Origin of the sequence: Lelliottia sp. AC1, assembly GCF_023278595.1 — a bacterium.
Taxonomy (GTDB): Bacteria; Pseudomonadota; Gammaproteobacteria; order Enterobacterales; family Enterobacteriaceae; genus Enterobacter; species Enterobacter nimipressuralis.
The window spans coordinates 1099511-1156965 of the sequence record NZ_CP025699.1 but is presented as its reverse complement, the minus strand read 5'-3'; the positions used below and the strand labels follow the sequence as shown (position 1 = coordinate 1156965).

Annotated in this window: 54 protein-coding genes, 1 other RNA gene and 1 other annotated feature (2 of these 56 running past the window's edge); of the genes, 23 read left to right on the top strand and 32 right to left on the bottom strand. The window is 55.5% G+C overall.

Annotated features, from left to right (window positions below; translation table 11 throughout):
* Positions 1-606 carry the 3' portion of an SDR family oxidoreductase gene (locus C0560_RS05400; protein WP_100777349.1) on the top strand. 165 nt of this gene lie to the left of the window's left edge, so only the last 606 of its 771 coding nucleotides appear in the window; the start codon falls outside the window, past its left edge; it ends in the stop codon at positions 604-606.
* A 59-nt stretch (positions 607-665) separates the two neighbouring features.
* The gene (locus tag C0560_RS05395; protein ID WP_102104260.1) at positions 666-1520 is read left to right on the top strand and encodes a co-chaperone YbbN; all 855 of its coding nucleotides are present in this window, start codon (positions 666-668) and stop codon (positions 1518-1520) included.
* Between the two features lie 52 nt (positions 1521-1572).
* On the opposite strand, the gene fetB is transcribed toward C0560_RS05395, so the two are convergent.
* Positions 1573-2355 carry an iron export ABC transporter permease subunit FetB gene (gene fetB, locus C0560_RS05390; protein ID WP_100777351.1) on the bottom strand — a complete coding sequence of 261 codons (783 nt, stop codon included), beginning with the start codon at positions 2353-2355 and terminating at the stop codon, positions 1573-1575.
* Positions 2342-3019, bottom strand: a complete 678-nt coding sequence (gene fetA, locus C0560_RS05385) for an iron ABC transporter ATP-binding protein FetA (RefSeq protein ID WP_100777352.1) — start codon at positions 3017-3019, stop codon at positions 2342-2344. The genes fetB and fetA overlap by 14 nt, the downstream gene beginning before the upstream one ends.
* Positions 3020-3168: 149 nt before the next feature.
* Here fetA and C0560_RS05380 point away from each other — a divergent pair, with 149 nt between their 5' ends.
* Positions 3169-4083 (top strand): SPFH domain-containing protein, encoded by a 915-nt coding sequence (locus C0560_RS05380; protein WP_100777353.1) that lies wholly within the window; start codon positions 3169-3171, stop codon positions 4081-4083.
* Positions 4080-4532, top strand: a complete 453-nt coding sequence (locus tag C0560_RS05375; RefSeq protein ID WP_100777354.1) for an NfeD family protein — start codon at positions 4080-4082, stop codon at positions 4530-4532. Before C0560_RS05380 ends, C0560_RS05375 begins: the two co-directional genes overlap by 4 nt.
* Here C0560_RS05375 and cueR read toward each other — a convergent pair.
* Complete coding sequence (cueR, locus tag C0560_RS05370; RefSeq protein ID WP_100777355.1) at positions 4529-4939, bottom strand: Cu(I)-responsive transcriptional regulator; 411 nt, start codon at positions 4937-4939, stop codon at positions 4529-4531. The genes C0560_RS05375 and cueR overlap by 4 nt on opposite strands.
* A 97-nt stretch (positions 4940-5036) precedes the next feature.
* Here cueR and copA point away from each other — a divergent pair, with 97 nt between their 5' ends.
* The 3 genes from copA (at position 5037) to ybaK (ending at position 9107) form a co-directional block, all read left to right on the top strand.
* Entirely contained in the window at positions 5037-7535 is a 2499-nt protein-coding gene (gene copA / locus C0560_RS05365; RefSeq protein ID WP_248859777.1) for a copper-exporting P-type ATPase CopA, read from the top strand.
* A 96-nt stretch (positions 7536-7631) separates the two neighbouring features.
* A complete protein-coding gene (locus tag C0560_RS05360; RefSeq protein WP_123429351.1) occupies positions 7632-8426 on the top strand; it encodes a TraB/GumN family protein in 795 nt (264 codons plus the stop codon).
* A 201-nt stretch (positions 8427-8627) separates the two neighbouring features.
* Positions 8628-9107: a Cys-tRNA(Pro)/Cys-tRNA(Cys) deacylase YbaK gene (gene ybaK, locus C0560_RS05355; RefSeq protein WP_102104265.1), complete on the top strand. Its 480-nt coding sequence runs from the start codon at positions 8628-8630 to the stop codon at positions 9105-9107.
* Positions 9108-9245: 138 nt separating this feature from the next.
* Here ybaK and ushA read toward each other — a convergent pair whose 3' ends face one another.
* Positions 9246-10898: a bifunctional UDP-sugar hydrolase/5'-nucleotidase UshA gene (gene ushA, locus C0560_RS05350; protein ID WP_248859776.1), complete on the bottom strand. Its 1653-nt coding sequence runs from the start codon at positions 10896-10898 to the stop codon at positions 9246-9248.
* A gap of 163 nt (positions 10899-11061) precedes the next feature.
* On the opposite strand from ushA, the gene C0560_RS05345 reads away from it, so the two are divergent.
* Both C0560_RS05345 and ybaL read left to right on the top strand, forming a co-directional pair.
* A complete protein-coding gene (locus tag C0560_RS05345; protein WP_100777360.1) occupies positions 11062-12282 on the top strand; it encodes an MFS transporter in 1221 nt (406 codons plus the stop codon).
* Positions 12283-12514: 232 nt separating this feature from the next.
* Entirely contained in the window at positions 12515-14191 is a 1677-nt protein-coding gene (ybaL, locus tag C0560_RS05340; RefSeq protein WP_100777361.1) for a YbaL family putative K(+) efflux transporter, read from the top strand.
* A gap of 73 nt (positions 14192-14264) precedes the next feature.
* On the opposite strand, the gene C0560_RS05335 is transcribed toward ybaL, so the two are convergent.
* From C0560_RS05335 to C0560_RS05295, 9 genes are all read right to left on the bottom strand, one after another.
* Complete coding sequence (locus C0560_RS05335) at positions 14265-15569, bottom strand: inosine/guanosine kinase (protein ID WP_123429353.1); 1305 nt, start codon at positions 15567-15569, stop codon at positions 14265-14267.
* Positions 15570-15631: 62 nt separating this feature from the next.
* The gene (gene hemH / locus C0560_RS05330; RefSeq protein ID WP_123429354.1) at positions 15632-16594 is read right to left on the bottom strand and encodes a ferrochelatase; all 963 of its coding nucleotides are present in this window, start codon (positions 16592-16594) and stop codon (positions 15632-15634) included.
* Positions 16595-16748: 154 nt separating this feature from the next.
* Entirely contained in the window at positions 16749-17393 is a 645-nt protein-coding gene (adk, locus tag C0560_RS05325) for an adenylate kinase (RefSeq protein ID WP_100777364.1), read from the bottom strand.
* A gap of 194 nt (positions 17394-17587) precedes the next feature.
* Positions 17588-19462: a molecular chaperone HtpG gene (htpG, locus tag C0560_RS05320; protein WP_102104268.1), complete on the bottom strand. Its 1875-nt coding sequence runs from the start codon at positions 19460-19462 to the stop codon at positions 17588-17590.
* 110 nt (positions 19463-19572) lie between these two features.
* Positions 19573-20178 (bottom strand): recombination mediator RecR, encoded by a 606-nt coding sequence (gene recR, locus C0560_RS05315; protein ID WP_100777366.1) that lies wholly within the window; start codon positions 20176-20178, stop codon positions 19573-19575.
* Positions 20178-20510: a YbaB/EbfC family nucleoid-associated protein gene (locus C0560_RS05310; RefSeq protein ID WP_248859775.1), complete on the bottom strand. Its 333-nt coding sequence runs from the start codon at positions 20508-20510 to the stop codon at positions 20178-20180. Before C0560_RS05310 ends, recR begins: the two co-directional genes overlap by 1 nt.
* A 56-nt stretch (positions 20511-20566) precedes the next feature.
* The gene (gene dnaX, locus C0560_RS05305) at positions 20567-22495 is read right to left on the bottom strand and encodes a DNA polymerase III subunit gamma/tau (RefSeq protein WP_248859774.1); all 1929 of its coding nucleotides are present in this window, start codon (positions 22493-22495) and stop codon (positions 20567-20569) included.
* Positions 21173-21237: a sequence feature (DnaX frameshifting element), on the bottom strand. It overlaps the preceding gene by 65 nt.
* Positions 22496-22584: 89 nt before the next feature.
* Positions 22585-23136, bottom strand: a complete 552-nt coding sequence (apt, locus tag C0560_RS05300) for an adenine phosphoribosyltransferase (protein WP_010428187.1) — start codon at positions 23134-23136, stop codon at positions 22585-22587.
* A 154-nt stretch (positions 23137-23290) separates the two neighbouring features.
* Positions 23291-23668 (bottom strand): DUF454 family protein, encoded by a 378-nt coding sequence (locus C0560_RS05295; RefSeq protein ID WP_100777368.1) that lies wholly within the window; start codon positions 23666-23668, stop codon positions 23291-23293.
* 50 nt (positions 23669-23718) lie between these two features.
* Here C0560_RS05295 and priC point away from each other — a divergent pair, with 50 nt between their 5' ends.
* Together priC and rsmS are read left to right on the top strand one after the other, a co-directional pair.
* Complete coding sequence (priC, locus tag C0560_RS05290) at positions 23719-24246, top strand: primosomal replication protein N'' (RefSeq protein ID WP_107704125.1); 528 nt, start codon at positions 23719-23721, stop codon at positions 24244-24246.
* A 12-nt stretch (positions 24247-24258) separates the two neighbouring features.
* The gene (gene rsmS / locus C0560_RS05285; RefSeq protein ID WP_100777370.1) at positions 24259-24429 is read left to right on the top strand and encodes a pleiotropic regulatory protein RsmS; all 171 of its coding nucleotides are present in this window, start codon (positions 24259-24261) and stop codon (positions 24427-24429) included.
* A gap of 22 nt (positions 24430-24451) precedes the next feature.
* Here rsmS and mscK read toward each other — a convergent pair whose 3' ends face one another.
* Together mscK and acrR are read right to left on the bottom strand one after the other, a co-directional pair.
* Positions 24452-27805, bottom strand: a complete 3354-nt coding sequence (gene mscK, locus C0560_RS05280; protein ID WP_181827919.1) for a mechanosensitive channel MscK — start codon at positions 27803-27805, stop codon at positions 24452-24454.
* Between the two features lie 107 nt (positions 27806-27912).
* Positions 27913-28566, bottom strand: a complete 654-nt coding sequence (gene acrR, locus C0560_RS05275; RefSeq protein ID WP_248859773.1) for a multidrug efflux transporter transcriptional repressor AcrR — start codon at positions 28564-28566, stop codon at positions 27913-27915.
* 142 nt (positions 28567-28708) lie between these two features.
* On the opposite strand from acrR, the gene acrA reads away from it, so the two are divergent.
* The 6 genes from acrA (at position 28709) to C0560_RS05245 (ending at position 35555) form a co-directional block, all read left to right on the top strand.
* A complete protein-coding gene (gene acrA / locus C0560_RS05270; RefSeq protein WP_100777372.1) occupies positions 28709-29902 on the top strand; it encodes a multidrug efflux RND transporter periplasmic adaptor subunit AcrA in 1194 nt (397 codons plus the stop codon).
* Positions 29903-29924: 22 nt separating this feature from the next.
* On the top strand, positions 29925-33071 hold the full coding sequence (gene acrB / locus C0560_RS05265; RefSeq protein ID WP_100777373.1) for a multidrug efflux RND transporter permease subunit AcrB: 3147 nt from the start codon (positions 29925-29927) through the stop codon (positions 33069-33071).
* Between the two features lie 511 nt (positions 33072-33582).
* On the top strand, positions 33583-33957 hold the full coding sequence (gene tomB / locus C0560_RS05260) for an Hha toxicity modulator TomB (RefSeq protein WP_100777374.1): 375 nt from the start codon (positions 33583-33585) through the stop codon (positions 33955-33957).
* A 27-nt stretch (positions 33958-33984) separates the two neighbouring features.
* On the top strand, positions 33985-34203 hold the full coding sequence (locus tag C0560_RS05255; protein WP_012016344.1) for an HHA domain-containing protein: 219 nt from the start codon (positions 33985-33987) through the stop codon (positions 34201-34203).
* A 215-nt stretch (positions 34204-34418) separates the two neighbouring features.
* Entirely contained in the window at positions 34419-34970 is a 552-nt protein-coding gene (maa, locus tag C0560_RS05250; RefSeq protein WP_248859772.1) for a maltose O-acetyltransferase, read from the top strand.
* A gap of 117 nt (positions 34971-35087) precedes the next feature.
* Positions 35088-35555 (top strand): YlaC family protein, encoded by a 468-nt coding sequence (locus tag C0560_RS05245; protein WP_100777376.1) that lies wholly within the window; start codon positions 35088-35090, stop codon positions 35553-35555.
* On the opposite strand, the gene C0560_RS05240 is transcribed toward C0560_RS05245, so the two are convergent.
* Positions 35527-36984: a PLP-dependent aminotransferase family protein gene (locus C0560_RS05240; RefSeq protein WP_248859770.1), complete on the bottom strand. Its 1458-nt coding sequence runs from the start codon at positions 36982-36984 to the stop codon at positions 35527-35529. The genes C0560_RS05245 and C0560_RS05240 overlap by 29 nt on opposite strands.
* Positions 36985-37084: 100 nt before the next feature.
* Between C0560_RS05240 and C0560_RS05235 the strand changes: the two genes are divergently transcribed.
* Positions 37085-37795 carry a GNAT family N-acetyltransferase gene (locus C0560_RS05235; RefSeq protein WP_248859768.1) on the top strand — a complete coding sequence of 237 codons (711 nt, stop codon included), beginning with the start codon at positions 37085-37087 and terminating at the stop codon, positions 37793-37795.
* Here C0560_RS05235 and ykgO read toward each other — a convergent pair.
* The 3 genes from ykgO to C0560_RS05220 form a co-directional block, all read right to left on the bottom strand.
* Positions 37792-37932: a type B 50S ribosomal protein L36 gene (gene ykgO / locus C0560_RS05230; RefSeq protein ID WP_003859006.1), complete on the bottom strand. Its 141-nt coding sequence runs from the start codon at positions 37930-37932 to the stop codon at positions 37792-37794. The two genes, C0560_RS05235 and ykgO, sit on opposite strands and share 4 nt — an antisense overlap.
* A 2-nt stretch (positions 37933-37934) precedes the next feature.
* Positions 37935-38195 (bottom strand): type B 50S ribosomal protein L31, encoded by a 261-nt coding sequence (locus C0560_RS05225; RefSeq protein ID WP_095281030.1) that lies wholly within the window; start codon positions 38193-38195, stop codon positions 37935-37937.
* Positions 38196-38285: 90 nt separating this feature from the next.
* Positions 38286-39662: a PTS transporter subunit EIIC gene (locus tag C0560_RS05220; protein ID WP_123429360.1), complete on the bottom strand. Its 1377-nt coding sequence runs from the start codon at positions 39660-39662 to the stop codon at positions 38286-38288.
* Positions 39663-39940: 278 nt separating this feature from the next.
* On the opposite strand from C0560_RS05220, the gene C0560_RS05215 reads away from it, so the two are divergent.
* Positions 39941-41140: an enolase C-terminal domain-like protein gene (locus C0560_RS05215; RefSeq protein WP_248859767.1), complete on the top strand. Its 1200-nt coding sequence runs from the start codon at positions 39941-39943 to the stop codon at positions 41138-41140.
* Here the strand turns inward: C0560_RS05215 and C0560_RS05210 are convergent.
* Positions 41128-41847 (bottom strand): GntR family transcriptional regulator, encoded by a 720-nt coding sequence (locus C0560_RS05210; RefSeq protein WP_100777381.1) that lies wholly within the window; start codon positions 41845-41847, stop codon positions 41128-41130. The two genes, C0560_RS05215 and C0560_RS05210, sit on opposite strands and share 13 nt — an antisense overlap.
* Before the next feature lie 94 nt (positions 41848-41941).
* On the opposite strand from C0560_RS05210, the gene C0560_RS05205 reads away from it, so the two are divergent.
* Entirely contained in the window at positions 41942-43501 is a 1560-nt protein-coding gene (locus tag C0560_RS05205; RefSeq protein ID WP_123429362.1) for an EAL domain-containing protein, read from the top strand.
* Positions 43502-43530: 29 nt separating this feature from the next.
* On the opposite strand, the gene C0560_RS05200 is transcribed toward C0560_RS05205, so the two are convergent.
* From C0560_RS05200 to C0560_RS05185, 4 genes are all read right to left on the bottom strand, one after another.
* A complete protein-coding gene (locus C0560_RS05200; RefSeq protein ID WP_102104278.1) occupies positions 43531-43884 on the bottom strand; it encodes a DUF1428 domain-containing protein in 354 nt (117 codons plus the stop codon).
* Between the two features lie 62 nt (positions 43885-43946).
* Positions 43947-47033: a beta-galactosidase gene (locus C0560_RS05195; RefSeq protein WP_248859766.1), complete on the bottom strand. Its 3087-nt coding sequence runs from the start codon at positions 47031-47033 to the stop codon at positions 43947-43949.
* 104 nt (positions 47034-47137) lie between these two features.
* Positions 47138-48205, bottom strand: coding sequence for a LacI family DNA-binding transcriptional regulator (locus C0560_RS05190; protein WP_181827423.1), 1068 nt, complete (start codon positions 48203-48205; stop codon positions 47138-47140).
* 75 nt (positions 48206-48280) lie between these two features.
* Entirely contained in the window at positions 48281-48892 is a 612-nt protein-coding gene (locus C0560_RS05185; protein ID WP_100777386.1) for a YitT family protein, read from the bottom strand.
* Between the two features lie 84 nt (positions 48893-48976).
* On the opposite strand from C0560_RS05185, the gene C0560_RS05180 reads away from it, so the two are divergent.
* A complete protein-coding gene (locus C0560_RS05180) occupies positions 48977-50398 on the top strand; it encodes a PLP-dependent aminotransferase family protein (protein WP_248859765.1) in 1422 nt (473 codons plus the stop codon).
* Between the two features lie 63 nt (positions 50399-50461).
* Here the strand turns inward: C0560_RS05180 and C0560_RS05175 are convergent, their stop codons facing one another.
* From C0560_RS05175 to ffs, 6 genes are all read right to left on the bottom strand, one after another.
* The gene (locus tag C0560_RS05175) at positions 50462-50677 is read right to left on the bottom strand and encodes a hypothetical protein (RefSeq protein WP_014069144.1); all 216 of its coding nucleotides are present in this window, start codon (positions 50675-50677) and stop codon (positions 50462-50464) included.
* Entirely contained in the window at positions 50674-50925 is a 252-nt protein-coding gene (locus C0560_RS05170) for a hypothetical protein (protein ID WP_100777388.1), read from the bottom strand. The genes C0560_RS05175 and C0560_RS05170 overlap by 4 nt, the downstream gene beginning before the upstream one ends.
* A gap of 419 nt (positions 50926-51344) precedes the next feature.
* On the bottom strand, positions 51345-52067 hold the full coding sequence (locus C0560_RS05165; protein WP_248859764.1) for a hypothetical protein: 723 nt from the start codon (positions 52065-52067) through the stop codon (positions 51345-51347).
* Between the two features lie 44 nt (positions 52068-52111).
* A protein-coding gene (locus C0560_RS05160) for an IS3 family transposase (RefSeq protein ID WP_248859763.1) occupies positions 52112-53286 on the bottom strand; the annotation gives its coding sequence in 2 pieces (ribosomal slippage) (positions 52112-53028 and positions 53028-53286; 1176 coding nt in all).
* A gap of 60 nt (positions 53287-53346) precedes the next feature.
* Positions 53347-54447, bottom strand: a complete 1101-nt coding sequence (locus tag C0560_RS05155; protein WP_248859762.1) for a site-specific integrase — start codon at positions 54445-54447, stop codon at positions 53347-53349.
* Between the two features lie 108 nt (positions 54448-54555).
* An RNA gene (ffs, locus tag C0560_RS05150) (signal recognition particle sRNA small type) lies at positions 54556-54652 on the bottom strand.
* A 241-nt stretch (positions 54653-54893) separates the two neighbouring features.
* Here ffs and C0560_RS05145 point away from each other — a divergent pair.
* Positions 54894-55205 carry an MGMT family protein gene (locus C0560_RS05145; protein ID WP_123429366.1) on the top strand — a complete coding sequence of 104 codons (312 nt, stop codon included), beginning with the start codon at positions 54894-54896 and terminating at the stop codon, positions 55203-55205.
* 36 nt (positions 55206-55241) lie between these two features.
* On the opposite strand, the gene C0560_RS05140 is transcribed toward C0560_RS05145, so the two are convergent.
* Positions 55242-55811, bottom strand: a complete 570-nt coding sequence (locus C0560_RS05140; protein ID WP_100777390.1) for a YbaY family lipoprotein — start codon at positions 55809-55811, stop codon at positions 55242-55244.
* Positions 55812-56015: 204 nt separating this feature from the next.
* On the opposite strand from C0560_RS05140, the gene tesB reads away from it, so the two are divergent.
* The gene (gene tesB / locus C0560_RS05135) at positions 56016-56876 is read left to right on the top strand and encodes an acyl-CoA thioesterase II (protein ID WP_248859761.1); all 861 of its coding nucleotides are present in this window, start codon (positions 56016-56018) and stop codon (positions 56874-56876) included.
* Positions 56877-56980: 104 nt separating this feature from the next.
* Here tesB and amtB read toward each other — a convergent pair whose 3' ends face one another.
* On the bottom strand, positions 56981-57455 hold the final stretch of the coding sequence (amtB, locus tag C0560_RS05130; protein ID WP_100777392.1) for an ammonium transporter AmtB. The gene runs 812 nt beyond the window's last position; the window shows 475 of its 1287 coding nt (coding positions 813-1287); its start codon lies beyond the right edge, outside the window; it ends in the stop codon at positions 56981-56983.

The window sequence follows — 57455 nt, the reverse complement described above, 5'->3', positions numbered from 1 at the left end:
TCGCCGGAAAGCATTGAACGCGCCGCCGCAGAAGTGATCGCTCTCACGGGTAATCGTCTGTACGGCCTGTTTAACAACGCCGGTTTTGGCGTGTACGGCCCGCTGCAAACCATCTCGCGCGAGCAGCTTGAGCAGCAGTTTTCCACCAACTTTTTTGGCATCCACCAGCTGACCATGGCGCTGTTGCCTGCGATGCTGCCGCACGGAGAAGGCCGCATTGTGATGACCTCGTCGGTGATGGGCCTGATCTCCACGCCGGGCCGCGGGGCGTATGCCGCCAGCAAATATGCGCTGGAGGCCTGGTCAGATGCCTTACGCATGGAGCTGCGCCATAGCGGAATTAAGGTCAGCCTGATTGAGCCTGGCCCGATTCGCACCCGTTTCACAGAAAACGTAAATCAAACCCAGTCCGACAATCCGGTCGAAAACCCTGGCATTGCCGCACGCTTTACCCTCGGACCAGAGGCAGTTGTCACCAAAGTGCGCCATGCTTTTGAAAGCGATCGCCCGAAAATACGCTATCCGGTGACCCTCGTCACCCACGCCGTGGGCTGGCTCAAACGTCTGCTGCCGGGGCGCATGATGGATAAAATTTTACGCGGTTGAGTTGAAGCCACGCTCCTCATCCCCCATGTATTTGTCAAATTGATAAAAGAGAATGCCGTATGTCCGTACAGAATATTGTCAACATCACTGAAGCGAACCTGCACCAGACACTCGAAGTGTCGATGACCAAACCTGTGCTGTTCTATTTTTGGTCCGAGCGCAGCCAGCACTGTCTGGAGCTGACGCCGGTGCTGGAAAGCCTGGCGGCGCAGTACAACGGTCAGTTCCTGCTGGCAAAACTGGACTGCGACGCCGAGCAGATGGTGGCCTCCCAGTTTGGTCTGCGTGCCATTCCAACCGTCTATCTGTTCCAGAATGGTCAGCCCGTAGATGGCTTCCAGGGCCCGCAGCCCGAAGAGGCGGTTCGCGCCCTGCTCGATAAAGTGCTGCCGCGCGAAGAGGAGCTGAAAGCGCAGCAGGCGCTGGCATTGATTCAGGAAGGCAAACACGACGAAGCGCTGCCGCTGTTGAAAGAGGCGTGGCAGATGTCGAACCAGGACAGCCAGATTGGCCTGCTGCTGGCGCAGACGCAGATTGAACTGCACCGTTCCGAAGAGGCTGAAGCGGTGCTGAAAACCATTCCGCTGCAGGATCAGGATACCCGTTATCAGGGTCTGGTAGCGCAAATTGAGTTGCTGAAGCAGGCGGCTGACACGCCGGAAATCCAGCAGTTGCAGCAGCAGGTAGCCGAGAACCCTGACGATGCAGCGCTGGCCAGCCAACTGGCGTTACAGCTTCATCAGGTCGGGCGTAACGAAGAGGCGCTGGAGCTGCTGTTTAGCCATCTGAAAAAGGATCTGGCAGCTGCTGACGGCCAGGCGCGTAAAATGTTCCAGGAGATCCTGGCGGCACTGGGTACCGGCGATGCGCTGGCCTCAAAGTATCGTCGCCAGCTTTACGCCCTGCTCTACTAATCCAGTCTGAAAGCCGGGCAAGCGACGTGCTGCCCGGCAACACACCTGCGCGTTACTCTGCTTTTTTCAATTGCGTCACCACCAGCTGATGGCGCGAGTTGTAGAATTTTCGATAGGTTAAATAGCAGGCGATAATGGTCGACAGGCTGGCCGTCGAGAGCAGCATAAACGTCACCATAATCTGATACTTAATCGCTTTCACGGGATCGATACCGGCAAAAATCAGCCCGGACATCATCCCCGGTAAACTCACCAGCCCGACCGTTTTCGCCGAATCAACCGTTGGGATCAGCGACGATCGTATACTCTCACGGATTAATCGCGCCGACGCCGTTTTTGGCGTGGCTCCCAGGCTGAGTTTCTCCTGGATCTGCTGCTGCTCGCTGCTAAAACGCTGGCCGAGATTGTTGTAGCACAACCCCACCGCCACCATCGCGTTACCCGCAATCATCCCGGAAATCGGGATCACCTGCATCGGCGAAAATTCAATCGATCCCGACAACACCAGCACTGCCAGCGTCAACGCCGTGCCGGTGGTGATGGCGATAAACGAAGAGATAAAGGCCTTGTCGATGTATTTACTGCGTTTTTGCGCATTCCACGCGGCGTTAAAGCAGATAAACAGCACCATCAGCAGCGTCAGCACCGCGTGGTTGACGTTGAAAATATACTTCAGCACATAGCCGACGATAATCAGCTGAATGACCGCCCGGCAAATGCTCCATACAATGTCCTTTTCCAGACCGAGCTTCTCCCGGTGGCTGACCAGAATCGCCACAAGGACCAGCACCATCGAAAGCGCCAGTGATTCGTTGGTAATATTATGCTCGTTCACGGTTTTCCTCCTTCATCTTCCCGCCCTGTGGCTGAAGGGTAATCACCTCATCTGCGTGGGCAATCTCACCGGCGTCGTGCGTTACCCACAGCACCGCAATGTTGTTCTCTTTGGCGTAGCGATGAATGATCTCATTCACGTTGCGTTTGTTGTTTTCGTCGAGGGCGCTGGTCACTTCATCCAGCAACAGCACTTTGGGCAGAAACTGCAGATTACGAATCAGCGAGACGCGCTGTTTTTCACCGCCGGAAAGTTCGTTTACGGACTTTGTCAGGGTTTCCGCTGGCAGACTAAAACGCGCCAGATCGGCAATGAATTTTTCCGGTTCGGGGGCTTTATCGCGGATCTGCCAGGGGAAGATCAGATTGTCGTACACCGTCTCACCAAACAGCGAGGGCGTTTGCACGCAGTAGGAGACCTGCTGGCGATAATGCTCGGGCGTGAGTGTCGTGATGTCCTTGTCTTCAAAGAAAATTCGCCCTTCCGTCGGGCTGAGGAGTGAGGCGATAATCTTCAGCAACGTGCTTTTACCGCAGCCAGACGGGCCCGTAATGAGCCTGAATTCCCCTGGCTGCACGTTGAAGCTAATCTGCTGCAATATCGTGGTTTCGCCCACGCGAAAACCCACGTTCCTGAGTTCCAGAAGCGCATTATTATCCTTCATATTATTTCCCGTTTTTTAATTCAGCTTCGTTCCAATATTGTAACCACGTTAATGGATTGGAGGCGAACTTCCCTGCAATAGTCGATATACTTAAGTTCAACAAACGAGCAGTTTTTGCTGCTCCACGGAATGCAAAACAGGAGGTTTTCATGTTGATCGTCATCCCTATCCTTATTTTCGTCGCACTGGTGATCGTCGGGGCAGGCGTAAAGATCGTGCCCCAGGGTTATCAGTGGACGGTCGAACGTTTCGGCCGTTACACCAACACCCTCCAGCCTGGCCTGAGTCTTATCGTCCCGTTCATGGATCGTATTGGGCGTAAAATCAACATGATGGAACAGGTGCTGGATATCCCTTCCCAGGAGATCATCTCCCGAGACAACGCCAACGTCACCATCGACGCCGTCTGCTTTATTCAGGTGATCGACGCGCCAAAAGCCGCCTATGAGGTCAGCAACCTGGAACTGGCGATTATCAACCTGACCATGACCAACATCCGTACGGTACTGGGGTCGATGGAGCTGGACGAAATGCTCTCCCAGCGCGACAACATCAATACGCGCCTGCTGCATATCGTTGATGAAGCGACCAATCCGTGGGGGATTAAAGTCACCCGTATCGAAATCCGCGACGTACGCCCACCGGCAGAACTGATTTCGTCGATGAACGCCCAGATGAAAGCCGAGCGAACCAAACGTGCGTACATTCTTGAGGCCGAAGGGGTGCGTCAGGCAGAGATCCTGAAAGCCGAAGGGGAGAAACAGTCGCAAATCCTGAAAGCCGAAGGGGAACGCCAGTCGGCCTTCTTACAGGCAGAAGCCCGTGAACGTTCCGCCGAGGCAGAAGCACGCGCCACCCAGATGGTGTCCGAGGCCATCGCGGCCGGTGATATCCAGGCAATTAACTACTTCGTGGCGCAGAAATACACCGATGCGCTGCAGAAAATTGGCTCCGCCAACAACAGCAAAGTGGTGATGATGCCGCTGGAAGCCAGCAGTCTGATGGGCTCTATCGCCGGGATCGCGGAGCTTATCAAGAATAGCGGAGATGAGCGCAAAAAATGATTGAGATGATTGCAGCACACCCTCATGTTTTCTGGCTCAGCCTGGGCGGGCTGTTGCTGGCGGCTGAGATGCTGGGCGGCAACGGGTATCTGCTCTGGAGCGGCGTCGCGGCGGTCATCACCGGGCTACTGGTCTGGATCGCACCTTTTGGCTGGGAGTGGCAAGGCGCCCTCTTCGCCCTGCTGACGCTGGTCGCCGCCTGGCTCTGGTATCGATGGCTAACGCGCCAGGTGCGCGAGCAAAAACCTGCCGATGCCGCACTCAATCAGCGCGGCCAACAGCTGGTGGGTAAGCGCTATACGCTGGATACCACGTTAATTAACGGGCGCGGGCACGTACGCGTCGGTGACAGCACGTGGCCAGTGGTCGCCGATGATGACCTCGTGGCAGGGACTCGCATTGAAGTCATCGCGGTAGAAGGCATTACGCTTCGGGTGAAGGCCCGTTAAACGCTGGCCTTACGATGGCAGCAGCCGGAAAGATTATCAATAATCGGACAGTCGGCGCTGTCATCCCCCGGACAGGATTCGGCGAGTGAGAGCAGCTGTTCACGCATCGCCTGCAGCTCCAGGATATGGCGCTCGATTTCCGCGACCTTTTCCAGAGTTCTCTTTTTCACATCGGCGCTGTGCCGTTTAGGATCGTTGAAAAGATGGACCAGTTCACCGCACTCTTCAAGGTTGAACCCCACCTGCCGGGCCTGGCGTAAAAGCGTGAGTTCTTCGAGGTGCAGCTGCGTGTAACTGCGATAGCCGTTTTCGCTGCGCAGCGGCGGCGTGACCAGCCCTTTCTCTTCGTAAAAACGAATCGCTTTGCTGGTTAACCCGGTTTTTTTTGCCACATCACTGATATTCACATTTCCCCCTTGACCTTCCCCTTGATGGAAGGTTTAACCTTCATAACACTGTTCCAGAAAGAGTATGTTGGCTGAATAATCATACAGGAGTTTTGCTATGTCTCACACAATCAACCTGACGCTGGATGGCCTGACCTGCGGTCACTGCGTCAAACGTGTCAAAGAGAGCCTCGAACAACGTCCTGACGTTGAAAGTGCAGACGTGACGATTGAAAGCGCCGTTGTCACTGGCAGCGCCAGCGCCGACGCGCTGATCGATACCGTTAAACAAGCAGGTTACGGGGCGGAGCTAAGCCACCCAAAGGCTAATCCGCTGACAGAGTCATTAACCCCGTCGGAAGCACTGACAGCGGATACTTCTGAGCTTCCGGCAGCCCATGATATTGACGACAGCCAACAGCTGCTGATCAACGGCATGAGCTGTGCCAGCTGCGTCTCCCGCGTACAGAATGCGTTGCAGGCCGTACCGGGCGTCTCACAGGCGCGGGTAAACCTCGCGGAACGCACTGCGCTGATTATGGGCAGTGCGTCAGCCGCAGAATTAGTGCAGGCGGTGGAAAAAGCCGGCTACGGCGCAGAGGCCATTGAAGATGATGCCGAGCGCCGCGAACGCCAGCAAGAGACCGCCATCGCCACCATGAAACGCTTCCGCTGGCAGGCGATTGTCGCTCTGCTGGTCGGTATTCCGGTGATGGTGTGGGGAATGCTCGGCGACAACATGATGGTCACCGACGACAACCGCACGCTGTGGCTGGTGATTGGTGTGATCACCCTTGGTGTGATGGTCTTCGCCGGTGGGCATTTCTACACCAGCGCCTGGAAGAGCCTCAAGAACCGCACCGCGACGATGGACACACTCGTCGCCCTCGGCACCGGCGCGGCGTGGCTCTATTCCATGAGCGTGAACGTCTGGCCGCAGTGGTTTCCGATGGAAGCACGCCATCTCTATTACGAAGCGAGCGCGATGATTATTGGTCTGATCAACTTAGGCCATATGCTTGAAGCGCGCGCGCGCCAGCGGTCGTCCAAAGCGCTGGAACGTCTGCTTGATCTCGCGCCACCGTCGGCCCGCGTGGTGACGGACGAGGGTGAAATCAGCCTGCCGCTCGCCGAGGTGCAGGCAGGCATGACGCTGCGCTTAACGACGGGCGATCGCGTGCCGGTCGACGGTGAAATCACTCAGGGTGAAGCCTGGCTGGATGAAGCGATGCTGACCGGTGAACCGGTGCCGCAGCAAAAATCCGCCGGTGATGCAGTCCATGCCGGTACGGTGGTGCAGGACGGCAGCGTGCTTTTCCGCGCCAGTGCTGTCGGGAGTCATACGACGCTTTCTCGCATCATTCGCATGGTGCGCCAGGCGCAAAGCAGCAAGCCGGAGATCGGTCAGCTCGCCGATAAAATTTCCGCCATTTTTGTGCCCGTGGTGGTCGGCATCGCGCTGTTCAGCGCCGCCATCTGGTACGTTTTTGGCCCGGCACCGCAGATTGTCTACACCCTGGTCATCGCCACCACAGTGCTGATCATCGCCTGTCCGTGTGCTTTAGGGCTGGCGACGCCGATGTCGATTATTTCCGGCGTTGGTCGTGCCGCCGAGTTTGGTGTGTTGGTTCGCGACGCCGATGCCCTCCAGCGCGCCAGTGCGCTCGACACGCTGGTGTTTGATAAAACAGGCACCCTCACCGAAGGCAAACCGCAGGTCGTGGCGGTAAAAACCGTCGGTGTCACGCAAGAAGATGCCTTACGTCTGGCCGCCGCGCTTGAGCAAGGCTCCAGCCATCCGCTGGCGAGAGCGATTCTCGAGAAAGCCGGTCACGCAGCATTGCCGCAGGTGGATAACTTCCGCACCCTGCGCGGGCTGGGGGTCAGCGGTGAAGTCGATGGCCACACGCTGCTGCTTGGTAATCAGGCACTGCTCAACGAAAACGGCATAGATACCGCTGCGCTGAACGATGAATTAACCGCCCAGGCCTCTCAGGGCGCTACGCCGGTGCTGTTGGCGGTCGAGGGTAAAGCGGCAGCGCTGTTCGCTATCCGCGATCCGCTGCGGGCCGACAGCGTGGCCGCGCTGAAACGTCTGCATCAGGCTGGCTATCGTCTGGTGATGCTCACCGGCGACAACCCGACCACTGCCAACGCCATTGCCAAAGAAGCAGGTATCGACGAGGTGATCGCGGGCGTACTGCCTGATGGCAAAGCCGATGCAATTATCAAACTGCAACGTCAGGGCCGACAGGTGGCGATGGTCGGCGACGGCATCAACGATGCCCCCGCACTGGCACAGGCGGATGTCGGGATCGCCATGGGCGGCGGGAGCGATGTGGCCATTGAGACGGCGGCGATTACCCTGATGCGCCATAGCCTGATGGGTGTTGCCGATGCGCTGGCAATTTCGAAAGCCACGCTGCGCAACATGAAGCAAAATCTGCTCGGTGCGTTTATCTACAACGCGTTCGGCATCCCGATTGCCGCCGGGATCCTGTGGCCGCTGACCGGCACCTTGCTCAACCCGGTCGTCGCCGGGGCGGCAATGGCGCTCTCGTCCATTACCGTGGTCAGCAACGCGAACCGGTTGCTGCGCTTCAAACCGAAAGAGTAAACCTCCAGGCCGGGTGGCGAATTCGCCCAACCCGGCCTGGAGTTGCACCTTCAGCCACCACGCGCTAGCATGAACTTTTCCATCAATGGAGCGCGTATGAGTCTGTTTAGTCGTATAAAAACCACCTTCCGCGCTTTGTTTCCCCGCCGCTATCCCTGGCCGGGGCTGGATATTTCACTCCCGGGCGGGCAGCATCTGCACCTGGTCGGCAGTATCCATATGGGTACGCGCGATATGTCGCCCCTGCCACCGGCACTGATACAACTGTTGCGCAAAGCCGATGCGCTGATCGTCGAAGCCGATATTTCCGGCAGCGAATCGCCGTTCGCCAATCTCGATATCCCGCCGCCGCTGAGCGAGCGTCTCAACGAATCGCAGCGCGCCGAGCTTGAACGTGTGGCCGATGAGCTGGGGCTTTCTTTATCCCTTCTGGAAACGCAGCCCCTGTGGCAAATCGCCATGGTATTGCAGGCGACGCAGGCTCAACGACTGGGTTTGCGCGGGGAGTACGGTATCGACTACCAGCTCCTCAACGCCGCGCGCGCGCGTAATCTTGCCATTATTGAGCTGGAGGGCGCCGACAGTCAGGTTGCTCTTTTGCGCCAGCTTCCTGAGGATGGCCTGCTGCTGCTGGATGATACCCTCACCCACTGGCACACCAACGCGCGTCTGTTGCAGATGATGATCAGCTGGTGGCTGGAGACGCCGCCGACCAACGGCAAGCTGGAACTGCCCTCGACCTTCAGCGAATCGCTGTACGATGTGCTGATGCATGAGCGCAATCAGGCCTGGCGAGAAACGTTGCAGGCTCTGCCCGCCGGGCGTTACGTGGTGGCCGTGGGGGCGCTGCATTTGTATGGCGAAGGGAATTTGCCGTCACTGTTGAAATAAAAAAAATGGCCAATATTTCTATTGGCCCGTCAAAGAGGAATTTCATCGTTATTATTATGCCGAAGGAGACCTTCGGTCAGAGCCGATTGTCGCTCAAAGTAACCATCACTGCCAATACTATTGCGCAAGATGGTGCTATTTTTTAGACAGCTGTCAGGCGTATGCTGAGCGCGTAAATTGTCTGTGGTAAGAAGGATCATTATGACTCCCGCCGTTAAATTACTCGAAAAAAACAAAATTCCTTTCCGTATCCATACCTACGATCACGACCCCAGTGAAACAAACTTTGGCGACGAAGTGGTGCGCAAGCTGGGCCTGAACGCGGATCAGGTCTATAAAACGCTGCTGGTGGCGGTCAACGGTGATATGAAGCACCTGGCCGTGGCAGTGACGCCTGTGGCCGGTCAGCTGGATTTAAAGAAAGTCGCCAAAGCGCTGGGTGCGAAAAAGGTCGATATGGCCGATCCGATGGTTGCGCAACGCACGACCGGCTATCTGGTGGGTGGAATTAGCCCTCTCGGGCAGAAGAAACGCCTGCCGACATTGATTGATGCGCCGTCGCAGACTTTTGACACTATCTATATTTCCGGCGGTAAGCGCGGGCTGGATATTGAGCTGGCGGCGGGGGATCTGGCGAAAATACTGGATGCGACGTTCGCGGATATTGCGCGCCGGGATTAACGCCCTGTCCCCTTAGCGGGCCAACGTTCAGGCATCAATTTTATCGTTAAATCCGGACAGCGCAGGAACCCGCGTACACATCGTACATACGGATTCCGGACGCTGCCCGAGTTCAAAAAGGGCGAACAAAATAGCCCGTTACTGCCAGCTCACCTCACCTTTCGGCTCGTAGGCATTCACATCCAGCGGAGAATTCTGCTGGATGTACTGCTTAAGCACTTCGGCATCGATAAAGCCGGTGTTGACGTAGCCCGGTTTGTTATCGATATGCGGATACCCGTCGCCGCCCGTGGCGTTAAAGCTTAATGTTGCCATGCGGTAGGTTTTAGCGGGATCGACTGGCTCACCTTTTATTTTCAGATCGTTAAGCGTGCCATTTTTCGCCGTAAAGCTGACGTTGGCAAACTGCGGATAGGCCCCGGAGTCCGGCTTCATTTGCGCAACGGCGGTCAGATAGTCGATCACCTCTTTTCCGCTCATGTCCGCATACACCACGATGTTGCCGAACGGCTGAACCTTCAGCACGTCTTTGTAGGTAATATCGCCGCCGTCGATGGAGTCACGCACACCGCCGCCGCTCATGACGGCAAAATCAGCACCGGTGCGCGCCATTTGTGCCGCCAGCAGCAGACGGCCCATGTTGGTCTGCACGAAGCGGACCTTGCTGCGATCGCCTTCCAGTCGGCCATTCACCGTACCGATTTTCACATCAAGCTGCGCTTTGCCTTTGTTCTGGAATGGCGTCAGCAACGACAGCATTTGGGCGTTTTCAGCAATTTCCGGGGTGTAAAGTACGCGCTCACTTTTCCCGTCGTCGTAGGTCACTTTCTTCTTCAGGTTCACCGGGATCAGCTGGTAGCGCACCATTTTCATTTCGCCGTTGCGGAATTCAAAATCGGCGCGCCCCACATATTTGCCCCACTCGTGCGCCTGAACAATCCAGATCCCGTTCTGGCGATCCGGTGCGCACGGCGTACCCGGCACGTAATCAACCTGCTTTTTATTCTCCGATGCCATGCACACCGGGTTTTGTGAGTGACCACCCACAATCATCGCCAGCGAGCCTGCTGGCAGGCTGCGGGCCATTTCTACGTCGCCAGGCGCGTTCGAGCCGTGCTCGCCGTTGTCGTAGTGACCCATATGGGTGGTGGCGATAATCACGTCTGGTTTTTCGTTTTGATTCAACTCCTGAATCACCAGCTTCGCTTCGTCAGCCGGTTTGCGGAATTCGATATCCGTGAAATATTCCGGATTACCAATTTTCGCCGTGTCGTCGGTGGTTAACCCCATCACCGCGATCTTCAGATCTTCGCGTTTGAACAAGGCCCAGGGTTTAAACAGGCGCTCGCCGGTACTCTTTTGATAAATATTGGCCGAGAGGAACGGGAATTTGGACCATTTTTCCTGCTGGCGCAGGACGGTTAGCGGGTTATCAAACTCATGGTTGCCGACGGCCATCGCGTCATAGCCGATTAAATTCATGCCGCGAAAATCCGGCTCGGCGTCCTGCAAATCGGATTCCGGCACGCCGGTGTTGATATCACCGCCTGACAGCAGCAGGACGCTGCCGCCCTCGGCCGCCACCTCTTTACGAATACCGTCCACCAGCGTTTTTTGTGCGGCCAGGCCGTACTCACCGTACTCGCTACGCCAGAAATGGCCGTGGTGATCGTTGGTATGGAGAATGGTTATTTTATAGGTTTTATCTTTTTCGTACGCCTGCGCAGGCTGGCTTGCCAGCGCCCATGCGGCTATCAGCGCCAGTGCGACGCCTCGCTTCATTAACTTCATATTCTCGCTCCCTGACCAAAAGACAAACGCAAAAATTACAATGAGTAAGAAGAATAGACAAATATGTTTTCAGAATTGCGACTTTCTTCAAATCTCGCGCACAGGTATGTTAGCGGGATAATAATGACATCCTGCACTTCTCCTAATAATAGACGTGGTATTTATGGCAATCAGTGAATCGACTCCGCCTGTTACGGGCACTCCGGCGTCCGCGCCGAAATCGCGCACCGCATTTGGTATTTTGGGTGCCATCAGTCTGTCGCATCTGCTTAACGATATGATTCAGTCGCTGATTCTGGCGATCTATCCGCTGCTGCAGTCAGAATTTTCATTAACCTTCGTGCAGATCGGGATGATTACGCTGACCTTCCAGATGGCGTCGTCCCTGCTCCAGCCGGTAGTCGGCTACTGGACGGATAAATATCCGATGCCGTGGTCGCTGCCTATTGGCATGTGCTTTACCCTGAGCGGGCTGGTGCTGCTGGCACTGGCAGGAAGCTTTGAGATGGTGCTGCTGGCTGCGGCGCTGGTGGGTACCGGTTCGTCGGTCTTCCATCCGGAGTCCTCGCGCGTCGCGCGTATGGCCTCAGGTGGACGTCATGGGCTGGCGCAATCTCTGTTCCAGGTCGGCGGCAATTTTGGCAGCTCCCTCGGCCCTTTGCTGGCCGCCGTGGTCATTGCCCCCTACGGCAAAGGTAACGTTGCGTGGTTCGTCCTCGCGGCGCTGCTGGCCATCGTGGTGCTGATCCAGATCAGCCGCTGGTACGCGGCTCAGCATCGGGTAAACAAGGGGAAACCTAAAGCCGTGATTATCAATCCGCTTCCGCGCGATAAGGTCATTCTGGCGGTGAGTATCCTGTTGGTGCTGATTTTCTCTAAATACTTCTATATGGCGAGCATCAGCAGCTATTACACCTTTTATCTGATGGAGAAATTCGGATTATCGGTGCAAAACGCCCAGTTCCACCTGTTTGCTTTCCTGTTTGCGGTTGCGGCGGGAACCGTCATTGGCGGCCCTGTGGGTGATAAAATTGGGCGTAAATATGTGATTTGGGGCTCTATCCTCGGCGTAGCGCCTTTTACCCTTGTTTTACCCTATGCAAGCCTTGAATGGACGGGGATTTTAACCGTGATCATTGGCTTTATCCTCGCGTCCGCGTTTTCCGCTATCCTGGTGTATGCTCAGGAGCTGATGCCGGGTCGTATTGGCATGGTTTCCGGGCTGTTTTTCGGATTTGCGTTTGGGATGGGAGGCCTTGGTGCGGCTGTGCTGGGGCTGGTTGCAGACCACACGAGCATCTTCCTGGTCTATAAAATCTGTGCTTTCCTGCCACTTCTGGGGATACTGACCATATTCCTGCCTGATTATCGCCATAAGGCGTAGTTTCTCTGCGGTCAAAGTAAACTTTGGCCGCACCTCCCACCTACTGCCATAAGGCTTTCCTCTTCATCCCTCCGGTAATTTGTCCTAATCTGCTTTTTTTAACGCTTATTGCTGTTTTCTTCAAATTTCAACAATTATTCATAAACATAATGGCCGAAATTGTCATAAACTATTAATCGGCTTTTTGGTTTTTACGCCAAAAATGGAACACCCCACGACGAAAGGAGACGGAATGCATCACGCCACACCGCTTATCACCACCATTGTAGGTGGACTTGTGCTCGCTTTTATCCTTGGCATGATCGCCAACAAATTACGTATTTCTCCTCTCGTGGGCTATTTATTAGCGGGTGTGCTGGCGGGTCCGTTTACGCCGGGTTTTGTTGCGGATACCAAACTGGCTCCTGAACTGGCGGAATTAGGCGTGATTCTGCTGATGTTCGGCGTGGGCCTGCACTTCTCCCTGAAGGATTTGATGGCGGTAAAGCATATCGCCATACCCGGCGCAATCGCCCAGATAGGCGTGGCGACGTTGCTGGGGATGGCGCTTTCCGCTCTGCTTGGCTGGTCGCTGATGACCGGTATTGTATTCGGGCTGTGTCTCTCAACCGCCAGTACCGTGGTGCTGCTGCGCGCGCTTGAGGAGAGGCAGCTGATAGACAGCCAGCGCGGGCAAATCGCCATCGGCTGGCTGATTGTTGAAGATCTGGTGATGGTCCTGACGCTGGTTCTGCTGCCTGCCGTCGCCGGTATGGTTGAACAAGATAACGTCGGCTTTGCCACGCTGGCGCTGGATATGAGCATTACCATCGGCAAAGTGGTCGCCTTTATCGCCATTATGATGCTGGTGGGCCGCCGTCTGGTGCCGTGGATCCTCTCCCGCAGCGCCGCTACCGGCTCTCGCGAACTGTTTACGCTGTCGGTGCTGGCCCTGGCGCTCGGTATCGCCTTCGGCGCCGTCGAGCTGTTTGACGTCTCCTTTGCCCTGGGTGCGTTCTTCGCAGGTATGGTGCTGAACGAATCCGAGCTGAGCCACCGCGCGGCGCACGATACGCTGCCGTTGCGTGATGCGTTTGCGGTGCTGTTCTTCGTCTCTGTCGGCATGCTGTTTGATCCGCTAATCCTGATCGAGCAGCCGCTGGCCGTGCTGGGCACGCTGGCGATTATTATCTTCGGTAAATCCGTGGTGGCATTCGGCCTGGTCAGACTGTTCGGCCACTCACCGCGTACAGCGCTCACCATCGCCGCAAGCCTCGCGCAGATTGGTGAATTTGCCTTTATCCTGGCAAGCCTCGGCATGGCGCTGAACTTGCTGCCACAGGCCGGGCAGAATCTGGTGCTGGCGGGGGCGATCCTCTCCATTATGCTCAACCCGGTGCTGTTTGCCCTGCTTGAGAAATACCTCGATAAAACCGAAACGCTGGAAGAGCAGACGCTGGAAGAAGCGATTGAAGAAGAGAAGCAGATCCCGGTGGATATTTGCAACCACGCCCTGCTGGTCGGTTTTGGCCGCGTCGGGAGTCTGCTCGGTGAGAAACTGATGGCGCAGGGCATTCCGCTGGTGGTGATTGAAACGTCACGCACCCGTGTGGATGAGCTGCGCGCGCGCGGCATCCGCGCGGTGCTGGGTAATGCGGCTAACGAAGAGATTATGAATCTGGCGCATCTGGACTGTGCGCGCTGGCTGCTGCTGACCATTCCGAACGGCTACGAGGCGGGTGAAATCGTGACCAAGGCACGGGAGAAGTGCCCGACTATCGAGATCATTGCTCGCGCGCATTATGACGATGAAGTGGAATACATTACCGAACGCGGAGCGAATCAGGTGGTGATGGGCGAACGTGAGATTGCCAATACCATGATTACATTGATTGAGAAGCCGCCAATTGAAGAGGCGGTAACAGGTTAAACGTCTTCGTTCTGCCCCCTCTCTACGCGAGAGGGGGAACACTCTTCCCTCACCGTCAGGGCGAGGGAAACCATCAACGATCCCAGTACGACTCTTCCAGACTGTCTTCCCGTTCCGGCAAGCCACGCGTTAAGCGCGGGGAGTGCTGATTCAGCACCTGATAGCTCACGCGGTTCGCGTACTTACACACCTGCGCCAGCGACGAATAGGTCAGCCAGTTCAACTGGTGTTTGCTCGAATTAGGGACGTTGGTGCGATGATAGGCGTTCGCAGTAATGTCGTGCAGCAGGGCGGCCAGCGCGCCATCACCTGCGCCATTGGTGTTCATGATCTTCTCGGGTCCGCCCATGTACGGGGCAATGTGCGAGAAAATACGCAGCGGGTTCACGCAATCTTTGTGGCGCATCGCGCGGCTGAACTCGTACTGGTTGAACTCGGCAATCGCCCCCGGTAACAGCGGGTGCTGGGTTTTGCGTTTGTTCTCTTCTTCGGTAAACCCGGCCATAAACAGCCCGATCGGGCCTGCGGTGCAGAGCACCAGGTCTACCCAGTCCAGCGCCTTATCGGCGGCCAGCAGCGGGTCGCTTTCACCCGTCAGAGCTTCAGCCTCTTCTTCGTTCATCGCCAGAATCGAGACGTGCTCTTTCAGGAAAGTCTGCCACCACTCCGGGTTATCGGCGATCACAAACTTGGTGCCCAGCGTCAGCACCACCGGCACGTTGTATTTCTTCGCGTACTCCACCGCCTTCATGGTCGCTTCCGGCATCGGTTCGCCGGGCTTGCAGCGGACCAGATAGGAGGTAAGCACCAGCGCGGAGGCACCGGCAATCACCTCTTCCGGAATACTTTCCGCGCGAAGTTTGTTCATGTGCCCAGGGCTGATGGCAAAGGTTCGCTCGCCGGCGTCGCTGATCAGCGTAAAGCAGCGGCCTATGGCGCCATCGACGCCCTGCAGGTAGTTCAGATCGGTACGGCTGGAGGTGTTGCAGAGGTAGCGGTAGGCGTAGCCACCGATTTCGATATTACGGCACATGACGCCCAGTAAGACGGAGCGGTCATCGGCCAGCACCGAATAGTTGTGCATGGTATTGCCGATGGTGCCACCAGCAAACTGATGCGTGATCAGGTTTTCGCGCACCAGCTCCTGATACAGGGCTTCGGCGACATCATCTTCGATCACCAGCGAATGCCCGGAACTCAGCCCATAACGTGCGACAAACGCATCATCCACTTTTGCTTCGATATCCACCAGTGTCTGATCGATACCGACCACCCAGGCTGCGTTAGTTTCTTTGACCGGCTGAATCTGTTGCAGCAGCGGATCGCGGGCGTTGACGGGGAAATAGTGTTTGGACTTGCGTTTACCGGGAAATTTCATGATCAGGGCTGCGAGTGACTATTGGGCCGGAAATGGTAGCACAAACCCGGCCCAATGCGCGATTAGCGGCTGCCGGTCACCAGCGCCGCCATCATCTCAATATGTTCCGGCGAGTCGTTAAGTGCCGGAATATATTCATACTTCGTGCCGCCCGCTTCGAGGAAGAATTCCCGGTTTTGAACCGCGATCTCCTCCAGGGTTTCGAGGCAGTCCGCCGAGAAGCCCGGCGACATCACCTGAACATGTTTCACACCCTTCTCGCCCAGCATTTTGAGCGTTTCATCGGTGTATGGCGTCAGCCACGGCTCACGGCCAAAGCGCGACTGGAAGGTCATCATCACCTTTTCCGGCGGCAGTCCAAGAGCAGAAACCAGCTCGCGGGTGGTGTCGCGACAGCGCTGTGGATAGTCATCGCCTTCATCGGCGTAACGCTGCGGAATACCGTGGTAGGAGAGCAGCAGCAGATCCGGCTCGCCGTGTTTTTCAAACGAGGCGCGCGCACTGCTGACCAGCGCCGCGATATACAGCTCGTTTTCGGCGTAATCGCGGATAAAGGTAATACCTGGAATGCGGCGACGGGTGGCAAGAATGCGCGCCAGTTCGTCCCAGACGGCGGCCACCGTCGAGCAGGAGTATTGCGGATAGAGGGCCAGCACCACGATATGATCCACGTCCTGCGAAAGCAGTTCGTCGACCGCGCTTTCCAGCGACGGTTTGCCGTAGCTCATTCCGAGGGCGACGGGCATATCCGGTAAACGGGCGGCCAGCGCTTTTTCCTGACGACGGCTGTAGACCATCAGCGGCGAGCCCTCTTCCATCCATACGGACTGGTAGAGTTTAGCCACACGGGGGGAACGAATCGGCAGAATGACACCGCGCAACAGCGGCCACCACAGCAATTTTGGCGTATCCACCACGCGGGCGTCGCTTAAAAACTGTCGCAGATAACGTTTAACTGCCGCAGGGGTAGGTGCTTCTGGAGTGCCCAGATTGGCAAGCAGGATGCCGGTTTTCGCCTGACTCATTCACGCCTCTTAACCATTTGAATAGCTAATGATTGTAACTGAAAAGCGAGGAAACGGAACCCATTGCAGTAATAGGCGGAGCGGGGATTGTCGGAGGATGGCGTAAACGCCTATCCGGCCTACAGAATTCTAAGCAGGCCGGATAAATTGCACATTAGCCGAGGATTTTTTCCAGCTCTGCGCGCACGTCAGCCACGGCTTTGGTGCCGTCAACTTTCGCGTATTTGGTGTTACCGGACTGCGCTTCTTTCGAATAGTAGCCGATCAGTGGTGCGGTCATCTGATGGTATTCCACCAGGCGTTTACGCACGGTCTCTTCCTGATCGTCTTTACGCGTGGTCAGCTCTTCGCCAGTCACGTCGTCTTTGCCTTCCACTTTCGGTGGATTGAATTTGATGTGGTAAACGCGGCCGGAAGCAGCGTGAACGCGACGACCGATGATGCGGTCAACGATCAGTTCGTCAGGCACGTCGAATTCCAGAACGTAATCCACGTTGATGCCCGCTTCTTTCATGGCGTCAGCCTGCGGAATAGTACGCGGGAAGCCGTCCAGCAGGAAACCGTTGCGGCAATCTTCCTGAGTGATGCGTTCTTTTACCAGTGCGATAACCAGTTCATCAGTCACCAGTTTGCCCGCGTCCATAATGTCTTTCGCTTGTTTGCCCAGCTCGGAGCCAGATTTAACAGCGGCACGCAGCATGTCACCCGTAGAGATTTGCGGAATACCGTATTTCTCCATGATGAACTGAGCCTGAGTTCCTTTACCCGCGCCCGGAGCGCCAAGCAGAATAATACGCATTGCGAAAATCCCCTCAAAAGTTGGTTCAATATTTCAAAAAGCGCTAAACAATACCATCAGAACGGGTATCGCTCAAGGAAGGTGGGACGGCTGAAACGGTTAACGGGGGAGATTATTTAGGTTAGTGCGGTTTGGTGCCCTCACCCTGGCCCTTTCCCTCGGGGAGAGGGAGAGGACCAGGGGAGGCCGGGTGATTACGCCATCAACAGCGCATTCACACGTTTGATGAACAGGTTTGGATCTTCCAGCGTGCCGCGCTCGGCCAGCAGGGATTGATCCAGCAGCAGCTCAACCCACTCTTTAAACTGCGTTTCGTCCTGGGTATCCGCCGCGCGTTTAACCAGCGGGTGATCCGGGTTCAGTTCAAAGATGTATTTCACTTCCGGGATCGCCTGACCCGCAGCGGCAAACAGTTTCGCCATCTGGGTGCCCATTTCATCCGCATCGGTGGTCACAATCGCCGGGGTATCGGTCAGACGGTGGGTGAAACGTACCTCTTTCACGCGATCGCCCAGCAGGGTTTTCACACGCTCAACGAATGGCTCCAGCGCCTTTTCCGCCTCTTTTGCCGTTTCGTCCACTTCATCCGCCAGCTTGTCGATAGATTCGTCAGCTTTCGCCACGGACTGGAAGGATTTACCGTCGAACTCGGTCAGGTAGTTCATCATCCACTCATCGATGCGGTCGGAAAGCAGCAGGACTTCGATGCCTTTCTTACGCAGCAGTTCCAGATGCGGGCTGCTCTTCGCGGCGGCATAGCTGTCTGCGGTGATGTAGTAGATCTTCTCCTGCCCTTCTTTCATGCGGGACACATACTCTTCGAGAGAGACCGTCTGCTCGGAAGAGTCAGTGTGCGTAGAGGCGAAGCGCAGCAGTTTGGCGATGGCTTCCACGTTCGACGAATCTTCCGCCGGGCCTTCTTTCAGCACCAGGCCGAACTGTTTCCAGAAGGTCTGGTATTTTTCAGCGTCGTCTTTCGCCAGTTTCTCAAGCATCTGCAGGGAGCGTTTGGTCAGAGCGTTACGCAGGTTACGCGTGACGGTGCTGTCCTGCAGGATTTCACGAGAGACGTTCAGCGGCAGATCGTTGGAATCTATCAGGCCACGCACAAAGCGCAGGTAGTTCGGCATGAACTGCTCAGCGTCGTCCATGATGAACACGCGCTGCACGTATAGCTTCAGGCCGTGCTTGTGATCGCGGTTCCACATGTCCCACGGCGCCTGGGCCGGGATGTACAGCAGGCTGGTGTACTCCTGCTTCCCTTCCACGCGGTTGTGGCTCCAGGTCAGCGGATCGGTAAAGTCGTGGGCGATGTGCTTGTAGAATTCGTTATATTCGTCGTCTTTAATCTCAGACTTGTTACGCGTCCACAGCGCCTGGGCTTTGTTAATTTTTTCCCATGAAACAACGGTTTCGCCGTCGACTTCTTCGGTTTTTTCGATCTCTACCGGCAGCGCGATATGGTCGGAGTATTTGCCGATAATAGAGCGCACGCGCCAGTCATTCAGGAAATCGTCTTCGCCTTCGCGCAGATGCAGGGTGATCTCGGTCCCGCGATCGGCTTTGGTGATGTCATCAACGGTGTATTCACCTTCACCGTGAGATTCCCAGAACACGCCGTTTTCTGCACTATCGCCCGCTGCACGGGTGCGCACGGTCACTTTGTCGGCCACGATAAAGGCGGAGTAGAAGCCCACGCCGAACTGGCCGATCAGCTGGCTGTCTTTCGCCTGATCGGAGCCCATGGACTCAAGGAAGGATTTGGTGCCCGATTTCGCGATGGTCCCGAGATGATCGATCACCTCGTCGCGGTTCATACCAATACCGTTGTCGGCAATGGTCAGGGTGCGGTTTTCTTTGTCAAAAGAGACGCGCACGCGCAGCTCGCCGTCACCTTCATACAGATCCGGGTTGGACAGCGCGCGAAAACGCAGTTTGTCCGCCGCATCCGAAGCGTTCGAGATAAGCTCACGCAGGAAGATTTCTTTATTGGAATACAGGGAATGGATCATCAGGTGCAGAAGCTGTTTTACTTCTGACTGGAAACCACGGGTTTCTTGTCCTTTCATCTAGATCGACCTCAACAATGCCATTTAATGGGGTTTGAACACGTTGAGAGTGAGATGGGGATAGCGGGGAAGAATTTCAAGCGGAGGCCAGGGGTCCAGCCTCCGTTTGGTCAGAAAATAAGCTTGTGACGCCCAGCCAGAGAGTGAGACAGCGTGGTGCCGTCTACCATTTCCAGCTCACCGCCAACCGGCACGCCGTGGGCGATTCGACTGGCCTGCACACCGTACTGCGCGCACAGTTCACCGATGTAGTTCGCGGTCGCTTCGCCTTCCACCGTCGGGTTGGTGGCGAGGATCACTTCGGTCAACGTCTCGGATTCCAGACGCTGCTCAAGGCGATCAAGACCGATATCATCCGGACCAATGCCATCCAGCGGAGAGAGATGGCCCATCAGCACGAAATAGCGGCCCGAAAACTGCCCGGTTTGCTCAATGGCGTAGATGTCCGCCGGACTCTCCACCACGCAAATCAGACCGTTTTCCTGACGACGCGGGTTCGAACAGATATTGCACACATCCTGCTCGGTAAAGGTACGGCAGTCCGCACAGTGACCGATTTCCGACATGGCGCGGGTGAGAGCCTGCGCCAGGCGCATCCCGCCGCTGCGGTCGCGCTGTAAAAGCGTAAACGCCATGCGTTGCGCTGATTTCGGGCCAACGCCCGGCAGGCAGCGCAACGCTTCCATTAACTGCGTGAGCAGCGGACTGGTTTGCATCAGAACGGCATCTTAAAGCCTGGTGGCAGCTGCATCCCGGAGGAGACAGAGGCCATTTTTTCTTTCTGGTTTTCGTCGATACGGCGCGCGGCATCGTTAAATGCGGCAGCGACCAGATCTTCCAGCATATCTTTGTCGTCTTCGAGCAGGCTTGGGTCAATTTCCACGCGACGGCAGTTATGCGCGCCGTTGATGGTCACTTTGACCAGACCTGCACCGGATTCGCCAGTGACTTCCAGCTGTGCGATCTCTTCCTGCATTTTCTGCATTTTGTCTTGCATCTGCTGGGCCTGTTTCATCAGGTTACCCAGACCGCCTTTACCACCAAACATAGGCTTCTCTCTTAAGTAGTCACGTTAAGGACAACGACCGGGAGTCTGACTCACGGTCAAATGGGACGGATACTCTCTTCATCCAGATCGGCGTCGAAGAAACGGCGCAGGGTCTGGATGTTGTTATCCGCAATAATCGACTCGCGCGCCTGCGCGAGCTTCTCTTCATAAATTGCCTGACGCCACTCCAGCGGCGTGCGCATCGCCGGATTATCATCTTCAATGATAGTCAATTCAACCGGCGCGCCCTGTAATGTGGAGAGCGCCTCAGCCAGCACCTGTTGTGCGCTGGCGGAATTAAGGTGACGCTGGCCCGGACGCAGATGCAGACAGATATGATTTCCATCCTGCTCTTTCCAGGCGTTGAGCGCGACCTGCTCGACCAGTTTCGGCAGCTTTAACTGGCTGACCTCAGCGGCCCAGGCGTCACGCTCAAGGGATTCCGCCGCAAGCTTCGCGGAAAGCTCCGGCGTTTTATCATGCTCCAGCGCTTTCTTCAGCGCTTTTGGCGTGGCGACTTCTACCTTTACCTCTTCGGTGATGGTCGTCGCTTTCCAGCGGTAAGCCTCTTTCTTCGCCGGGGCTTTTTGTTCGAGCGCCGACGGTGACGGGCGCGACTGGACGCGCTCCGTTACCGATGCCAGTCGTTCGAGTGCGGCGTTGTTAACCGGCCGCGCTCTTCCTGGCGCTGCCGGTTCACTCTTTTTTGGTTTGGTTGCTCCCTGCGCACGCTGTAGCTGACTGCGCGCGGCGAGCACCGAACTGGTGGCATCCGGCAGCGGAACGTCCGGCCCAGGCGGTGGCGCTGCGTACTGCGGCATCGGTGGCGGCGTCATCACCGCCGTAGGTGCGACGGGGGCGTAGGATTGTCGCGGCACTTCAGGCTCGGGCAGCGGCATTCGCGGATGGAACGCCAGGGCACGCAGCAGCGTCATTTCGACGCCCATGCGGCGGTCCGGTGCGAACGGCAGCTCTTTGCGGCCAATCAGTAACGTCTGGTAGTAGAGCTGTACGTCAGCCGGTGGAACCGTGCGCGCAAGCTCACGCATTCGCTGTTCAATCGTCGCCATGTCCGCGCCGATCGCCGACGGGGAAAGTTGCAGCATCGCCACGCGATGCAGCAGCGCCAGCATTTCGACCAGCAGTGCTTCCCACTCCACGCCGCGAGAGGCCGCGACGTTCACCAGAGACATGGCGCGTTCGCCGTTGGCTTCGATGATGGCTTCAATCAGCGACAGGGCCTGATCGTCGTCGAGGGTGCCGAGCATGGTGCTCACCGCCTCGGTCGAGAGCTGGCCATCGCCGCTGGCAATCGCCTGATCGGTCAGACTTAATGCGTCACGCAGACTGCCATCCGCCGCGCGGGCCAGCAGTTGCAGCGCACGCGGTTCGTGAGTGATCTTCTCTTCATCGAGAATGTGCTCGAGCTGCGCGCGGATCTGATCGACGTCGAGCGCCTTCAGATGAAATTGCAGGCAGCGCGACAGGATCGTGACCGGCAGTTTTTGCGGATCGGTCGTCGCCAGCAGGAATTTAACGTGCGATGGCGGCTCTTCCAGCGTTTTCAGCAGGGCGTTAAAACTGTGGCGCGACAGCATGTGGACTTCATCGATCAGATAGACCTTGAAGCGACCACGCGCCGGCGCGTACTGCACGTTATCCAGCAGATCGCGGGTATCTTCGACCTTGGTGCGCGACGCGGCATCGATTTCGATGAGATCGACAAAACGCCCCTGCTCGATCTCCCGGCAGTTATCACATACACCACAGGGTGTGGCGGTGATCCCGGTTTCGCAGTTGAGGCCTTTTGCCAGCAAACGGGCAATAGAGGTTTTACCGACGCCGCGCGTGCCGGAGAAAAGATACGCGTGATGGATGCGTCCTAGCGATAAACCGTTCGCCAGGGCGGTCAGCACATGTTCCTGGCCGACGACGTCAGCGAAGGTTTGGGGTCGCCACTTTCGGGCTAACACCTGATAACTCATGGGCAGGCTCTGCAACGCTGGAAGGTGGATATTCAGGGGGGTAATGCTAACACAACCTCACCCATTGGGCGAGGTTGCGGGATGAGGGATTAATGACCCGGGAAAGGGACCAGGCTGTAGCTGGTGATACCCTGTTTTTCCAGGCGCTGTTCGCCGCCGAGATCGAACAGATTGATGATGAAGGCCGCATCGGTCACTTCGCCACCCAGACGACGGATCAGCTTCACGGTCGCTTCGATCGTGCCGCCAGTGGCCAGCAGATCGTCCACCACCAGCACTTTGTCACCCGGCTTGATCGCATCCACGTGAATTTCCAGCTGATCGGTGCCGTACTCCAGCTCATAGCTCTCGGCAATGGTTTCACGCGGCAGTTTGCGCGGTTTACGAACCGGCACAAAGCCCACGCCCATCGCCAGCGCAACCGGTGCGCCGAACAGGAAGCCACGCGCTTCCGTCCCTACTACTTTGGTGATCCCGGCGTTTTTATAACGCTCAACCAGCAGTTCAATGCTGAGTGCGTACGCTTTCGGGTCTTCCAGCAAGCTGGTGACATCACGGAAAAGAATGCCAGGTTTTGGATAGTCCTGGATGCTTTTGATGCTGTTTTTCAGAAATTCAAGCTGCTGCGCAGTCGCGGTCATAAATGTATGCCTGGTTAAAAACGGTGTTACTCACGGCGCGCATAACATGATGGTCAAAGTAACAAGTGATTAACTTTTGACCAGGCGCACCTGTGCTCGAAAACGGTCGAATTTACTGGCTGCGCGGGATAATTGCAACAGCCATCATTGCACTTCAGTGCTTTTGTTGCTTTTCATCAACGACGGGGATTCGCCACATAAAGAAAAGCAGACAGGAGAGGATCACCAGCAGCAGGATTCGCACCCACATCATCTTCACCAGCCATAATGAAATGGCGAAGGTCACGAGGATCACCGCAATTGCGCGAGGCTTTGCGCCAGGCGGCATCGCCCGGTATTGTTGCCAGTGGCGCAGATAGCCGCCAAACCACGAGCGATAGAGCAGCCACTGGTGAAAGCGCGGCGACGAGCGGGCAAAACACCAGGCCGCCAGCAGAATAAAGGGCGTCGTGGGCAGCAGCGGCAAAACCACGCCAAGCGTACCCAGCACTACCGCAAGCCAGCCAATGATGATTAAAATAGTACGCTTCATAATGCGAATCGTTATCAAACTGAACGGCTACTTTACCACTGGAGAGCGTATTGAAAACAGCCTTGCTTTTAGAGACGCTGCAAAATCAGCTGATTGCCCTGCGCGCGCAGGCATCACCGCTATTGCAGCACGCGACGCTGAAACCACGCTTTGACCGGCAGCTGTTTCGTACACGCAGTACGTTGATAAAAGATTATCTCGATGAAGCCCAACATAATCTCGATGAGCTGCGTCACGCCGTGGAGAGTCAGCAACGCGAGCAGGTGGCGTGGCTGGCTGAGCATCTGGTGGAACAGATAACTGCCCTGCACCGGGAGATGACCGCCTGGCCGCTTCGCGCGTGGGACACGCCCTCGCCTGGCGCGGCAAAATGGCAGCGCAAGCGGCTGGAGCATCAGGATTTTGAACGTCGTCTCTATGCGATGAAAAACGAACGCGAACAGCAGCTGAAAGGGAGCGAAACCCTGGAAGAGCAGCAGCGTTTGATGCGGGAAATTTCCGCCCTGGAAGGACGACTCACCCGCTGCCGTCAGGCGCTGGATGAGATTGAGCGCGTAATTGCGCGTATGACCCGCTAAATGGAGATGAACATGTCGCTTGAAAACGCCCCCGACGAAGTCAAACTGGCCGTCGATCTGATTATGCTGCTGGAAAATCATGATCTGCCGGCAGAGACAGTGCTGAAAGCACTCGAGATTGTGCGGCGCGATTTCGAAGGGAAAGTGAGGGACGACCGCCCTCACCCTGACCCTCTTCCTTAAACTTGAAGAAGAAGGCGTTCGATTAGGCTGGTGTTGGATCGTCGCCTTTGATCTCGCGCTTCACTTCCGTATGCTCGTCGCCCTTCTCATTGCGCAGATGCACTTCAAGCTGGTTGAAGGCGATATTAATGTCGTTTTCACGGCACAGACGATCGATGGTGCGGTTCAGTTCGTCCACCGCATAGCTGCGATCGCGCAACTCTCGCACGTATAAACGCAGCTCGTGATCCAGGGTGCTCGCCCCGAAGGTGGTAAAGAAGACGGACGGCGCGGGATCGTGCATCACTTTCGGATGTTCCGTTGCGGCCCGCAGCAGCACCTCTTTCACTTTATCCAGATCCGATCCGTACGCCACGCCGAGGCGGATCACCACGCGGGTGATGGTGTCGGAGAGCGACCAGTTGATCAGACGTTCCGTGACGAAGGCTTTGTTGGGGATGATCACCTCTTTGCGATCAAAGTCGGTAATTGTCGTCGCGCGGATGCGGATCTTGCTGACCGTCCCGGAGAACGTGCCAATGGTGACCGTATCGCCGATACGCACCGGGCGCTCGAACAGAATGATCAGACCGGAGACGAAGTTACCGAAGATCTCCTGCAAACCAAAGCCCAGACCGACCGACAGAGCGGCGGCCAGCCACTGCAGTTTATCCCATGAGACGCCCAGCGAGCCGAAGACGGTCATCGCCCCGACCACCAGAATCACATAGTTGAGAATAGTGGTGATAGCGTAAGACGAACCCTGGCGCATGTTCAGGCGCGACAGCACCAGCACTTCCAGCAGCCCCGGTAAGTTGCGAATTAACGCCCAGGCCACCACCGATGAGACCAGCGCGAACAGCAGGCTACCCATTGTCACGCTTTTCATCACCGCCGCACCGGCTTCGGTGCCGTTGTATTGCCACAGCGTTATGCTGTCGAGATAGGCAAACACGGTGATTAAATCAGACCAGATCGCCCAAAATATGACGCCAAACAGGGCCACCATCACCAGCATGGTGATGCGCAGCGTCTGCTGGTTGACCTGCTCCAGCGCGATAGTCGGCTCTTCCTGCGGCTCCGCTCCTTCTGCGCCCTCCTTCACCATATTCTGACGACGCGCCAGCGCGCGACGATAGGCAATACGGCGCGCCGCGACGCTCAGCCCGCGCAGCACCGTCTGATAGAGCAGGTTCCAGAGGATCACCAGGTAGACGGTTTCAATCCAGCGGCCCGACAGGCGCAGTGTGGTGTAGAAATAGCCCGTTGCGGTGAGCACCATCAGCGCCAGCGGAATAATCGCCAGTACCGTGACGGTGATTAGGCGAATATTATGCGACTCTTTATCGCGCCAGCTGTCGCGGCACATCGGCCACATCAGCACGGCGATCAGCAGCAGGTTGAGGAAAATCGCCAGCTGACCCAGCACGTCATCCATCAGATGCAGCGGGGAAAGTTCAGCCACGACGGACCAGAAGTGCAGCGGCAGCAGCGCCAGACTCACGCGCACAATCTGGCGACGCCAGTGGCTGGTGAGCTGTTCCGGCATTGAGAAGTGACGCACCGCCACCCCGTCTTTTTCCAGCACTTTCCAGCACAGGCCAAACACCAGCCAGAACAGCGCCAGTTTTTTACTGAACGCCCACAGCAGATCGCTGATGTTGAGCTGCATCGTCAGCAGAATCAGCCCCGCCGCCAGAATAAACAGGCACACCGGCAGGGCGCGGATCAGATCGATGAGAATCGCTTTTGGCGTATGGAGCTGGCTGTCGTTGCGCAGTTGCCCCACTTCATGGGCGAGCTTCGCCTGATATTTTTTGAGCCAGCCGAGACGCCAGCGGATCAGCCCCGCAATCAGCAGCAGCGGCAGCCCGGCCAGGAAGGCAATCATCACCGCAGGCCAGGCTTTCTCCCAGTTCACGGTAATTTTCATGCTCTTGATCTGGGATTTCAGCGCCTCCGGGAAGGACTTCAGCCAGTCCCAGTCCATCGGTTTGTTGCTGTTAACCCAGAAGATTTGCTGGGTGAGGATCTCTTTCAGGCTTTTCGACACGCTCACCAGCTGCTGCTGGTTGATTTGCAGGTTAATCGCCATCATCAGCTGGTTGCCCAACTGTTTGTTGAGCTGGTCGAGTAGCTCGCGGCGCATATCCACCACCTGCAACAGCGCGTCGTGCACTTCGTCGTTCACTTCGCTGGTATGGCCCTCTTCCACTTTGGCGACGAACGCATCGCTCTGGAAAAGCGCATCACGCTGCTGGTTGATTTCAAACTGCTCCAGACGCAAATCCGCGATGCGGTTGGTCATGTCTTCCAGCTCGTCGGCGGAGGGCAGCGTCTGTTGTTGCTGATACAGAATGCGCGATAACAGCAGGCTGCCCTTGAGCACCGCAATCTGTTCTTTAATATTACGTTCGGCCTGCAGGGCGCGATCCAGCCAGTTCTTCACTTTGATATTTTGTTGAACCAGCGAGTTACCGCTTTCGGTAGCCTGAATCAGGCGCTGGCTGAGCTGATGGTTCACATCCAGCTCCTGCTTCACCAGCGGGTTGTTCTGAATGCGGGTGGTTTCATCCGGCGAGACGGCTTCCTGCGCGGTTTTTTCGGTTAGCGTCAGGCGCTTACTGTTGACCGCTTCCTGCAGGAGCTGGAGTTGGTGTTCCAGACGATTAATATTGGCCGTGACATAATCCCGTTGCTTTTGCAGCGTATCCTGCAAAATGGTGTTGCCTTCAAGGCTTTTGCGCTGCTGGTCGATCTGCGCATTGAGCAGCGTCTGCTGGGCCAGCAGCAGCGTTTGCTGAGTCGGGCGCAGCGCCCCCTCGCCGAGCGTGGTGCCATTCAGGCGGTTGCGGATCTGCTGGAGCTGCTGAGAGGCCGAGTACATGGCATTCTGCACGCGCTCCGGCTGGGTTTGCAGCGAGACCAGTTGGCTGTTGTAAGTGGCGAGATCGCTCTGCCCGGTCTGCAGGTCATCGAGCACCTGAGTCATGCGGGATTCAAGCTGGCGCAACGAGAGCGTGGCCAGGGTTTTGCGGGTTTCGTCGTCGTTATCGACGTCGCTCAGGGCATTCAGCGCGGCGGTCGCCTGCCGCATTTTTTCCGGCGCTTCAGCCACTTTCTGACGCAGCTGGGCGGTTTCGGTTTTGACGCGCTCAATTTTATCAAGGGTTTCGAGCGTCTCGGTCAGATCGGCCTGAATCAGTTTTTCCTGCGGGGTCAGCTCTTTTTGTTTGTTCAGCGTATCCAGCTGAGACTGAACATCCGCACGCGTCGGCCCGTCGCTGTTATTCTCAGCGCGAGCGTAAACGGCAGAAGCCGTAGTAAAGAAAAAAAGCACGGCGAAGATCAGGACAAAAACAGGGTTTTGCGAGCGAGTGTAGTGCAGCATAGTGATGAATTTGATGTCAGAAATGACCGGGAATAGTCTGGTGCGAAGGATATCACGGCAGGTGAAAGCAGAATAGCGCGAAGGCAATCCTCCAGGAGAATTCCTGGTACCGATCAGGCTGGCAGCGCGCCCTGCTCCATCCGCAGCGTCGGGCAGAACTGGCACATCTCCAGCAAAATGGCGACGTAGCTGCGTGCTTCTTTTTTCAGGTCAAAGGACTGCGGGGCAAACAGCCAGTTTTCCATCAGCCCGGAGATATAGCTGCGCATCAGGATGGCGGTGCGGCGGGTGAGTAAATTTTCCGGCAGCATATTCGCCTGAATGCATTGATTCAGAGTATATTCGATGCGATCGTAGCTCTCCAGACACAGGCTTCTCTGCGCCTGTTGCACTACGGCCATTTCACCGACAAACTCACATTTATGGAAGATGATTTCCATCATCAGGCGGCGTCTTTCTTCAATGACCGTCGCCTCAAGGACATGGACCAGAATTTCTCTCAGAACTGAGAGTGGATCGTCAGGGAATTTTGCCCGATACTCAGTCTCAAGATCGGTAATACTGGATTCTGATAACTCCCAAATTTCACTGAATAAATCTGACTTATTTTTGAAATGCCAGTAAATCGCTCCCCGTGTGACGCCAGCGGCCTGAGCAATCTGCGCCAGAGAGGTTGAAGAAACCCCCTGCTGCGAAAACAGACGTAATGCCACATCCAGGATGTGTTGACGTGTCTCAAGCGCTTGTTGTTTGGTTTTTCGTGCCATACGTCAATGAATTTACAGGAGTCAGATTTACATACATTTATGAATGTATGTACCATAGCACGACGATAATATAAACGCAGCAATGGGTTTGCGGACTTTTGATCCATTGATCAATTTGAAATCGGACACTCGAGGTTTACATATGAACAAAAACAGAGGGTTAACGCCTCTGGCGATCGTTCTGATGCTCTCAGGCGGCTTAGCGCTTACAGGATGTGATGAGAAACAGGCTCAACAAGGAGCACAGCAGATGCCAGAAGTAGGTGTCGTTACGCTGAAAACTGAACCTCTTCAAATCACCACAGAATTACCAGGCCGTACAAGCGCTTACCGCGTTGCGGAAGTTCGTCCTCAGGTTAGCGGCATTATCCTGAAACGTAACTTCACCGAGGGTAGTGATATCAAAGCGGGTGTTTCTCTGTATCAGATTGATCCGGCAACCTATCAGGCCTCGTACGACAGTGCGAAAGGTGACCTGGCGAAAGCCGAAGCGGCAGCCAAAATTTCTCAGGTGACCCTGAACCGTTATAAAAAGCTGCTCGGCACGCAGTACATCAGCCAACAGGATTACGACACGGCGCTGGCCGATTCTCAACAGGCTAACGCTGCGGTACTCGCTGCAAAAGCCGCTGTTGAAACGGCACGCATTAACCTGGCGTACACCAAAGTGACCTCCCCTATCAGCGGTCGCATTGGTAAATCAGCTGTCACCGAAGGTGCGCTGGTGCAGAACGGTCAGGCCACCGCGTTGGCTACCGTGCAGCAGCTTGATCCGATCTATGTTGATGTTACGCAGTCCAGCAACGATTTCCTGCGTCTGAAACAAGAGCTGGCAAGCGGTGCGCTGAAGCAAGAAAACGGCAAAGCAAAAGTGGAGCTGGTGACCAGCGATGGCATCAAATTCCCACAGGCTGGCGCGCTGGAATTCTCTGACGTGACCGTCGATCAAACCACTGGTTCTATCACCTTACGCGCAATCTTCCCGAACCCTGACCACACGCTGTTGCCAGGTATGTTCGTGCGTGCCCGTCTTGAAGAAGGCACCAACCCAACCGCACTTCTGGTGCCACAGCAGGGCGTAACACGTACGCCACGCGGTGATGCCAGCGCGCTGGTTGTGGGTGCGGATGACAAAGTCGAAACGCGTCAAATCACTGCTACGCAGGCGATTGGCGACAAATGGCTGGTGACGGACGGTTTGAAAGATGGCGATCGCGTGATTGTCACTGGTTTGCAAAAAGTACGTCCTGGCGCGCAGGTGAAAGCGCAGGAAGTCAAATCTGACGATAAACAACAAGCCGCAGCCGGTGGCCAGTCAGAACAAACCAAGTCTTAACTTAAACAGGAGCCGTTAAGACATGCCTAATTTCTTTATCGATCGCCCCATATTTGCGTGGGTGATCGCCATCATCATCATGCTTGCAGGGGGACTGGCGATCCTGAAGCTGCCCGTAGCGCAATATCCAACGATTGCGCCGCCAGCAGTTTCGATCACCGCGACCTATCCTGGGGCTGATGCAAAAACGGTGCAGGACACCGTGACTCAGGTTATCGAACAGAACATGAACGGTATCGATAACCTGATGTACATGTCCTCCAACAGTGACTCAACCGGTACGGTTCAGATCACGCTGACCTTCGAGTCTGGTACGGATGCGGATATCGCGCAGGTTCAGGTGCAGAACAAACTGCAGCTGGCGATGCCGTTACTGCCGCAAGAAGTCCAGCAGCAGGGTGTAAGCGTGGAGAAATCCTCCAGTAGCTTCCTGATGGTTGTCGGCGTTATCAACACCAACGGCACCATGACGCAGGAGGATATTTCCGACTACGTGGGCGCCAACATGAAGGACGCCATCAGCCGTACTTCAGGTGTGGGTGACGTTCAGCTGTTTGGTTCCCAGTACGCGATGCGTATCTGGATGGACCCGAACAAACTGAACAACTTCCAGCTGACCCCTGTCGACGTGATTAGCGCGATTAAAGCGCAGAACGCCCAGGTTGCAGCCGGTCAGTTAGGCGGTACACCGCCGGTGAAAGGGCAGCAGTTGAACGCCTCTATCATCGCGCAGACCCGTCTGACCTCCGCCGATGAGTTCAGCAAAATTCTGCTGAAGGTCAATCAGGATGGTTCTCAGGTTCGCCTGCGCGACGTTGCGAAGGTTGAGCTGGGCGGTGAAAACTACGACATCGTGGCGAAGTTTAACGGCCAGCCGGCTTCCGGTCTGGGGATTAAACTGGCGACCGGTGCGAACGCCCTGGATACCGCGACCGCGATCCGTGCTGAACTCGCAAAAATGGAGCCGTTCTTCCCGTCAGGTCTGAAAATCGTTTACCCGTATGACACCACACCGTTCGTTAAAATCTCGATTCACGAAGTGGTGAAAACGCTGGTCGAAGCGATCATCCTGGTGTTCCTGGTTATGTACCTGTTCCTGCAAAACTTCCGCGCGACGCTGATTCCAACCATCGCCGTTCCGGTCGTACTGTTAGGGACCTTTGCAATACTGGCGATATTCGGCTTCTCGATAAACACCCTGACGATGTTCGGGATGGTGCTCGCCATCGGCTTGCTCGTGGATGACGCCATCGTGGTGGTCGAAAACGTCGAGCGTGTGATGGCCGAAGAGGGGCTGCCGCCGAAGGAAGCGACGCGTAAATCCATGGGCCAGATCCAGGGCGCGTTGGTCGGCATCGCGATGGTTCTGTCTGCGGTATTTATCCCGATGGCCTTCTTCGGTGGGTCAACCGGTGCGATTTACCGTCAGTTCTCCATCACCATTGTTTCGGCAATGGCGCTGTCGGTTCTCGTGGCGTTGATTCTGACCCCTGCTCTCTGTGCCACCATGCTGAAACCTGTTCAGAAAGGCGGCCACGGCGAGCATAAAGGCTTCTTCGGCTGGTTTAACCGCATGTTCGATAAGAGCACGCACCATTACACCGACAGCGTAGGCAACATTCTGCGCAGTACTGGTCGTTATCTGCTGCTCTATATCATTATCGTCGTGGGCATGGCATTCCTGTTCGTTCGTCTGCCAAGCTCCTTCCTGCCAGATGAAGACCAGGGCGTGTTCCTGACGATGGCACAGCTTCCGGCGGGTGCCTCGCAAGAACGTACCCAGAAAGTGCTGGATGAAGTGACCAACTACTACCTCACCAAAGAGAAAGCGAACGTTGAATCCGTGTTTGCGGTTAACGGCTTTGGCTTTGCGGGTCGTGGTCAGAACACCGGTATCGCCTTCGTTTCTCTGAAAGACTGGAGCGAGCGTCCGGGCGATGAGAACAAAGTCGAAGCGATCACCGGGCGTGCGATGGGAACCTTCTCGCAGATTAAAGATGCGATGGTATTCGCCTTTAACCTGCCAGCGATCGTCGAACTGGGTACGGCAACCGGCTTCGACTTCCAGCTGATCGACCAGGGCGGTTTGGGTCACGAGAAACTGACTCAGGCTCGTAACCAGCTGTTTGGCGAAGTGGCGAAACATCCTGATCTGCTGGTCGGTGTGCGTCCTAACGGCCTGGAAGATACCCCGCAGTACAAGATCGATATCGACCAGGAAAAAGCACAGGCGCTGGGCGTGTCTATCAGCGACATCAATACCACACTGGGCGCAGCCTGGGGCGGTAGCTACGTCAACGACTTCATCGACCGCGGTCGTGTGAAGAAAGTGTACGTGATGTCTGAAGCGCAGTACCGTATGTTGCCGAACGATATCAACAACTGGTATGTGCGTGGCAGCGAAGGTCAGATGGTTCCGTTCTCCGCCTTCTCTACTTCACGTTGGGAATACGGTTCACCGCGTCTGGAGCGTTACAACGGCTTGCCATCGATGGAAATCCTTGGTCAGGCGGCACCAGGCAGAAGTACCGGTGAAGCGATGAACCTGATGGAAGAACTGGCGGCGAAACTGCCTTCCGGCATCGGCTACGACTGGACGGGGATGTCCTATCAGGAACGTCTGTCCGGCAACCAGGCCCCTGCCCTGTACGCCATCTCGCTGATTGTGGTGTTCTTGTGTCTGGCAGCATTGTACGAGAGCTGGTCGATTCCGTTCTCCGTCATGCTGGTGGTACCACTGGGTGTTATCGGTGCGCTGCTGGCCGCGACATTCCGTGGCCTGACCAACGACGTTTACTTCCAGGTGGGCCTGCTGACAACCATTGGCTTGTCGGCGAAGAACGCGATACTTATCGTCGAATTCGCCAAAGATCTGATGGATAAAGAGGGCAAAGGTCTCGTTGAGGCCACGCTGGAAGCGGTACGTATGCGTCTGCGTCCAATCCTGATGACCTCCCTGGCGTTTATCCTCGGGGTAATGCCGCTGGTTATCAGTACCGGTGCGGGTTCCGGCGCGCAGAACGCCGTGGGTACCGGCGTAATGGGCGGGATGATTACCGCAACCGTACTGGCTATCTTCTTCGTTCCGGTGTTCTTCGTGGTGGTACGCCGCCGCTTTAGCCGCAAGAATGAAGATGTGGAACACAGTCACTCAGTAGATCATCACTGATACCGGTTTCACATGCTAAAAAGGCCGCAAATTGCGGCCTTTTTCTTTATCTGACGAAAATCATAAATTACGCTTATTGTTCGTTTATTTATTTTATGTCACCGCATTGAACTTCTGTTGTTTAAAGTCATCGTTAATCCTTACGGCAATTATTTAATTATTTCGTTTGCCCTAAAGATATTAGGATTATTCCTGGCGGCTTTAGGTAATGAGGAAGATTTGGGATTCCACATTTCAGGTGTAAGTTTTAGCTAACATGATGAATCCTAAGGTAGCCGACAAAATCTCTGCCATGATTTAGATAAAATTGGCAGCGTGAATGAGGGAGATTCAGAGACGAACGGCGACCGACGTTTTAATTGTAATTTTTCGTAATAGCGCGGTGAAATCTTGATCAGCATGGCTTATAGTTAAAGACATCAGGAAACAGCACCCGTTAAGGTAAGCTAGTTGTATCCATCCCGACAGCGTTGTTCGGGTGAGTAAAGAATCACTCAAAAGGGGATGCGCTATGGACGAATACTCGCCAAAAAGGCATGATATCGCGCAGTTGAAATTTCTCTGCGAATCCTTGTACCATGACTGCCTTGCCAATCTTGATGAAAGTAACCATGGCTGGGTTAATGATCCGACCTCCGCAATCAATTTGCAGCTAAATGAACTCATAGAGCATATAGCAACCTTCGCACTTAATTATAAAATTAAGTACAATGAAGATAATAAATTGATTGAGCAAATTGATGAATATCTGGACGACACCTTTATGTTGTTCAGCAGTTACGGCATTAACACACAAGATTTGCAAAAATGGCGTAAATCGGGAAACCGCCTATTCCGTTGTTTCATCAACGCGAGCAGAGCTAACCCGGTCAGTCATTCATGTTAAAATTATTACAATTACTAAGGTGAATTTATGTCTGATAAACCATTAACAAAGACAGATTATTTGATGCGCTTGCGACGCTGCCAGTCACTGGACACCCTGGAGCGTGTTATTGAAAAGAATAAATATGAACTTCCCGATCATGAACTGGCTGTATTTTATTCAGCAGCCGACCACCGCCTTGCAGAGTTAACGATGAATAAACTGTATGACAAAATCCCAGTATCTGTGTGGAAATTTGTCCGTTAATACGTAGTGCTTTGTTTTGAGGTTATATCATTACCTTCTTACGCTGAATTCACCTTTCGATATACGATCCCTGCGTGGCAAACAGACCCATCGTTTCAAACGTGCACGTCGGCAACAATGTTGTGATTATCATCACATCAGCTTAATGGGAACGTTCCCTTTCACGACGAGGTTCTTTACGCTGTAGCGTCAGGACCATTCCCGTGAGGTTTCCCATGAGTGAAGAAAAACAGAAAATGATTGCCGGTGAGCTTTACCGCCCCTCTGATGACACATTGCGGGCAGAGCGTCTGCGCGCGCGCCATCTGGTTCATCGTTATAACCATACGGAACCCGATGCTAAAGTTGAGCGTCGGGCAATATTGACGGAGCTTCTCGGCCAGGCAGAAGATGCCTATATCGAGCCAAGCTTTCGCTGCGATTACGGCTATAACATTTATCTCGGTAAATCGTTCTACGCCAACTTCGACTGCGTGATGCTGGATGTCTGCCCTATTCATATCGGTGATAACTGTATGCTGGCGCCAGGCGTGCACATCTACACGGCCACCCATCCCCTGGATGCCACAGAACGCAACAGCGGCGCTGAATTAGGCAAACCAGTGACCATCGGTAATAATGTGTGGATCGGTGGTCGCGCGGTAATAAACCCAGGCGTCACGATTGGCGATAACGTGGTGGTGGCTTCCGGTGCGGTGGTCACCAAAAACGTGCCGAGTAACGTGGTGGTCGGGGGCAACCCGGCGAAGATCATCAAAACGCTTTAAGGCAGAAGCCGGTAACTGTTATGGTTTTTATGCCCATAACTGTTACTTCTTTCACCCCCACCGCTCCCCTAAAATGGGCAGATCCCCTGTATTTTGCAAAATTCATGAAGGTTATAAATGACAGAGATACAGCGCCTGCTTACTGAAACCATCGACGATCTGAATGCCCGCGAAAAGCGCGATAATCGCCCGCGCTTTAGCATTAGCTTTATCCGTAAACACCCTGGCCTGTTCCTGGCGATGTATGCCGCACTGCTGGCGACGCTGGTCGTTATGCTGCTGTCAGAAACGCTGATCGACTCGGTCTGGCTGCTGGTGGTGCTTTTCGTCGTCTTTAACGGCTTTTTCTTTTTCGACGTTAATCCCCGCTATCGCTATGAAGATATCGATGTGCTCGATTTCCGCGTTTGCTATAACGGTGAGTGGTACAACACACGCTATGTGCCGTCGGAGCTGATCAGCAATATTTTGCATTCGCCAAAGGTAGAAGACGAGCAAAAGGCGAAACTGCAGAAAATGATCTCCACCAAAGGTGAACTGTCGTTCTACGACGTCTTCACCCTTTCTCGCCCTGCCACTGCGTAATCAGAGTCTGCAAGCGCCTGATCCCAGGCGCAAACTGCGACGCTGACGTATTCCCGTATCCCAGCACCAGCCCGGTTTGTCCCTGGTTTGTATCAAGGTAGTAACCGCTCAGGGCGGCCGGTGCGAGCTGAAAGGCTCTTGCCTGCTGCACAATCGCTTTATCATCCACACCATCAATAGCAACGGTCAGATGCATACCGCCCTCACCGGCCAGCACCCGATGTGGAACGTGCAGTTCAGCGGCGAGCGCCTCGCGTAGCTGTCGGTAGCGCTTGCGATACAGCCTGCGCATCGCTGCAAGATGGCGCGCGTAGTGCCCCTCTTCGATAAACAACGCAAGTGTGCGCTGTTCGGCGCGATGCCCACCGCGCAGCAGCGAGCCGATGGCCGGGTGCGCAGCGCGGGCTAATGCCTTCGGGAGCACCATAAATCCGGTACGCAGCGACGGAAAGAGCGTTTTACTGAACGTCCCGAGGTACACCACCGGCGCGTTCTCCTGCATCCCCATCATCGCCGGAACCAGCTCGCCGCTGTAGCGAAACTCGCTGTCGTAATCGTCTTCGATAATCCAGGCATCGTGCTGACGGGCAAACTCCAGCAGCGCCAGCCGCCGGTTAATACTTAACACGCTCCCGTAGGGAAACTGGTGCGACGGTGAGGTGAATATCAGTTTGGGTGAGTGCTCATGGTTTTCCAGACGCATGCCCTCTTCATCGACGGGCATACCGACCATCGTCAGGCCCGATTTGGCAAACACACTTTTCGCCCCGGCGTACCCCGGATCTTCAATCCAGGCGATATCCCTTGTTTCACTCAACAGCTGGGTACAAAGACTGACGCCTTCCAGCGCCCCTTCGGTGATCACAATCTGGCTGGCATCACACTGGATGCCGCGCGAGAGCGCAAGATGACGGGCAATCGCCTCACGAAGCGTAAGCTCACCCGCCGGTGAACCATAGCCCAGCAGCGCACTGCCCTCTTCGCGCAGAACCCGATCGTACAGACGCCGCCACAGAGGCAGCGGGAAATAGTTGATCGCAGGCGTGCCGGGGGTAAACGCGGGCACCGGAGTACCACGCGGTGTCGGCGCAGGAAGATTCGCCACCCGGCGCGCAAGGGTGATGTCCAGGGCTTGCGATGACTGCCCGGCGTGACAGTGCGCGAGATGCGCCACCCGCGTGCCCTGTCGGTTGCGCAGCAGATAACCTTCCAGCGTCAGCTGTTCCAGTGCGCCGTTCACCGTATTACGCGAAATCGCTAACTGTTGGGCGATCAGACGGGAGCCGGGTAACCGGCTTTCGTGCTGCAATCTGCCGCTCAGGATCGCCTCACGCAATGCCCGATACAGCGTGCGCTGGAGTGTTTCTGCCCCACGGCGTTGCAGCGCCTGGGTGATGAGTGTGTAAAAGTCGTCGCCTGGAATGTTCATCTCGCCCTCCGTGGTACCACCATAACACACTCATGTGGACCTTTTTACAGGGCCACATTTTTCTTACTCTGAGGCTCTCTTTAAGCAAACGGGAATCAAGATGAATCAATTCAACCAGTTTGGTCAGCCAGTGGGCGATGAACTAATCGACTGGCAGCCGCGACCGCATCCAGAGCGCGTAGAGCTGAACGGACGCTATTGCACCTTAACGCCGCTACGCCCGGAACACGCCGCCGCGCTGTTCGCCGCATACCAGCTGGCGGAAGATACCCGCAGCTGGACCTGGCTGTTGCGTGAACCGGATGCAAACGTAGAGGCGTTTACGGCATGGGTTGAGAGCGTCTGCACACTGTCCGATCCGATTCACTTCGCGGTCATCGACAACCAGACTCAGGCTCCCGTCGGCACGCTGGCGCTCATGCGCATCGATCCGAAAAACGGCGTGGTAGAAGTGGGTCATGTCCATTTCTCCCCCCTTCTAAGCCGCACGCCGATGTCCACAGAAGCCCAGTATTTACTGATGCGCTACGTGTTCGAGGTGCTGGGCTATCGTCGCGTTGAGTGGAAATGCAACAGCCTCAATGAGCCATCAAGGCGAGCGGCGCTGCGCTTAGGATTTCAGTATGAAGGGCGTTTTCGTCAGGCGCTGGTGACCAAAGGCCACAACCGCGATACGGACTGGTTTTCAATCATAGATAAAGAGTGGGAGAAGCTGGATCGCGCCTTTCAGAACTGGCTTGCCGCCGACAATTTCAGCGCCGACGGCAAGCAGATAAAGTCCCTGGAAAATTGGCGAATGCTACAGAACTAACGTCTTTTCTTACGTCCCTGCACCGCTTTAAACCGCGGATTCGATTTGCAGATCACGTACAGGCGGCCTTTGCGTTTAACAATCTGACAGTCCGGATGGCGCTGTTTTGCACTGCGCAGCGAGTTAAGTACCTGCATGATTAACCTCGTTTCGCATTAATGAAACCGCCAAAACGCTGACGGAAACGGGCCGCGCTGCCTTCGGTCGAGAAGGTTTTCTGCTTACCGGTGTAATACGGATGCGATTTCGATGACACCTCGATGGTGATGTACGGAAACGTCTCGCCGTCGAGTTCGATTTCGCGGTCGGTCTTAATGGTCGAACCTACTTTAAAATATTCGTTCGCACTGGTGTCGTGGAAAACGACGGTGCGGTAGTACGGATGGATATCAGCTTTCATGGTCATCTCGTCATGTTTTGTTATAACATAACAAAATGGTATCCGAGTCGCGAACAAAAAACAACCCCCGCCGTCGGGCGAGGGTTTAGCTTACTTTTCTTCCGCCTGTTCTTTCCCCACCAGCATGGTCGTCAGGACAAACGACAGTACCAACGCTATCACCACGCCCGAGAGCGCAAAGATAAAGTAAGGCCCGATATAGGCCGGCAGACTGAAAATGCTCGACAGAATGTAGCCGTAGAGACGAACGCCAAAGAACGCGATAAACGCTGAGGCCAGAGAACTGGCGACGGTGGCGGCGATAAACGCTTTTTTGTAGCGCGTCAGCACCCCAAACAGCGCCGGTTCCGTAATCCCGAGCAGAGCGGAAATGGCGGCAGACAAGGTCACGGTGCGCTCCTGGCGATCGCGGCTTATACGCCAGATTGCAAAGGTCGCCCCGGCAATCGCCATGTTAGCCATAAACATCATTGGCATCAGCATGTCGTAGCCACGATCGCTGAAGTTTTGCAGCGCGATTGGCGTCATTGCATGGTGCATGCCGGTGAGGATCGCTACCGGACGAATCGCGCCGACCACCAGCCCGGCGAAACTCGCCGACACGCCAAACAAGCCTTCGATAAACAGCGCCAGCCCTTTACCGAGCCAGATGCCAATCGGCCCGATCACCACCAGCGCAGCCAGTGCGCCGAGGAACAGCGTCAGCGTCGGGGTAAAGACCGTTTTCAGCACGTCGGGCATGATGCTGTCCACCCAGCGGTGGATGTAGCTCAAAGCCAGAATAGAGAAAATTACCGGGATCACGCTGGAGGCATAGTTAAAGACCGACACCGGAATCACGTCCAGCAGCCAAATCGCGCTGACCGCCCCTTCCTGATGCGTGGCCAGCGCTTTCGCCGCTTCGATGAGCGACGGATACATCAGACAGGCCGCAACGGCCGCCGCCAGATATTCGTTAGTCTTAAAGATTTTCGCCGCCGAAACGGCAAGGAAAAATGGCAGGAAGTAAAAAACGCCGCTGGCGATGAGATCGATCACCATCACCGTGTCGCTTTTCGCCGAAACAACTTTCAGGGCGATAAGCCCGGCCAGCAGACCTTTGATCATCCCTGCCCCGGCAATCGCCGGTACGATCGGGCCAAACACGCCCGACACCGTGTCCATAAACAGCGACACCAGGCTCTTACGCCCTTTTGTCGCCGCAGGTGTCGCGGTGTCGTTATTGCCCAGTACGCTAAGCATTTGCTCGTACCAGCTGTTCACCTTCGGCCCGATAATCACCTGGAACTGATCGCTCTGCAGCTGCGCGCCCAGCACGCCAGGCAGTTTTTTAATCTCGTTTTGATCGACTTTATTATCGTCAATCAGATCAAAACGTAAGCGCGTCATGCAGTGCCAGACTTTATTTATATTCCCCTGGCCGCCGACCAGACGAATAATATTATTGATGGCTTCTTGCGTCCCCATAAAGACTCCTGCCGGATGTTGTTGTCGTTTTAATGTTGCCATGAGGATAATTAAACCCTCACAACAAAACAAACCAATAAAATTTGATTCCGCTCACACTTAGCCATAACAAAAGCCTAAAAACCCTCATCAATCTAAAATTGGTCTGGTTTTTAATTACTATATCGTTAAATAACTGACCAAAATAAATAGTCAAAAAAACGGTTTACCCGCCAACATTTTTAGGGTGATGATATTCCCCATAACCTATTCCCACAGAGCCCCCAAGGAGTTATTTCGTGACGCCTGTGATGATTAAAAATATCGAATGTTTTATTACCCGCCCGGACCGACATAATCTGGTGACGGTACGTGTCACCACCGACCAGGGGATCACCGGCCACGGCTGCGCCACCTTTCAGCAGCGCCCGCTGGCGGTCAAAACCCTGGTGGATGAGTACCTCAAACCGCTGCTCATTGGTCGCGATGCGAACAATATCGAAGATCTGTGGCAGATGATGAACGTCAACGCCTACTGGCGTAACGGCCCGGTGATGAACAATGCGATATCGGGTGTCGATATGGCGCTGTGGGACATCAAAGGCCAGCTGGCAGGCATGCCGCTCTATCAAATGCTGGGCGGCAAATCCCGCGACGCGATTCCCGCCTACAGCCACGCCAGCGGCGAAACGCTGGAAGAACTGTTCGCCTCCGTGGATTCACTGCTGGCGCAGGGTTACCGGCATATTCGCTGTCAGCTTGGCTTTTACGGCGGCACGCCGTCGGCACTTCACGCCCCGGATAATCCAACGCCTGGCGCCTGGTTCGATCAGCAGGAATACATGGCGAACACCGTTGAGATGTTCCGCGCGCTGCGGGAAAAATATGGCTGGAAGCTGCACATTTTACACGACGTCCACGAGCGACTGTTCCCGCAGCAGGCCGTTCAGCTGGCAAAACTGCTCGAACCGTTCCAGCCCTATTTTATTGAAGATATTTTACCGCCGCAACAGAGCGCCTGGCTGGAGCAAGTGCGCCAGCAAAGCTGCGTACCGCTGGCGATGGGGGAATTGTTCAACAACCCGGCAGAATGGCACGACCTGATCGTCAATCGTCGTATCGACTTCATCCGCTGTCACGTATCACAGATCGGCGGGATCACCCCGGCCATCAAACTGGCACATCTGTGTCAGGCCTTTGGCGTGCGTTTAGCGTGGCACGGACCGGGCGACATGACCCCTATCGGCGTGGCGGTGAATACCCATCTGAATATTCATCTGCATAATGCCGCGATTCAGGAGTTCATTCCCCGTTCGCAAACCACGGATGCGGTTTTCCCTGGCGCACCGGTGGCAAAAGAGGGATTTGTCTATCCGCCTGTCAACGCCGGCATTGGCGTGGGTTTCAACGAGGAGCTGGCCCTGGCGCATCCGGTTGTCTACCGCCCGCATGAGTGGACGCAGAGCCGCCTGCCCGATGGGGCGATTCATACCCCCTGATTTTGCCGCCAGGTTAAGTTGTCGCGGTTGTAGGGGATGACGTAAGTACAGGTGTAGTTGATGTCGATAATATCGCTCACCTCGAACACGCGTCCTCCGTCGAGAATACCGCGATTATTAATATGCATCGCCGGGCTGCCCTTCTTGCAGCCCAGAATCACCGCCTGTTCGCGGCTGACGCTCACCGCGCGATAGGTGGTCAGCATGTGGGAAATGGTGAAACCTTTGCTCAGCACGTACTGCTGAATAGATCGCTCAATCGCCTGCTGGTTAAGATCGGGAAAATCCGCCACCGGCATGCTGGAGATCTCCAGCTGTACCGGCGCATCATCGACGTAGCGCAGGCGGCAGAAGTGCCAGATAAAACTCTCCTCATCTAGCCCAAAAATCTGCTGCGCGGCGCGATCCGGGCGTGTTTTATGCAGGCTGATCATCCGATAACGGATCTGATCGAAGCGTTTCTCCGTGATCGAGTTATAGACCAGCGGGTTATTGCGCGCCTGCTCGTTGATCCAGATCCCCGAACCCTGCACAATCCGCACCACTCCGATGCTAACCAGCTTTTCCAGCGCCTGGCGAATAGTAAAACGCGACACGCCGTACTCCTCGGCGAGCTGTCTTTCCGGCGACAGCTTACGCGGTCCGGGCGTCGTATCCTGGTAAATTTTGCTCAGCAGATCTTGCGTCACAAACTCTTTTTTTTTCATAAGCCTTACCTGAATGAAATCAAACTCTGCCGCATACTATAAGATTATTATTCAGCGGTAATGTAAATCAGCGGCTCAGAAAGGAAACCCTAGCATGACAACTCGCCAACTGGTCAGTCTGGTGACTGGTGTTCTGATCTTTGCCGTGCTGATCCCCATTTGTCTGAGCGTCTGGATGGCGCACCGCCAGGCGGAAGAGAATTTCGTCGAAGCGCTGGACCGGTACTCCTCACGCGTCTTGCTCCGGGCAGATAAAGTCGTAAGCCAGGGAAAAACCGCCTTAAAACAGCTCCAGCCCCTGCAAAGCACGCCCTGCAGTTACGAACATCTTCTCGATATGCGCCGCGTGGCGTTCTCCCTGCGTTACGTCCAGGAAGTGATGTACGTTGTCGACCAAAAGCCGATCTGCTCGTCGCTTGAACAAGTCAGCAACTCCGTACCTTTTCCTGCGCCTGTGCGCACCACCGCCGACGGCTATCGCGCCTGGCTCACGACACAAAACGATCTGGACGTTAATCGTTTCATGCTGATGCTGGGAAAAGGCCACTACATGGTGGTGATTGACCCGTCATCCCTGATTGACGTTATTCCCTTTGGTTCCTGGCCGATTGATGCCGCGCTGGTCGGCGAAGACAGTAATCGGGTGTTCGCCAGCAGCAACCCGCTGGACCCGCTGATCTGGAAAAAGCTCCATACGCAGAATCTCACGCGCCTGCAGCATGATGGCTTCATGTATGTGGTCAAAGAGGTACCGGAATTGCGCTATGCCGTCGTCGCCTGGGCCTCCCTGAAACCGTTAAAAGCGAGCTGGCATCAGCAGCTGCTTTTCTGGTTCCCGTTTGGTGCGCTCATCAGTTTACTGGCCGCCGCATTTATCCTGCGCGTGTTGCGCCGTTTGCAGTCGCCACGCTATCGCCTGTTGGATGCGATCAACGCCCGCGAACTGGTGGTGCATTATCAGCCCATTGTGGCGCTGGACACGGGTAAGATTACCGGCGCAGAAGCACTGGTCCGCTGGCCGCAGCCGGATGGCAGTATGTTGTCGCCAAACATCTTTATTCCGCTGGCCGAACAAACCGGATTAACCTCCAGGCTTACCCGTCTGGTGTTCGAGAAAGTGTTTGAAGATATGGGCGAATGGCTGCGCCACAATCCGCATCAGCATATTTCGATCAACCTCTCGCCCGCCGATCTGTTTTGCACTGAATTGCCGCCTTTGCTGAGCCGCCTGCTGAACCACTGGCAGATCACACCGCAGCAGATTGCGCTTGAACTGACCGAGCGCGGATTTGCCGATCCGAAGGTGAGCGCGCCCGCGATTGCCAGCTTCCGCCGCTCAGGCCACCCGATTCATATCGACGATTTTGGCACCGGCTACTCCAGCCTCAGCTATCTGCAGGATCTGGACGTGGACATCCTGAAAATTGACAAGTCGTTCGTGGACGCACTGGAGTACAAAAACGTCACGCCGCACATTATCGAAATGGCTAAATCGCTGAAGCTGGCGATGGTCGCCGAAGGGATTGAAACAGAAGGACAGCTTGAGTGGCTGCGCCGCCACGGCGTGCAGTACGGACAGGGCTGGTTGTACAGCAAGGCCTTGCCAAAAATTGAGTTCATACTGTGGGCAGAGAATAACCTCGATCCAGAGTAATGCCCGGCGAGCCTCGCCGGGCGCACGGATTACTCATCCAGCAGCGGCGCAAATCCGCCGTAGATCATCCTTTTACCGTCAAAGGGCATCGACTCGCCGAACTCTTTCATGCGCGGGTCGGCCATCATCTGCTGGTTCGCCTTATCGCGAACCTCTTTTGACGGATATTCAATCCAGCTAAAAACGACCTCTTCGCCCTCTTCCGCTTTCACCGCCATGCGAAAATCGGTGAGCTTTCCATCGGGAACATCGTCAGCCCAGCACTCCACGATCCGTGTCGCGCCAAATTCTTTAAACAGCGGGGCCGCTTTTGCTGCCATCTCGCGATAAGCCTCCTTATTTTCCGCGGGAACAGCGACCACAAAACCATCAACATACTTCATGAGTCAAACCTCCGAAGTGATCATGCGGCCACCTGGTGTGGCCGCCTCTGACGGATTTAAGTTTAGTCCTGTCGCCAGCTAAACGCGTAACGCAGTGACCGGTCTGCGAGGATAAACTCCGGCGAAACGCTCGGGCTCCACGAGTCATCCCCGCCCACGCCCATATGGAATGCGTCGAGAGACAGCCAGCAGCCCGGCTCCTCGATCAGCAGATGATGATGCGTGGTGTCGCGCAGCTGCTGCTGACTGTAGCGGCTTAGCGTAAAGTGGAAATGGCCCTGCAACTGGTGTGCGCCAAATGTCAGCTCGCGGGTATCGCAGCGCAGGCCGTTTTCCGTCGGGAAGATATAGGGCGTGTGCAGTGCCTCCAGCGGTAGCGTCCAGCGCCCCTGTCGCGCCGCCAGTTTTCGGTCCGGGTAGTTCTCATTCGGCCCGAGCCCCAGCCAGCTTGCGGACGCCGACGCCTCTGCCAGCTGGCAGCTCAGGCCGATGCGCGCCGGTTGTGGAATATCACTTGCCACCTGAATCTGCACATCACCTTGCAGGACACCATGGCTGTCAATGGTCCAGACTTTCCGGCTCATGAACAGCGTTTTGCCGTTAAACTCCCAGGCATGAAGCGTGGTAATCGCCACCTCCTGCGCACGCTGCTCGCCTTCGCACTGCAACACGCGCGGCGCGAGGTTATACATTCCCGCCGCTTTCCAGCGTTCCACCCAGGCATTCGGATCGATGCGCGTCGCTTCGCTGACGCCAATATCGTTATCCAGCGGCGCGCGGGTAAAGTTGTCGATGAGCGGCGAGCGCAGTGTTTGCACACCGCGGTTCCACCACTGGACCAGATTTCCGCTGGCGCGATCGAAATGCCAGCGTTGATCCAGGTGGCTCACTTCCAGCACTTCGTCGTTAACCGTCAGCTGCGGTTTTACCTGTCCGGCAACCGGCACTGACACAGACAACGGCGCAGGCAGCGGGAATTGATCCCAGGCGCAGCGATGATTAGCGGGCGACCAGTGGGTTGCCGCGGTCTGGAAAACGTCGAGATTCAGCCAGACTTCGCCCGGTGCGGCGGCCAGTTCAGGCAAAGCCATTTCAATGCGCTGGGTGCCTTGCGGCGCAACGGACAGCGGCACTTCTCCGCTCGCCACCTCGTCGCCGTCACGCATAATGTACCAGCGCAGGGATTCGTTATCGCTGTGGCGGAACAGGTAATCGCTGTGCACATCTACCACCAGCGGCGAAGAGCTCACCAGCGTGAAAGTGAAAAATTGCTGGGCGCGCTGAGCTTCAAACAGCGCCGGGTGCGGCGTGCGATCCGGGAATACCAGCCCGTTCAGGCAAAACTGACGATCATTCGGCGTATCGCCAAAATCACCGCCGTAGGCCCAGAACGCCTGGCCATTTTCGTCTTTTTTGGTTAACGCCTGATCCACCCAGTCCCAGACAAACCCGCCCTGCAGGCGCGGATGGCTGCGGAATGCCTGCCAGTATTTGGCAAACCCGCCAAAGCTGTTGCCCATCGCGTGGGCGTACTCGCAGAGGATCAGCGGGCGCGTTTCATCCGGCATCCCGATCCACTTTTTAATCGACCATTTTGGCACCGCCGGGAACGGTTGATCCTGATCGACGCGGGCGTACATCGGGCAGACGATATCCGTCGCGGCGGTATTTGCCCCGCCGCCCTCATACTGAACCGGACGCGTCGGATCGGTGGTTTTGATCCAGCGATAGAGCGCATCGTGATTGGCGCCGTGGCCGGACTCATTGCCCAGCGACCAGAGGATGATCGACGGATGATTGCGGTCGCGCTGCACCATGCGCGTAACGCGCTCGCTCATGGCAGGCAGCCAGCGCGGATCGTCCGCCAGACGGCTCATCGGCACCATGCCGTGGGTTTCAATATTCGCTTCGTCCACCACATACAGGCCGTAGCGGTCGCACAGGCGATACCACAGCGGGTGGTTAGGGTAATGGGAGCAGCGCACGGCGTTAAAGTTATGCTGCTTCATCAGCTCGATATCGCGGCGCATGGTTGCTTCATCCATCACCTGGCCGTTTTCGGGATGGTGCTCGTGGCGGTTCACCCCACGGATCAGCAGCGGCTGGCCGTTGACTTTCAGCAGGCCATTGCTGATCTCCACGCGGCGGAAACCGACATCGCACGCCTCCACTTCCAGCAGATTTCCCTGCCCGTCACGCAGAACGAGCGTCAGACGATAAAGCGCGGGCATTTCGGCACTCCACAGCGCCGGGCGGTCCACCGGCAGAGTGACATGTAAACGCTCGGCCCAGTTACCGCGCTCATCAACAATCGCAGAGCCTGGTCGGGCGGTCGTCGTCGCGACCGGTTCATCATCCTGCCAGAGCGTTAGCACGACTTCGCTGTCGGCCACTGCCTCGCCGCCGAGGGCCACTTCCACCTGCAATTTTGCGCGATCGTAATCCGCATTCAGTTCGGTGACGTAGTGGTAATCGGCAATGTGAGTGGCCGGTTTATGCTGGAGCGACACGTCGCGGAAAATCCCGCTCATCCGCCACATATCCTGGTCTTCCAGATAACTCCCGTCGCACCAGCGCAACACCAGCACCGCCAGGCGATTACTGCCGGGTTTCAGCACAGGCGTAAGATCGAACTCCGCCGGCAGGCGGCTGTCCTGGGAGTACCCCACCCACTCGCCGTTGCACCAGAGATAAAACGCCGAGTTCACACCGTCAAAAACGATGCGCGTTTGGCCGCTTTTAAGCCACTCTTCGTCCACCTCAAATGTGAGCGAGTAACAACCTGTCGGGTTCTCGGCAGGCACAAACGGGGGATTGACGATGATCGGGTAGGTAACGTTGGTGTAGATCGGCGTATCAACGCCCTGCATCTGCCAGTTTGACGGCACCGGCGTGGTGATAGCCTCTGCACACTCTTCTGTTATCCAGTGCTCAGGAACCTGCTCTGGCGCCGTGAAAAAGCGGAACTGCCAGTCGCCGTTCAGTAACCGCTTGTGCGAAGGTGGCTGCTCATCGCGAGCCTGCATTTCATCGCGCCAGCTGTGAAACGGCGCGTGGGCATCCAGCCGATGCCATTGAGTGACGCCGGGGTTTTCCCAGTCGCGACGAGCTAAAACAGAATGCAGAGAGTGCGGGAATGCGACAGACATAATGACCTCTTTTGCGAAGCGCTCACAATTCAAGTCACAATGCCCTGGTGAGAGAAATCGGTAAAGGATCTGACCACGGCAAAGCGAGCCAGATCACAAAAGGATCAGCGCCGCGCCAGCTGCTCAGCCAATAGCGCCAGGGATTTCAGCTGCTGTGCCAGCGCTTCGCGATCGGCCTGATCGGGCGCGTGACGGGCGCTGGAGTGGCGCTCCACCAGCGTGACAGGAAGCTGCGTTTGCCAGAGTTCATCCGTTGATCCGGAAAGGAGCCACTCGACGCTGCGCTCGCCGGCCACGCGAAACGCCTGGCGGATGGTGGTCAGCGGCGGGGAGAACCAGGCGCTGTCAGCGGTATCATCAAATCCCACCACCGACATCTGCCCCGGTACGGCTATCCCTTTTTCAGCACAGGCGCGCATCACGCCGAGGGCCATCTGATCGTTTGCCACCAGAATGGCATCAGGAAGAGCGCTACCCGCCAGTAGCTGATGACCTTTTTCATACCCTGACGCCGCGCTCCAGTCGCCATGGGCCATCGCACACGGAACCAGATTGTCCTGCGCCAGCCGCGCCTGCCAGCCCGCGAGACGCGCGCGTGACGAGACGGAACTCTCTGGCCCGCTGAGCAAGGCAATGCGTCGGTGTCCAAGCGCCAGCAGGTGCTCAGCGCCAAGCTTAGCACCCTGCTCCGCATCAAAGGCCAGGCGATGAACTTTCGCTTCAGGGGAGACGTCGAAGAATAACACTGGCACCGGTGCGGCAAGCTGGCGGATCTGTTCGGCGAGGGGATCGTCGAGGGGAACGTTGACCAGCAAGCCTTCCACGCGCTGGGCCAGTAACTCCTGGAGTGCCGCCTGGCAACGCTCAGGATGCTCCACCATCGAAATCAGCACGCTTGCGCCGCACTCGCCCGCGCGGGATTTTACCGCAGAGGCGATCTGCGAGGGCGCATGCAGCGCCAGGTCGGTGGTAATCAGCCCCAGCGTACGGGTGCGTTTCCCGGCCAGTTGCTGCGCGCCGCGATTGGGGACGTAGTGCAGTTCAGCCATCGCCTGCTGCACCTTTTCACGGGTCCTTGCGGAGACGTGCTCCGCGTCGTTTATTACACGGGAGACCGTCTGATAGGAAACGCCCGCCAGGCGGGCAACGTCATAGAGAGTGATGGCTTTCATGCTTTCCGTATCGCAGCGGGAGATGCCGTTATTCTGGCACAGCGCGGCGGGTAAAGCATGTGAGCGCTTCGCAGTTTAAACAATTCGTTCCGGCTCTGGCACCAGCGTCACCTGCGGCTTCTGACGAAACCACGGCAGGCAGATCTGGATCAGCGGGCCGATGGCCAGCGCGTACAGGACCGTGCCCACACCAAAGGTTCCGCCGAGTACGCAACCAATCAGCAATACCGACACTTCTATCGCCGTACGCACGCTGCGCACCGACCAGCCCGTGCGGGCGTTAATGCCGGTCATCAGGCCGTCGCGCGGGCCGGAGCCAAAGCCTGCGCCGATATACATTCCGGTCGCCAGCGCATTGACCACCACGGCGGAGATGAGCAGCGCGCTGCGGGCCACCAGCGAACTCATCTCCGGGAGCAGCGACAGGGACGCATCGGCCGCCAGACCAATCACAATGACGTTACTGATTGTGCCAAGACCTGGGCGCTGGCGCAGTGGGATCCAGAACAGCAGCACCAGCGCGCCGGTCAAAATCATTACCGTGCCGATGTCCATCGCCAGCAGGCGGGCGACGCCCAGATGGAACACGTTCCACGGATCGGCACCGAGATCGGCGCGGACAAACATCGCGGTAGAAAGCCCGTAAAATCCCAGTCCGACATAAAGTTGCAGTAAACGACGCAGCATGATGGTTCTCCAGAAAGTTATGCTTTCATCCTGGCTGAAAATGGCTCTATGATTAATGTCCAGTTTTCAAATAGTGGACTGCATATGTCATCTCGTCGCTTCGGTAGCCAGTCGCTGGTGCGCCTCTTAGGCCACTGGCAACAGCCCTTCTCCCGCACGCCTTTATGGCGACAACTGGCGGACGCACTACGCCTGTTGATTCTCGATGGCCGATTGGCCCTCGATACGCGCCTGCCCGGTGAGCGCGAACTGGCTACGGTGCTCAACGTGAGCCGCACGACGATTGCCAGCGCGCTGGCACACCTGCGCGACGCCGGGTATCTGGAGAGCCGCCACGGCAGCGGCTCCCGTATTATCCTCCCGGACAGCCACGCCGTCCCGACGCGAGCGGCCATCAGCACTGCGCTGGATCTCTCAACCGCCGCGCTCAGCGCCGGGCCGGAAATTCACCAGGCTTATACCCACGCGCTCACCGCCATGACCCAACACCTCTCTCACACGGGTTATGACCAGTTGGGCTTACCGGAACTGCGCGAAACCATCGCCGCACGTTATTCCTCGCGCGGGCTGCCGACGCGGGCAGACGAAATCATGGTGGTCAACGGTGCGGTCAGCGGCCTGGCGCTGGTGCTGCGCATGTTGACCGGGCCAGGCGATCGGGTGGTGGTGGATCATCCCACTTACCCGCTGGCGATTGCGGCAATCCAGGGCGCGTCCTGTCGTCCTGTTGGCGTGGCGCTGCCGGAATCGGGCTGGGATACGGACGGCTTTGCCGCGACGCTGGCGCAAACCGCGCCGCGACTGGCGTACCTGATGCCGGATTTCCATAATCCCACCGGGCGCTGCATGGACATCGCCACGCGCCAGACCATCACCGATATCGCCGCACAAACCCGCACCACGCTGGTGGTGGATGAGACCATGGTTGACCTGTGGTTTGATGCGCCACCCCCGCCGCCGCTGGCGGCATTTAACCCGCAGGCCAACGTCATTACCCTCGGTTCGGCGGGCAAAAGTTTCTGGGGGGGATTACGCCTGGGCTGGATCCGCGCCTCGTCGCGCACCATTGCCACGCTGGCCCAGACGCGCGATACCCTCGATCTTGGATCGCCGTTGCTGGAACAGCTGGCCACCCTGTGGCTGATTGAGCACGCCGCCACTTTCCTGCCCGCAAGACGGCAGATGCTGACAGAACGCCGCGATCGCTGCAGCGCGTTAATGCGTGAGCATTTTCCGGAATGGCGTTTTCACGAACCAGAAGGCGGGCTGTCGTATTGGGTGGAACTGCCGGGGATGGTCGCCACGCAGCTCGGCGCGCGGGCGGAGACGCTGGGAATTCATCTCGGCACCGGCACACGCTTTGGGCTTTCCGGGGCGTTTGACCGCTATCTGCGTATGCCTTTCTCAATGGATTCGGCGCAGCTGGAAAACGCGCTACTGCGAATTAAACCGCTGTGGAACTCGCTGAACAGAAGTGAAAGTTATTTAAAACGTGGCGTAATATAACCAGCGGAAAATAAAAACTGCTGGCTGCACTAGATGCAGTCAGCAGTTTTCACAGGTTTGTCATCAGTGCTGAGGAGGAATCGGAAAACCTTTCAGAGAAATAACGAAATTTTCTCCTTCTTTCTTTATTTTCGCGCCCGTATCACACCAGTCAGACGCAATGCGAAAGAACTCATCACTTCCTACATTCCAGCCAAGACGTACGTGTTTTACGTAGCCTGAACGAAGCAGATCGCAGGCCTCTTTGTAGTCATTGGCAGTAGACAGTTGTTGTTTCATTTTCTCTTCTTCAGAAGTTTGCGTAGAGCCTTGATTTCTTTAGGAGTAAAAGGAGTCACACTCTCTTCTTCCGTATGCTGATTATCAATATCCTCTTCCGTTACTCCCGCCTCTTCCACTGCCTCAAACGCCAGCAGCAGCAGTTTTTCTGTCGTCACGCTTAAATTCTCGTTATTCGCTTCGGCATAATGACGAAGTCTCTCTTTTAGCGCTTCATCAATTTTTACGTTTAAGACTGCAGTGCCCATGTTTGTCACTTCCCTTCGGAATAAGTTATTTAATTTAATACACGAAGTTACTGGGGCAATCCACTGATATATTTTTTGCTTATGACGGATTAAAAACACCCCGACATTAATTTGCCAGTCTATTATTACAGGTTTATGACAATATTATTTCATTGCAATGAAGGATATATTACATAACCCCTTTATAATCATGGGCAATATTTTTTGAAAGGGGAAAATTTTCAGAGAGGCGGAAATGGGTGGGGGCCCTGCCAGCTGAGATTTTTCTAACAAAACCTATGTATTTCAATGCACTAAAAAGCGGTGGGGCAATGAATTTGTATCACCAAAAGTATACACTGGCAAGCCGTTTTCTCATGCGACAGACACAAAAAAACCGGGGCTGACCCGGCTATGTATGACTTTTGACCAAACTCCATCTAGGCTACATTTTCCACTACCATGTAGGATCGCCCAACCTCCTCAATCAATGGTTGGAGGTTCGTATTGCTGCCTTTGACTGTAAACAGGTCTTCTGGCTGTTCATCTTTTACGGCCTTTTTAACATAACCATAATACGGACGACTGACAGCAGACCTTAAAGATACCTCCGTACAAGAAGTTAACGCGACCACATTTTCTCCAGTGTACTTGAACACTGGAGGCTCATAGTTTTTGATCACGCTCCGGCAAGAGTTCACAAATTGTATGAACGCTTCAATTTTACCTGCCAGAGCCAAACGACGGGCATGTTCGATCTCATCTACCGTGAGATCGGGAGCGGAAATCTGGACCACCTCGTCTTCACGCGAAAATCCGTTACACAATTTCAGATGATGATACAGTGCTCCGGAAGCACATCTTAGAGCCCTTGTCATGCGTTCCGTGTTCCGTTTGGATGGCTCAGTATTTTTACCTTGAGAAATATTATAATCCCACATCTGCCGATGTACTGTTGGCGTATCGATATGATCCAGTTGTTCTAAGATTGTAAGAATTCGCTCTCCCTTGAACCTTCTTGTCTCTTCTTCCTGCCCCAATGCACTGCAGATACAATCTTCCACAATGCGTGGCAACTCCCCCAAAGAGCCATACCCTCGTAAGAAAATGCGTACAGCTGTATTATCAACCCCTTTTGCTACAGCACCCTTAGTTCTCGCCATATTGTTCTCCTTTTTAAATAGACATAAGTAATCCTCTGTAGTGGTCAACAAAAACTGGCCACGGCTTTAGAGTTTTTCCAGAACAATCGTTCTGATTCATTCGGCGTCAAACCTCCATTATATTGATGAGGTCTGAGCTGGCTGTAATATCCCATAATGTAATTCGTTATTGCCGTGCTGGCTTCGCTAAAATTAGCGTACCCATTATCCGGAACCCACTCTGTTTTCAGGCTTCTGAAGAACCGTTCCATTGGGCTATTATCCCAGCAATTTCCCCGGCGACTCAGGCTTTGCTTTATCTGATATCTCCACAGTAACTGTCTGAAATTCCTGCTGGTATAGTGACTGCCTTGGTCCGAGTGATACAGTAAATTAACCGGCTTTCCTCGGGCTTCCCAGGCCATGGACAGCGCTTTAGCTGTCAATGCAGAATCCGGAAAAAATGACATCGCCCAACCAACCGGTTTACGGGAAAACAAATCGAGTACAACAGCCAGATAAGCCCAGCGTTTTCCCGTCCAGATATAAGTCACATCACCGCACCAGGCCTGATTAGGCTCGGTAACAGCAAACTGGCGATCCAGATAATTAGGGATCTCAATGTGTTCCTTAGACGCCTTCTTATAACGATGGCCAGGTTGCTGACAGCTGATAATATTGAGCGCTTTCATCAGCTTTGTTGCCCGCCAGCGGCTCAGTTTTATACCTTTGGTGGTGACCATCGCGGCAATGCTTCGCGCTCCTGCTGAGCCGTTACTTTCGCGATAAACTTCACGCACAAGGCTCAGTAAAACCACTCTCGTGGCGTCAGGCTTCTTTGGCTGCCGCCAGTATTTATAGCTGCTGCGATGAACCCCAAACACGTTGCACATAACGGCAACAGGAAACCGCGCCCTGAGTTTCTCAACTAATGAGAACTGTTCAGGGAGTCTGACATCAAGAGCGCGGTAGCCTTTTTTAATATATCCCTTTCCATTTCAACGTGTTGAAGTCTTTTCTTCAACTCACGTATCTCAATCTGCTCCGGTGTCATGGGTGACGCTACGGGTGATTTTCCCGCTCGCTCTTCTTTCAATTGTCGAACCCATTTGTCCATCGTGGATTTGCCGACATTCATCGCAGTGGCAGCGGCGGCAACGGTGTAGTGCTGATCGAGTACAAGCTGGGCAGCTTCGAGGCGAAACTCGGGGCTAAAATTGCGTCTGTTACGTCCGGTCATAATGTCACCTGTTTTGACTATGAGGTGATGATATCACCTCTATTCAGGTGGCCAAATTCACTATGCCACTACACATAGATACTCCACCAGCTCAACCAATCGCGAGACATCAACGCCCTTCCCATATCGGTTGTACGTGATCGTTGCGTTCGAGTGTCCGAGCACCTGGGATGCGAACTGCTCAGGGAAGCCATTCTGTTTAAATGTTGTAGCGGCGTAGTGGCGCAACGAATGATATTCGGGCAAACCGTGCTTTCCCCGAAACCGTGTGAACCAGCGACTGAAATAGTGACCATAGCTACCAAGATGCAAGGTTAGCTCAGGGAATAAATGCCCTTTTCGGGCGGATATGAAATCAAGCAGACCAAGTGCTAACAACTGAGAGTGGATCGGCACAAACCGCCGTGAACTGTCGGTTTTGAGTGTCTGATTAGGATTCAGGTTATCGACACGGAAGCACCAAACTCCGTCAACTTTCATCACGTCATTGTGGTAAAGCTGGCAGATCTCATTCTGCCTCATCCCCGAATAGCGACCAATCAGAATGATCCACCGCTTCCAATCCCTCACGCCATGTAAAGCAATGTGCAAGCGTTTCAGATCGTTGAGCGAATACGCAGGACGGCGATCCATTGGAGCTGTGGTTTCCTTCACTCCCATTCCCTCAAACGGGTTTCGAATATCTTCATCCGTACGTGTTGCAACCCATTTGAAAAATGCTGAGTTCTTTTTGATGTAGCGGTTTCTGGTGGATGCTGAACCTTCAAGACCATCAACAAGCGCCGCCGCGCTTCTTTTGCTGAAAGGCTCTTTTGTTGAATTCAGATATGCATTCACGCACCTGTTGATCGTTAGTATTTCCCGTTCACCAACTGATCCCTCTTTAGCTTTGGTGTACTTATCGAGCTCGCCCTTGAGGCTCTTGAATGCCTTCTTCTGTTGTGGCTGTTGGAAGGAAGCAGACGGGGTTGCAGTGTGTGCCGGGATGGACTGCGGAACGCAGTGGAAAGGTTGTGAGGTGAGATATTTCTCCACACGGATCAAGGCTTCACGCTTGGAACGTGTGCGAAGGGAAATACGAATTTCACGGCGTTTCCGAGGTGTCAGGTAGACCCTACGGTAGTACCAGATCCCGTGACGGGAAAGCATAAGATGCGACATTGATTAGCGTCCTAAGTGATACACGAAAGTTGTATCACCGCCGTTTCAATGCACGAAAACAGAGGGTTACATGATGGATATCATGCACTTAGCAGAAATGGGTGGGGGCCCTGCCAGCTACATCCCGGCACACACGTCATCTGCCTTGGCTGCTTCCTTCCGGATCTGACCTGGTAAACAGAGTAGTGTTGCGGGAGAACCAACAGAGCCCCCATTGAGAGCGTTGTTACCCAACGCGCTGGCGCATTATCCCTGCACAGGATCGCAATTGCAAGTTAACCGCGACCGGATGATGGTTTATTGCGCAAACTGTGGAATTTATCCAAGATTATGCCCATCCCCGCATGAAATCTGCGCTGGACTGCGCGATTATGCCTGTCTACATTAAACCCGAACTTCCCGCCCTTGTTCCGGAAGAATCGATGACCCTACTAAAGGAGCGCCCCATGGATGAACATGACTCTTTCCCCCAACGGGTCTGGCAAATTGTGGCCTCGATTCCGGAAGGGTATGTCACCACCTATGGTGATATCGCCAGGCTTGCCGGTTCCCCGCGCGCGGCGCGTCAGGTCGGCGGCGTGCTGAAACGTCTGCCGGAAGGCAGTACGCTGCCCTGGTATCGCGTGGTAAATCGTCATGGCGAAATTTCACTGACCGGCCCGGATTTGCAGCGTCAGCGCCAGGCATTGCTGTCTGAAGGTGTGCAGGTGTCAGGAAAAGGGAAGATTGATATGCAGAAGTATCGCTGGGTGTATTAACTGCCCTCCCCGCGAAGGAGAGGGCAAAGGTCAGACTTAGTACTGTGTCGGTGCAGGCACGGCAGAAGATGGGTTAACCTGCGTTGGCGACGTTGACGGAACCGTCGTCGCGGCACCACCGCCCTGCTGTAACGGCACGGCAGTCTGCTGAACCGGAACCAGCGTCAGGTCAGCTTTGGTTCCGCCCTGGTTGATCACCGGCTGTACCGTATCGGTAATGAACACCAGTTTGTCGTTCACGGTAATCGCTGCGCTCAGCAGGATACGCGCGTTCGGCTGGATTTCTGCCGGGTTAAACGGCAGCACAAAGCTGAACGGTGACTGTTTCCCTTCGGTACGTACCGCTTTCTGCGACAGCACTTTAGACGGCGCATCGGCCAGAGAAGCATCCGACAGGGTCACCGTTAAGACGGCGTCCGGCGGCAGGGCCACTTTCTGGCGGATCCACACCGTACCGGAAACGTTAGGTTGCTGCATGGTTGGCTGTGTCGTCGCTCCAGCGGCATTTGGGTTTGGCGCTGGCGTCTGGATGTCGGCACTTTTATCCGCACAGGCAGACAGAGCAACCGCTACCGCTAAACCACTAAGCATGTGCACGAGTTTCATTGAGTTCTCCTTATCTTCAATGCACCAGCGGGATCGATCCCGCCAAGAGTCGTTAGCAAATACATAACGTGACTAAGTGTGGCACATATCACTTATATATGCCTGGTTTCAGCCGCTTATTCAGATTATTGCACCCATCGGACCACTCTCCTTTTTACGTTATAATCATCCTATCTTTCGCCACGGCGTTTATTGAGGACCACTATGAGTCAAGCACTGAACAATCTGCTGACATTACTGAATCTGGAAAAAATTGAAGAAGGACTCTTTCGCGGGCAGAGCGAAGACCTTGGCTTACGCCAGGTTTTCGGCGGCCAGGTGGTGGGACAGGCGCTGTATGCCGCCAAAGAGACCGTGCCTGCAGACCGTCTGGTGCACTCTTTTCACAGCTATTTTTTACGTCCTGGTGACAGCGCAAAACCGATAATCTATGACGTCGAAGTGCTGCGTGACGGCAACAGTTTTAGCGCCCGCCGCGTCGCGGCTATCCAGAACGGCAAACCGATTTTTTATATGACGGCGTCATTCCAGGCACCGGAAAGCGGTTATGAGCATCAAAAAACGATGCCGCCTGCCCCGGCACCGGATGAACTGAAATCGGAAACGGACATTGCCCGTGCGCTGGCGCATCTGTTGCCGCCGCTGGTGAAAGAGAAATTCCTGTGCGATAAACCGCTGGAAATCCGCCCGGTCGAGTTCCACAATCCGATGAAGGGCCATATCGCCGAGCCAAAACGTCAGGTGTGGATCCGCGCCAATGGTGCAATGCCGCAGGATCTTCGCGTTCACCAGTATCTGCTGGGCTATGCGTCAGATTTCAACTTCCTGCCGGTGGCGCTACAGCCGCACGGCGTGGGCTTCCTCGAAAAAGGGATGCAGGTCGCAACCATCGACCACTCCATGTGGTTCCATCGTCCGTTCGATATGAACGAATGGCTGCTGTACAGCGTGGAAAGCACGTCGGCGTCGAGCGCGCGCGGGTTTGTTCGCGGTGAGTTCTATACGCAGGAGGGCGTCCTGGTTGCCTCTACGGTGCAGGAAGGGGTGATGCGAAACCGGGGATAATCTGTGCCCTCACCTCGCCCCTCTTCTCGTGACGGTCCGTGACTGAGGGAAAAAATAAAGCCTCCCATCGGGAGGCTTTTTGCTACAGGAGAAACTCAATCTGCTCAGGCGTTGTACGCATTCTCGCCGTGGCTGTTCACATCCAGCCCTTCGCGCTCTTGCTCTTCTGGTACACGCAGGCCAACGGTCATGTCCGCCAGTTTGTAGCCGATGAAGGCCACAACACCCGACCAGACGATAGTGATAGCGATACTTTCCAGCTGAACCAGTAGCTGATGGCCCATGGTCACGCCTTCTGCGTAGCCTACGCCACCGAGGGAGGTCGCGGCGAAGATACCGGTCATGATGCAGCCAACGATACCGCACACGCCGTGCACGCCGAACACATCACAAGGATCATCGACACGCAGAACGCGTTTCAGCGCCGTTACGCCCCACAGACCCGCCAGACCGGCGACGATACCAATCAGCAGCGCGCCGCCGACACCGACATAACCACACGCCGGGGTGATGCCAACCAGACCGGCAATCGCACCGGAACAGGCGCCCAGCAGGGATGGTTTACCGCGTACCACCCAC

Bases quoted from the DNA above. Each gene is read 5' to 3' on its own strand.
- tomB (WP_100777374.1), top strand. From the start codon at position 33,583: ATGGACGAATACTCGCCAAAAAGGCATGATATCGCGCAGTTGAAATTT.
- fetA (WP_100777352.1), bottom strand. From the start codon at position 3,019: ATGAAGGATAATAATGCGCTTCTGGAACTCAGGAACGTGGGTTTTCGC.
- rsmS (WP_100777370.1), top strand. From the start codon at position 24,259: ATGTCGCTTGAAAACGCCCCCGACGAAGTCAAACTGGCCGTCGATCTG.
- ybaL (WP_100777361.1), top strand. From the start codon at position 12,515: ATGCATCACGCCACACCGCTTATCACCACCATTGTAGGTGGACTTGTG.
- acrA (WP_100777372.1), top strand. From the start codon at position 28,709: ATGAACAAAAACAGAGGGTTAACGCCTCTGGCGATCGTTCTGATGCTC.
- C0560_RS05380 (WP_100777353.1), top strand. From the start codon at position 3,169: ATGTTGATCGTCATCCCTATCCTTATTTTCGTCGCACTGGTGATCGTC.
- C0560_RS05180 (WP_248859765.1), top strand. From the start codon at position 48,977: ATGTCATCTCGTCGCTTCGGTAGCCAGTCGCTGGTGCGCCTCTTAGGC.
- htpG (WP_102104268.1), bottom strand. From the start codon at position 19,462: ATGAAAGGACAAGAAACCCGTGGTTTCCAGTCAGAAGTAAAACAGCTT.
- C0560_RS05140 (WP_100777390.1), bottom strand. From the start codon at position 55,811: ATGAAACTCGTGCACATGCTTAGTGGTTTAGCGGTAGCGGTTGCTCTG.
- C0560_RS05185 (WP_100777386.1), bottom strand. From the start codon at position 48,892: ATGCTGCGTCGTTTACTGCAACTTTATGTCGGACTGGGATTTTACGGG.
- ushA (WP_248859776.1), bottom strand. From the start codon at position 10,898: ATGAAGTTAATGAAGCGAGGCGTCGCACTGGCGCTGATAGCCGCATGG.
- C0560_RS05245 (WP_100777376.1), top strand. From the start codon at position 35,088: ATGACAGAGATACAGCGCCTGCTTACTGAAACCATCGACGATCTGAAT.
- ybaK (WP_102104265.1), top strand. From the start codon at position 8,628: ATGACTCCCGCCGTTAAATTACTCGAAAAAAACAAAATTCCTTTCCGT.
- C0560_RS05205 (WP_123429362.1), top strand. From the start codon at position 41,942: ATGACAACTCGCCAACTGGTCAGTCTGGTGACTGGTGTTCTGATCTTT.
- C0560_RS05255 (WP_012016344.1), top strand. From the start codon at position 33,985: ATGTCTGATAAACCATTAACAAAGACAGATTATTTGATGCGCTTGCGA.
- tesB (WP_248859761.1), top strand. From the start codon at position 56,016: ATGAGTCAAGCACTGAACAATCTGCTGACATTACTGAATCTGGAAAAA.
- recR (WP_100777366.1), bottom strand. From the start codon at position 20,178: ATGCAAACCAGTCCGCTGCTCACGCAGTTAATGGAAGCGTTGCGCTGC.
- C0560_RS05175 (WP_014069144.1), bottom strand. From the start codon at position 50,677: ATGAAACAACAACTGTCTACTGCCAATGACTACAAAGAGGCCTGCGAT.
- C0560_RS05295 (WP_100777368.1), bottom strand. From the start codon at position 23,668: ATGAAGCGTACTATTTTAATCATCATTGGCTGGCTTGCGGTAGTGCTG.
- maa (WP_248859772.1), top strand. From the start codon at position 34,419: ATGAGTGAAGAAAAACAGAAAATGATTGCCGGTGAGCTTTACCGCCCC.
- apt (WP_010428187.1), bottom strand. From the start codon at position 23,136: ATGACCGCGACTGCGCAGCAGCTTGAATTTCTGAAAAACAGCATCAAA.
- C0560_RS05155 (WP_248859762.1), bottom strand. From the start codon at position 54,447: ATGTCGCATCTTATGCTTTCCCGTCACGGGATCTGGTACTACCGTAGG.
- C0560_RS05220 (WP_123429360.1), bottom strand. From the start codon at position 39,662: ATGGGGACGCAAGAAGCCATCAATAATATTATTCGTCTGGTCGGCGGC.
- C0560_RS05310 (WP_248859775.1), bottom strand. From the start codon at position 20,510: ATGTTTGGTGGTAAAGGCGGTCTGGGTAACCTGATGAAACAGGCCCAG.
- acrR (WP_248859773.1), bottom strand. From the start codon at position 28,566: ATGGCACGAAAAACCAAACAACAAGCGCTTGAGACACGTCAACACATC.
- C0560_RS05190 (WP_181827423.1), bottom strand. From the start codon at position 48,205: ATGAAAGCCATCACTCTCTATGACGTTGCCCGCCTGGCGGGCGTTTCC.
- C0560_RS05345 (WP_100777360.1), top strand. From the start codon at position 11,062: ATGGCAATCAGTGAATCGACTCCGCCTGTTACGGGCACTCCGGCGTCC.
- C0560_RS05145 (WP_123429366.1), top strand. From the start codon at position 54,894: ATGGATGAACATGACTCTTTCCCCCAACGGGTCTGGCAAATTGTGGCC.
- ykgO (WP_003859006.1), bottom strand. From the start codon at position 37,932: ATGCAGGTACTTAACTCGCTGCGCAGTGCAAAACAGCGCCATCCGGAC.
- C0560_RS05170 (WP_100777388.1), bottom strand. From the start codon at position 50,925: ATGGGCACTGCAGTCTTAAACGTAAAAATTGATGAAGCGCTAAAAGAG.
- adk (WP_100777364.1), bottom strand. From the start codon at position 17,393: ATGCGTATTATTCTGCTTGGCGCTCCGGGCGCGGGTAAAGGAACTCAG.
- C0560_RS05240 (WP_248859770.1), bottom strand. From the start codon at position 36,984: ATGAACATTCCAGGCGACGACTTTTACACACTCATCACCCAGGCGCTG.
- C0560_RS05165 (WP_248859764.1), bottom strand. From the start codon at position 52,067: ATGGCGAGAACTAAGGGTGCTGTAGCAAAAGGGGTTGATAATACAGCT.
- C0560_RS05395 (WP_102104260.1), top strand. From the start codon at position 666: ATGTCCGTACAGAATATTGTCAACATCACTGAAGCGAACCTGCACCAG.
- C0560_RS05200 (WP_102104278.1), bottom strand. From the start codon at position 43,884: ATGAAGTATGTTGATGGTTTTGTGGTCGCTGTTCCCGCGGAAAATAAG.
- C0560_RS05225 (WP_095281030.1), bottom strand. From the start codon at position 38,195: ATGAAAGCTGATATCCATCCGTACTACCGCACCGTCGTTTTCCACGAC.
- acrB (WP_100777373.1), top strand. From the start codon at position 29,925: ATGCCTAATTTCTTTATCGATCGCCCCATATTTGCGTGGGTGATCGCC.
- dnaX (WP_248859774.1), bottom strand. From the start codon at position 22,495: ATGAGTTATCAGGTGTTAGCCCGAAAGTGGCGACCCCAAACCTTCGCT.
- C0560_RS05360 (WP_123429351.1), top strand. From the start codon at position 7,632: ATGAGTCTGTTTAGTCGTATAAAAACCACCTTCCGCGCTTTGTTTCCC.
- C0560_RS05195 (WP_248859766.1), bottom strand. From the start codon at position 47,033: ATGTCTGTCGCATTCCCGCACTCTCTGCATTCTGTTTTAGCTCGTCGC.
- copA (WP_248859777.1), top strand. From the start codon at position 5,037: ATGTCTCACACAATCAACCTGACGCTGGATGGCCTGACCTGCGGTCAC.
- C0560_RS05235 (WP_248859768.1), top strand. From the start codon at position 37,085: ATGAATCAATTCAACCAGTTTGGTCAGCCAGTGGGCGATGAACTAATC.
- C0560_RS05375 (WP_100777354.1), top strand. From the start codon at position 4,080: ATGATTGAGATGATTGCAGCACACCCTCATGTTTTCTGGCTCAGCCTG.
- C0560_RS05335 (WP_123429353.1), bottom strand. From the start codon at position 15,569: ATGAAATTTCCCGGTAAACGCAAGTCCAAACACTATTTCCCCGTCAAC.
- C0560_RS05210 (WP_100777381.1), bottom strand. From the start codon at position 41,847: ATGAAAAAAAAAGAGTTTGTGACGCAAGATCTGCTGAGCAAAATTTAC.
- hemH (WP_123429354.1), bottom strand. From the start codon at position 16,594: ATGAGTCAGGCGAAAACCGGCATCCTGCTTGCCAATCTGGGCACTCCA.